Below are 56,664 nucleotides of genomic sequence, written 5' to 3'. Positions count from 1 at the left end.
TTGTGCTCCCACACGTGCTCAAGGCACCTCTGGCATTCAGCTTGCCATTCACCGCTCTCACTCCAGATTCTAATCCCCTCTCAAGACACAAGCGGCTTTAGCCGCGAAGAAGCCAACGCCGTGGCGCCGGTGTTCGCGGGTGAAACCGCTCCCACAGGGGCGCGCAGGATTGGGTGATGGCGAGACAGTAGCCTGACCTGCGCTATCATGCCGCCAGTTGTTTTCAGGTTGAATTAAGGACCGGTGGTTAATCTTAACCCCGTAGACAACTTGTACAGTTCTCAGGAGAGAAGAACGATGAAACCCTTGACTGCCCTGTTCACCGTCGCCGCCGCCCTTGCCCTGGGTGCCCATTCCGCCATCGCCAAGGATGTGCAGCCCGACGAAGTGGTCAAACTGGTCAACGCCAAGACCGTCAAGTCGCTGGACGAACTCAAGGCCGCCGCCGTGGCCAAGCACCCCGGCGCCACCGTCACCGACTCCGAGCTTGAAGACGAGTACGGCCGCTACATCTACAAGGTCGAGCTGCGCGACACGCAGAACGTCGAATGGGACGTGGCGCTGGACGCCAGGACCGGTGAAGTGCTGAAGGACGAGCGGGATAACTGATGATCCACCTACCGCGGCCGGCGCGCTACCTCGCGCTGGCGCTGCTGGCGGTCTGTTCCCTGGCCGTTGCCCGCGACCTTGACCAGGACGAAGCCCTGGAACTTCGCCAGAAGGGCATCATCCTGCCGCTCGAACATCTGCTGGAAACCGCCCTGGGGCGTCACCCCGGGGCGCGTCTGCTGGAGGCCGAGCTGGAAGAAGACGACGGTCGCTACGAATACGAAGTCGAGGTGCTGACGGCTGAAGGTGTGGTGCGCGAGATCAAGCTCGACGCCAGCAGCGGTGCCCTGCTCAAAGACGAGGAAGACGACTGAATGCGCCTGTTGCTTGTCGAGGACAATGTGCCGCTGGCCGATGAACTGACCGCCGGCCTGCAGCGCCAGGGCTACGCCGTGGACTGGCTGGCCGACGGCCGTGACGCGGTGTACCAGGGCCAGAGCGAACCTTACGACCTGATCATCCTGGACCTTGGCCTGCCGGGCTTGCCGGGCCTGGAGGTGCTGGCCCAGTGGCGCGCTGCAGGCCTGGTCACGCCGGTGTTGATCCTCACCGCCCGTGGCTCGTGGGCCGAGCGGATCGAAGGGCTGAAGGCCGGGGCCGATGACTATCTGAGCAAACCTTTCCACCCCGAAGAACTGCAGCTGCGCATCCAGGCGTTGTTGCGGCGTGCCCGTGGCCTGGCCAACCAGCCGACGCTGGAAGCGGCCGGCCTGCAACTGGACGAAAGCCGGCAATGCGTGAACCGTGACGGCGTGGATATCCAGCTGACCGCTGCCGAGTTTCGCCTGCTGCGTTACTTCATGTTGCATCCGCAACAGATCCTGTCCAAGAGCCACCTGGCCGAGCACCTCTACGACGGTGAAACCGAGCGCGACTCCAACGTGCTGGAGGTGCACGTCAACCACTTGCGGCGCAAGCTGGGCCGCAGCGTCATCGAGACCCGCCGCGGGCAAGGCTACATCTACGCCGGGAGCGTCGCGTGAAGTCGATCCAGGCGCGCCTGAGCCTGGGCCTGGTGGCGGTGCTGGTGGTGGTTGGCCTGGTGCTGGCACAGCTGACCTTGTGGTTGTTCGAGGTCGGCCTGCAGCGCTACCTGGAAAACGGCCTGCGCAAGGAAAGTGAAAACCTGCTGGTGGCCCTGGTGCGCGGGCCTTCCGGCCTGCAGCTGGATGAGCGGCGGATCTCGGCCGCCTACCAGCGGCCGTTTTCCGGCTACTACTTCCGCATCGATTTCGATAAAGGCACCTGGCGTTCCCGCTCGCTGTGGGATCTGGACATGCCCAAGCCCGCCGTGCCGGGCCTTTCCGACAGCCACGAACTCGGCCCGGAAGGCCAGCAACTGCTGGCCCTGCGTGCCGACTACCGGCGCCTGGGCCAGGACATCTCGATCAGCGTGGCACAGGATTATTCGCCAGTACGCGAAGGTTTTCGGCGCCTGCAACAGATCGGCCTGGGCATGTGCCTGGTGGCGCTGATCCTGGTGCTGGTGTTGCAGCGCATCACCGTGACCCGCTCGCTGCGGCCACTGGAGCGGGCACGCCAGCAGATCGCCCAGTTGCAGCAGGGCCAGCGCTCGCAGCTGGACGCTGAAGTGCCCAGCGAACTGGCGCCGCTGGTGGGGCAGATCAACCATTTGCTGAGCCATACCGAAGACAGCCTGCGCCGCTCGCGCAATGCCCTGGGCAACCTGGGCCACGCGCTGAAGACGCCGCTGGCGGTGTTGCTGAGCCTGGCCTCCAGCGAGCGCCTGAAGGACCTGCCAGAGGTTCGCGCGCAGCTGCGCGAGCAGCTGGAACAGATTCAGCAGCGCCTGGCGCGTGAGCTGAACCGTGCGCGGCTGGCGGGGGATGCGCTGCCAGGCGCGCAGTTCGATTGCGATGTCGAGCTGCCGGGGTTGCTGGGGACGCTGGGCATGATCCATGGCGAGGGCCTGCTGCTGGCCAGGGATGTGCCGCCCGGGCTGCTGCTGCCGTGGGACCGCGAGGATTTCCTGGAACTGCTCGGCAACCTGCTGGACAACGCCTGCAAGTGGGCCGACAGCGAGGTGCGACTGGGTATTGCGCCGAGTGCCGAGGGCTACCAGGTGTGGGTCGATGACGATGGCCCCGGTATCCCCGAGAGCCAGCGGCAACAGGTGCTGGAGCGCGGTTCGCGGCTGGACGAGCAGGTTGACGGGCACGGCCTTGGCCTGGGCATCGTGCGCGACATCGTCGAGGCCTGGGGCGGGCGCCTGGCGCTGCAGGATAGCCCCTTGGGCGGGTTGCGGGTAAGCATCGACTTGCCGCGCAAGGCTCGATAACGTCGGGGCCCTGTGGGAGCGGGTCTACCCGCGAACACCGGCGAAGCCGGTGCCATGCACCGTGTTGCATTTTTCGCGGGTGAACCCGCTCCCACAAGTTGCGCGGCGCGCCTGAGAAATGTGCTGGCCATATCACCACTGCAAAAAAATTGCAGTACAGGCGCATTTTTTTGAATTGGCCCAATCTCACCCCGCCCGGCAAACTCCCCCCACGAAACCCTGCGGTTTCCATCTCTCCACGGACGGAGCCCCTTGTGCTATTGCAACCGCAATACGAGGCCCAGGCCAACTCGGATGGGCTTTCTTTTTAACCAGAAAAACCACAGATTCCGATTACCTACATGTCTGCCTCGCGTTCCGAAAGTCGTCTGCAGCGGCTGTTGCCAGCGCCCCTGAATATTCCCCCCAAAGAATGGTTGCGTGCCGGTATCGGCGCGCTGCTCGGCCTGTTCCTCGCCGGCTGGCTGACCAGCATGGCCTATGGCCCCGGCATCGCCTTGCACCTGCTCGGCCCGCTGGCGGCTTCGGCCGTGCTGGTGTTCGCCGTGCACTCCGGCCCGTTGGCCCAGCCCTGGCCGGTGCTGGGCAGCTACGCCCTGGCTGGCGCGGTCGGCCTGGCCATGCGCCAGGGCTTCGGCCCGGAGTTGTGGGTGGCCGCCGCCGCCCTGGGTATCTCGATCCTGGTGATGTGCCTGCTGCGCTGCCTGCACCCACCGGGTGGCGGGGTGGCGGTGAGTGCGGTGCTGGCCGACGCGGGGCTGACCGCCATGGGCGACCACCTGCTGGAGCCGGTGCTGCTCAACGCGCTGATCCTGGTAACGGTGGCGATCCTCTACAACCGCCTCACCGGCGTGCGCTACCCGAAAAGCGTGGTGCCGCGCAGGGACCTGCACCACACCCATGACCCGCTGCCCAGCGAGCGGGTTGGCATCCGCGGGGAAGACCTGGACCAGGCCCTGGAAGAACTGGGCGAGTTCGTCGACGTCACCCGTGACGAACTGGAACGCATCATCCTGGCCACCGAGCAACACGCCCTGCAGCGCAGCCTCGGCGGCATCACGGCCGCGTCGGTGATGTCCCGCGACGTGCAGTTCGCTACGCCCGATACCACCCTGGAGCAGGCCTGGAAGATGCTGGCCAGCCACCACCTGAAAACCCTGCCGGTGCTGCAACAGGGCAAGCTGGTGGGCATCGTCAGCCTCAGCGACCTGGTCGGCCCGGCCATGCAGCGTGGCCGCTTCGGTTGGCGCGGGTTGTTCGGCCGCAAGGTGGTGCGCATGGAGCAAGTGATGAGCCGCCGGGTAATCAGCGTCAGCAGCCAGCATCCGCTGGAGCGCTTGCTGCCATTGCTGTGCGAGCAGGGCCTGCATTGCCTGCCGGTGCTCGATGCCGACCAGTTGGTGGGGGTGATCACTCAGACCGACCTGATCGCCGGCCTCAAGCGCCAGCTGCTCAGCAAAGCCGAGGTTTCAGATAACCGGGTCCCAGCGTTGTGACCAGTCGCTGGCGCCGGCGGCCACCAGCCGGCGCAGGATGGCGAAGGCCTGTTGCAGGGCTTCGCTGTCGCGTTTGCGCGGGTACACCAGGAAGGTCGGGTAGGTGAACTCTGGTGCCTGCGGTACCCGCTCGAACACCCCGCAGTCCAGATAGGCCTGCACCACCCGCGTGCGGAAGTAGCCACTGCCGCCCTGGTCGAGTATGAACTGCAAGGCCAAAGGGCCCAGGTTGAAGCTCAGCGCCGGGCGCGCACAGTCGGGCAGGGCGGCATCGTGCTGGCGACGGAAGGCCTCGCCCCAGTCGATATAGATGTACGGGTCTGGCTGGTCGACCCGGCGCACACGTATCAGCTTCTCCTCCATCAACTGCTCCACCTGCAGGCCCGGGCCGTAGGTCGGCTGGTAGACCAGCGCGGCGTCCAGCAGGCCCATCTCTACCTTGCGCAGCAGCGATTCGCCGTCGCTCACCTCGCTGCGGATGGCATGGCTGGGCAGCTCGCGGTGCAGGGCACTGACCCAGTCGAGCATCATCGGGTTGCCCAGGCTCACCTCACCGCCCACGTGCAGCACTTGCTGGCAGCCTTCGGGCAGCGGCAGGTCGCGGCGCGCCGCTTCCCAGGTTTGTACCATCTGGTTGGCGTAACTGACGAATGCCTCGCCATCGCTGGTCAGGCTGGCGCCGTTACGGCTACGCACGAACAGCTGACAGCCCAGTTGCTGCTCCAGGCGCTGCACCCGTGCGGTGATCGCCGTCTGGGACACGAACAGGCGTTCGGCGGCGGCGACCAGGCTGCCGCAACGCACGATTTCCAGGAAGGTACGGGCCTGATCGATGTCCATGAGCTGCTCGGTGGCTGAAGGGGTGACCTATTCTAGAAGCTTTGCACCGTTGTGGGGCGTTCTCTGCAAATTTGCAGGTCGGTTGTGACTTTAGTCCCATGGCGGCGCGGGTGTAGCGGTCCATACTCAAGTTTCGCCCTTCAATAACAACAAGTACCGGGTTTCCTACGATATGAGCTACCAGCACAGCTACGCCCATTCCATTTCCGACCCTGCCGCGTTCTGGGCGGAACAGGCCGCACGCCTGGCCTGGCACCGCAAGCCTGCCCTCACGCTGCAAGACAATGTCGACGGCACCCACCGCTGGTTTGCCGATGGCCGCCTGAACAGCTGCTACCTGGCCCTCGATCACCAGATCGAGCAGGGCCGTGGCGAGCAGTTGGCGCTGATCTACGATTCGCCGGTGACCGGCGTACAGCAGGCCTACACCTACCATCAGCTGCGTGACGAAGTGGCGCGTCTGGCCGGTTTGTTGCGCCAGCTGGGGGTGAACAAGGGCGATGGCGTGATCATCTACATGCCCATGGTGCCGCAGGCGGCCATGGCCATGCTGGCCTGCGCGCGGATTGGCGCTGTGCACTCGGTGGTGTTCGGTGGCTTTGCCGCCAACGAGCTGGCCTTGCGCATCGACGATGCCCGGCCGACGCTGCTGCTGACGGCGTCCTGCGGGCTGGAGTTCGACCGGGTAATCGAATACAAGCCGCTGGTCGACCGAGCCCTGCAACTGGCCCGCCACCAGCCGCGCAACGTGCTGGTGCTGCAGCGGCCGCAGGCGCGTGCCCAGTTGCAGCCAGGCCGTGACCTGGACTGGCAGGCGGCATTGGCCAAGGCCGAGCCGGTGCCACCGGTGGAACTGGATGCGGGCGACCCGCTGTACATCATGTATACCTCTGGCACCACCGGCAAACCCAAGGGCATCGTGCGGGAAAACGGCGGCAATGCCGTGGCACTGTGCTACGCCATGCGCCATATCTACGGCATGCAGGCTGGTGATGTGTGGTGGGGCATATCCGACGTGGGCTGGGTGGTTGGCCATTCACTGATCGTCTATGGGCCGCTGATGAGCGGCTGCACCACGGTCTTCTACGAAGGCAAGCCGATCCGTACCCCGGATGCCTCGGCCTACTGGCGGGTGGTGGAGCAATACAAGGTCAACGCGTTGTTCTGCGCGCCCACCGCCATGCGCGCCATCCGCAAGGAAGACCCGGAGGGTGAGCTGATCCGCAAGCACGACCTGAGCTCGCTGCGCCAGTTGTTCCTGGCGGGCGAAAAACTGGATTCCAGCACCCACGAATGGCTGGAACGGGTCAGTGGCAAGCCGGTGCACGACCATTGGTGGCAGACCGAGACCGGCTGGCCGGTCACCGCGCCCTGTGTGGGGCTGGAAGGCAGCGCGGCGAAGCCGGGGTCGAGCAACCGGGCGGTGCCGGGCTATAACGTGTGCGTGCTGGATGACGAGGGCCACTTGCTGGGGCCTAACCACCAGGGCTCGATCGTCATCGCCCTGCCATTGCCGCCCGGGTGCAGCCAGACGCTGTGGGGCGACCACGAGCGTTACCTGCAGGCTTACCTGCGTACCTACCCGGGGTATTACCACACCGGCGATGGCGGCTATCTGGACGAAGACGGCTTCGTCTACATCATGGGGCGCACGGATGACGTGATCAACGTGTCCGGGCACCGGCTGTCCACCGGCGAGATGGAGGACCTGGTGGCGCGCCATCCGGCGGTGGCCGAGTGCGCGGTGATTGGCGTGCATGACGAGATCAAGGGGCAGGTGCCGTTGGCCCTGGTGGTGCTCAAGGATGGCGAGGGCATTGCCGAAGCGCAGCTGCTGGTGGACCTGGTGGGCAGCGTGCGCGAGGAGATTGGCGCATTGGCGTGCTTCAACCGGGTGCGGCTGGTGAAGCGCTTGCCCAAGACCCGCTCCGGGAAGATTCTGCGGGCGGTGCTGCGCAAGATTGCCGACGGGCAGGACTATGTACCGCCTTCGACCCTGGATGACCCGGCGGTGCTGGGGGAGATCGAGGCGGTGCTGGCGGATTTGCCCAGGGCTGGCTGAGGGTTTGACCTTGCCGGCCTCTTCGCGGGCACGCCCGCTCCCACAGGTTCATCACAGGCCCTGAAACCTGCGGCGTACCTGTGGGAGCTGGCGAGCCCGCGAAGAGGCCAGCCCAGGCAATGCAGTTCTATGGGGCAACCTGATGCAGCTGCCCCAACCGGCTACGGGTACGCATCAGGTCGGCAAGCGGCCCGCCCAGGCTCTCTTCCAGTGGGCGTTTGCCGATCACCATCACCTGCCGATCCTGGTCATACAGCACATCCACCAGGTTGACGAAGCGCTGCTGCGCCGCCAGCGAACATTCCGACAGGTCATCCAGCCCATCGATGATCCACTCATCGTACTGCCCGGCCAGCACCAGGTAGTCGATCACTGCCGTGGCCTTTTCGCAAAGGTCGTCAAAGCCCAGCACCACCCGCCGACCATCGACGGCCAGTGCGCGCAGCGGGCGCTTGTTCACTTCCAGCATCACCGGTTGCGGTTCGGGCACATTCAGCGCCTGGCGCTGCGCTGCATTGCCCGGCCAGACATAGTGACCCCGGGTAAAGCGCTGATGCTCGCGGTTGGCCGGCAGGCTGCGGAAATCGGTATCGCCACCCACTTCAAGCACTTCCATCGCGCTGTTGATCAGACGAATCACCGGCAGGAACCGCTCGTGGTACAGCGGGTTGGGCAGCAGCCCTTCGGGAGCATAGTTGGACGTTACCAGCAGGAACACGCCGCGGCTGAACAACGCATTGAACAGCCGGGTGAGCAGCATGGCATCGCCAATGTCGTGCACATGGAATTCGTCGAAGCACAGCACCCGACAATCGCCCACCAGCTCGTCGAGGGCCGCGCCCAATGCGTCGTCCAGCGCCCGGTGGCGGTGCACTGCCTGATGCAGGCGGGCAAAGAAGTCATGGAAGTGCAGGCGCCGCTTGGCCTGCACCGGTACGGCCTGGAAAAAACCATCGAGCAGCCAGCTCTTGCCACGGCCCACCGAGCCGTACAGGTACAGGCTACGCGGCTGGCCTTGTTCGAGCTGCGTCAGTTGTTCGGCCATGCAGTGGATCACCCGGCGTTGGCCGTCGCTAAGCTGGTAACCGCGGCTGTGCGCCTTGTCCTCGAACCAGCCGAGCAGTTCGCTCTGGTTGGCGGCGGCGCCGCGCAGGCGTTGGCCAAGCTGGCGTAGCGGGGTAGGGATCCAGGCAGGCAAAAGCAAAGCTCCTTGGGCGATGGCGGGGTAGCGTGCAGCTTGCCCGAGGGCGGCCATTTTGACTAATACAGAAAGTGCGCGGCAATGATCGCCTGACGAGATAGGTAGGCCATGCAGGCGTACAGTAAAGGCTGGAACCGATGCGAGGAGGGCGAGCCATGCACACCGATCTTGATCTTGAGCGTTTCGTCGAGGCGCAGAACCCTGTGTATGGCCAGGTGATGGAGGAGTTGCAGGCCGGGCGCAAGCGCAGCCACTGGATGTGGTACGTGTTCCCGCAACTCGATGGCCTGGGCCACAGCGCCATGGCCGAACGTTATGCGCTGGCCGGCATCGACGAGGCCCGGGCCTACCTGGCTCATCCGCTGCTTGGCCCGCGCCTGGAAGCCTGCGTGACCGCACTGCTGCAGCACGGCGACAAGAGTGCCCGCGAAATCCTCGGTAGCCCCGACCATCTCAAGTTGCGCTCGTGCCTGACCCTGTTCGCCCGGGCAGCGCCTGACAATCCGTTGTTCCAGTTTGCGCTGGTGCAATTCTACGACGGTGAGCCGGACGCCCTGACCTTGGCCATGTTGTCGGGTTAGCTCAGGGCTTGTGCTGAAGCTGGCGTTCGATCATGTACTTCACGGCCAGCCGGCGCTCCTTCAGGCGGCGCAGGTCTTCATCCTCGAAGTTGCCCGCCGAGATCGACTCGGCGGCCAGCACCTGGTTGTCGATGTCCATGTACTCGTCCAGCAGCCGGTCCAGCTCCCTGTCCTCCTGACGGCGCTGCTGGACGATTTCGCGCGGGTAGTGCAAGTCCTGGTAAAGATCGTGGGAAACAGGCATGGGGTCCTCCTTGGTCGATGCAGTTGGCTCATCTGATTGGAAGGGAGGAATGCGAATGTGTTGAAGCGAAGCGGGGAGAAAACGACGGATGGTCGCTGCGCCAACCGCGAAAATGACTAACTCGCTGTTTTTTGGTAATTTTTTTTCATCAGGGGGTTCACAGACCGAAAGTTTGTTGTTAAAGTGCCGCGCATTCCAAGACAACAACCCAGTTGTCACTCAGTTGGAATTGTCAGAGCAGCAAACGCTGCATCCGATACAGGGGCGTCGCCAAGCGGTAAGGCAGCAGGTTTTGATCCTGCCATGCGTTGGTTCGAATCCAGCCGCCCCTGCCATTTTCTTGCTTCAAACGTATCTTGGTCCGGTGCTTGGAAAGACAAGCGCTGGGCTTTGTCGTTTCTGTCTTTTGCATCCATATGCAGTCCTTCCCCCCGCTTTATCACTAATACAAAAAAAGTGGCTTGATGCCAGCACCGTGATGCCACCTCACTGCTACGCTCAGTTCAGCAGACTTCGACAAGGATAATAAGGTGACGGAGCGTTCCCTGGCCGCCCTGTTGGGCCTTATGTTGAGCAGTGGTGCCATGGCGACGGACTTCCTGGTGGAGGTACGGGTGCTGGTGCAGCGCGGCTGCATGCTGGTCAACCAGCCCCGCGATGCCGGTGCACAGGCGCTGGGGCGGATCGATATGGGCGCTGCAGCGCGGCTGGATGGCCCTGGCGCGCCGCTCAGCGGCGTTCTGTTGAGCCAGCGCCCGCCACGCCTGGAGTGCAATCCCGACACCCCGTACCAGGTCCGCGTCGACGGTGGTCAGCATGGCGGCGTCGGCGAGCTGCGTTTCCTGGCCAGCGACGATGACAAGGCCAGGCCCATCCCTTATCGCCTTTACCGCGACGCCGCCTGGCGCGAACCGTTGGCGGTGAATGTGGCGCATTCGGCGCGGGTGCCGGACAGCGGCTCGGTCGAGCTGCCGCTGTATGCACGGATCGACAAGCTGGCCTGGGTACCGCACGCAGGTAGGTATGCCGACCTGCTCAAAGTCACCGTCACCTGGTAGGGATGCCAACATGCACAAGGACGCGACGCCATGAACCGCACCTCGATCCTGCTGCTTACCTTGGGCCCGCTGCTGGTGCCCGGCGGTGCCGCGCATGGCACCAGCACCGGTTTCATCCAGGCGCGGCTGGTAATCAGCGCGGCTTGCCAGGTCAGCAGCAACGAGACGCAACCGACAGTGGTGGGCAACCCGGGGGTGCTGGACTTCGGCGAGCGCGGTCCGCACTGGGACCAACCGCTGCGTAGCCAGGTCGATGATGTGAGCGGCGAGGGCAGCCTGCAGATCAGCTGCACGCCCGAAGTGCGGGCGTTCAACGTGCGTATCAACGGTGGCCTGAATGGCAGTGACGGCATACGGCGCCTGAGTAACGGCCGCGAGCTGATCCCCTATCAGCTGGCGATCGACCCGGGCGGCAACAGCCGCTACGGCATCGGCCAGGCGCGTGCCTTCACCATCAGCAGTACCCGGCAGATACCGATCCCCATCTACGGTGTGGTAGTGGCGCAACCGCGCGCGCTGCCGGCCGGGCTGTACCGTGACACCCTCAGGGTGACCCTGGACTGGTAACGACGCAAGGAGACTTCGATGCGAATGAACCTCTCACGCTGCATCCTCGCCGGTCTGGGCCTGGCGCTGACTTCCCAGGCCCAGGCCGCCACGACCGGGACCATCGACTCGACGCTGACCTTGACCGCGGCGTGCCAGGTCAATGGCAGCTCAGGCACCTCGGGGGTGAGCTTTGGTACCCTGGACTTCGGCACCAAGGATGCCCTGTTCACCACTGCCGACGCCCAGGTAATCGGCGGCGGCGGAGGGGCGATGAGCATTCTCTGTTCGGCCGGCACGGTACCGGTGATCCGTGTCAGGGGCGGCCTCCACGATGGCCAGTCGGCCGGGGGCAACCGTGCGCTGGCGGATGGCGCCGGCAACTTCGTGCCGTATGACTTCTACACCGATGCCGGGCACACGCAGGTGCTGGCCATCGACGGCACCATCACCTTGCCGACCAGCAGCGGCGCGGCCCAGACCGTCAACCTGTATGGCCAGGCGCGTGGCAAGGCCGGCCTGCCGGCGGGGGCGTATACCGACACAGTGTCCGTCGAGCTGTCGTTCTGAGTCATGCGCAGCTGGCTGGCGGGCGGCCTGAGCGGCCTCGGCGTGCTGCTGGCCGCACCTCTGGATGCGGCGACCACCAGCAGTTTCATGGTGACGGCGCAGATCGTTGCCGGGTGCCTGGTGGTCGGCGGCGTCAGTAACTACGGGACGCTGAACTATGGCACGCAGTCAGCGCTGGCCACCGGTGTCCTCGGCACCTCGCTGGGCGGTACCACGGTGACCTTTCAGTGCACCCCGGGGGTGGCCTTGAGCATGAGTGTGGATGGCGGACAGAACAGTTCCAGCGGCACACGCAACCTCAAGCGCACGGGCGGCACGCAGGTGCTGGCATACCAGTTGTACCGGGACGCGGCTTACAGCCAGAGCCTGGGGATCGGCCAGAGCGTGGCCGTGAGCTACACCGACCCGACGGCGATCAAGCTGCCGGTGTACGGCCGGCTCCAGCTGAGCGGTACGCTGCCGGCAGGGACCTATACCGATGTAGTGCAGGTGACGGTGACCTGGTGAATACATCGGCACCAACGACCAGTATCCAAGGAGAGCTTCATGGGGGCAGGCGCGAAGTGGGCGCGTGGATTGATCGGTGCGTTGTGGCTGGCGAGCCTGCCGGCCGGGGCCGCCACCTCGGTGCTGATCTGGCCGATCGACCCGGTGCTGGAGGCTGACCAGAAGGCCGGCGCACTATGGCTGGAAAACCGCGGCACTGCACCGGCCAACCTGCAGGTGCGGGTGTTCGCCTGGCGCCAGGGTGACTATCAGGAACAGTACCAGGCGCAGCGCGAGATCATCGGCAGCCCGCCGGTGGCCAACATCGCCCCCGGGCAGAAGCAACTGATCCGCCTGACCCGCACCGGCCCCTCGCCAGTCGGCCAGGAGCAGGCCTACCGCATCATCATCGACGAAATCCCGCCCGCCATCCCCGTCGACAAGGCCGAGCCCGGTACCACTGCGGCGATCCGCCTGCAGATGCGCTACTCGGTGCCCCTGTTCGTCTACGGCGAAGGCCTGTGGGGCAAGGCCGACCCTGCAGGCAAGCGCAATGCCGAAGGTGTCGGCAAGCCGCAACTCAGCTGGCGCGCGGTAACCGTGCAGGGCAAGCCCTATGTGGAACTGCGCAACACCGGCCCGGTGCATGCACGCCTGACCGATGTAGTGGTGCAACAGGGCAGCCAGAGCACGCCACTGGCCGAGGGCCTGCTGGGCTATGTGCTGCCGGGGGCCAGCATGCGCTGGCCGGCACCGTTGGCACTGAATGCCGGCAGTGTGCTGAAGGGTAGGTTGAACGGCCAGAGCAGTGCGGACGCCATCCGCCAAAGCCAATGAGCTCGCGCCTGAATGCCGAGCAGGGCCCAGGGAGGACCTGGCAATGGTTGGAAACCGTGTGTGAGGTGGCTGACGGCGGCGATGCACCGCTGGTGCCTGGGGCTGGCCCTGGTCGGCTCTGGCCTGGTGCTGGCCGACGACCTGCCGCCACCGCCTACGGAGCTGTCCGCCATCGCCGACGCCACGCTGTACCTCGAGCTGCTGGTGAACCAGATGCCCAAGGCTGAACTGGTGCCGGTGCAGCAGCGCGCCGGGCAGTTGTACCTGGACAGCGAGGTGTTGCGCGGGGCCGGTGTCTCGCTGCCGGGCAACCCCCAGGGCGAGGTGGCGCTGGAGGCCATCGCGGGGCTGCACGCCGACTACGACAGCCAGAACCAGCGCCTGCTGCTGCAAGTGCCGCCGGCCTGGCTGCCCGACCAGCAACTGGGCGACCGCAACCTGTACACGGCCAGCGATGCGCGCAGCAGTTTCGGCGCGTTGTTCAACTACGACCTGTACCTCAACGACACCGATGACGGCGGCAGCTACCTGGCAGCCTGGAACGAACTGCGCCTGTTCGACAGCTGGGGTACGTTCTCCAGCACCGGGCAGTGGCGCCAGTCGTTCAATGGTGCGCCGGCCGACGACACGCGCCAGGGCTTCTTGCGTTACGACACCACCTGGCGCTTCACCGACGAGCAGCGCCTGCTGACCTACGAAGCCGGTGACCTGGTGACCGGCGCCTTGCCCTGGACCAGCTCGGTGCGGGTCGGTGGCCTGCAGCTATCGCGCGATTTCGCTGTGCGCCCCGACCTGGTCACCTACCCGTTGCCGGCGTTCTCCGGTGAAGCAGCGGTCCCGACCTCGCTGGACCTGTTCATCAATGGCTACAAGTCCAGCACCACCGAGTTGCAGCCGGGCCCCTACACACTGACCAACGTGCCGTTCATCAACGGCGCCGGGGAAGCGGTGGTGGTCACCACCGATGCCCTTGGTCGGCAGGTGTCGACCACTTTGCCGTTCTACGTCACCAGCAGCCTGCTACAGCAGGGCCTGGCGGATTATTCGGTGGCAGCCGGTAGCCTGCGCCGCGACTACGGAGTGCGCGATTTTGCCTATGGCCCAGGGGTTGCCTCGGCCAGCCTGCGCTACGGGGTCAGCGACATCCTCACCCTCGAGACCCATGCCGAAACTGCCGAATCGCTGATGCTGAGCGGCCTGGGCGGCAACCTGCGCCTGGGCAACTTCGGCGTGCTCAACGCTGCCTTGGCGCAGAGCCGGTTCGACGGCGACAAGGGCCACCAGGTCGCCCTCGGCTACCAATACAACAGCCAGCGCATCGGCTTCAGCTACCAGCGCCTGCAACGCCATGGCGACTACGCCGACCTGACCCGGGTCGACAGCCAGAACATACAGCTGAGCCAGCGCAGCGAACAGGTCACGTTGAGCCTGAACCTGAACGAATACGGCAACATCGGTGCCGGCTACTTCGATGTGCGCGCCGGCGACGGCACGCGTACCCGGCTGATCAACCTGAGCTACAGCAGGCCACTGTGGGGGAACAGCAGCGTGTACCTGTCGGCCAACCGTGAAGTGGGGGACAGCCAGTGGGCGGTGCAGGCACAACTGGTGATCCCGTTCGACCTGCACGGCACCTTGGCCCTGGGCATGGAGCGCAGCCAGGAAGGCGAGACCTTGCAGCGGGTCAACTACAGCCGCGCGACGCCGGTGGGTGGTGGTTACGGGTACAACCTGGGTTATGCCGCCGGTAGCGAGCGCGATGCTTACCGCCAGGCCGATGTCACCTGGCGCCTGCAGTCGGTGCAGTTGCAGGCCGGTGTGTATGGCAGCAGTGGCGAAATGACCCGCTGGGCCGACGCCAGTGGTTCGCTGGTGTGGATGGATGCCGGGCTGTTCGCTGCCAACCGTATCGACGATGCCTTCGTGGTGGTCAGCACCGGTGGCTATGCCGATGTGCCGGTGCGCTATGAAAACCAGGAAGTAGGCCGCACCGATGCCGACGGCCACCTGCTGGTGCCGTACGGCAGCGGTTACTACCGCGGCAAGTACGAGATCGACCCCATGGACCTGCCGCCGGACATCCTCGCGCCGGAAGTGGAACAGCGGGTGGCGGTGCGCCGGGGCAGCGGCTACTTGCTGGAGTTCCCGCTCAGGCGCGTGCTGGCGGCCAGTGTCGAACTGGTGGACGCTGACCGGCAGGCGCTCAAGCTGGGCAGCCGTGTCACCCATGCTGAAAGTGGCGGCCAGGCTGTAGTCGGTTGGGATGGCCTGGTGTACCTGGAGAACCTGGCGGCGCATAACCGCCTGCAGGTGGAGCTGGAAGGGGGCGGGCATTGCCAGGTGGCGTTCGACCTGCCTGAAGCGCAAGGCTCGATCCCCTTGATCGGTCCGTTGGTGTGCAAATGACGGCCTGCTGGCGTGGGTTGTGGGCGGGGTTACTGTTACTGCCGGCAGGTTCGGCGTGGGCGCTGTGCTCGTCGGTCGCGACGTCGCCGGCAGCGTTCGGCAGCCTCAGCTCGCGGCAGGTACTCAACACGGTACAAAGCACCTCGACGCTGAACTCGGGGTTACAGTGCAGCGGTTCGCTGCTTACCCTGCTCAGCAGCGATGATCACTTCTACGCCACCATCCTGCCCGCGTCGGGCGGCCTGGTCGGTCCGACGGGCGACGTCATCCCCTACACGCTGTATGCCGACAACAGTACCAACTATCCGCTGACCCGTGGCCAGCCCTACGACTTCGCCCGCAACAGTATCATCGACGTGCTGGGGTTGCTCGGCAGCTCCACGCCCAAGACTGTGCCGATCTACATGCGTACCCAGACTGGCAGCAACGTCGCAGCAGGCCTGTACCAGGAGACCCTGACCGTGGCCTGGAGCTGGAATTACTGTGCGGGAATTGGCCTCGGCGGGCTTTGCGCGGGGCGTGACATCAACTCGGGTAGCCAGAATTTGTACGTGAGCCTGACGGTGACCAACGACTGCCAGATCACCACACCCACTATCAGCTTCTCCAGTGCGCCGGTGGTGGCAGGCTTCGGCACGGTGAGCCAGAGCCTGAGTGTATCGTGCACCAAGGGCAGCAATTACACCGTGGGCCTGGATGACGGCCAGAACGCAGCCAATGGGCGACGGCGGATGAAGTCGGCGGCCAACAACTACCTGGCCTATGACATTTTCAAGAGCGCCGGTGCGGTGCGCTGGGGTTCGGTAGGGGCTGCGCGACGGGCCAGTGCCGATGCCGATGTAAACCCCGGCACGGGTACCGGCACCGGTAGCCAGGTGTTCAACTACAACGCCAAGGTCTACACCGACCAGGCTACACCGCCGGCGGCGACCTATACCGACAGTGTGATTCTGGATGTGCAGTTCTGAGTGCAGGGACCTTGTGGGAGCGGCGGTCCGCGTAACCTGTGGGAGCGGCTTTAGCCGCGAAGAATCCAACGCGGTGCATGGCACCGGCTACGCCGGTGTTCGCGGCTAAAGCCGCTCCCACAGGGGCCCTGCTAATGCCATGAGTCATGTGCAGTCCTGTGAGAGTCGGCTTGCCGGCGATGGGCCGTTTCAGTCAACGCAAATCGCCAACCATCTTCGCCAATGTCTCCAGCACCGCCCCGGCCAACGCCTTCGAGCGCGCCCCCGACCAGCCGGTGACGGCATCCGGCGCGTCGTCATGGTCCTTGAACGGCATTTCCAGGGTCAGTGACAGGCAGTCATGCGCCATCCCCACCGCATTGCAGGCCAGCGTCGTGTTGGCCTGCCCCGGTTCGTCGCGGGTGTAGCCATGCACGGTCTGGAAGTCGCGGGTCAGGCTGCACAGGGTGCTGCGGAACTGCTCTTCCAGCTTGGCCAGCCGTGGCGTGTAGCCCGGGTTGCCCTCGCAGGCCGCGGTGAATACATGGGGAATCTCCTCATCGCCATGCACGTCGATGAACGCATCCACGCCGTATTGCTTCATCTGCGCCTGGGCGAAGAACACCTCTGGGGTGAGTTCGACACTGGCGTCCTGCCAGGCACGGTTGAGGTCCTTGCCCTTGAAGTTGGTGCGCAGGTGGCCGAGGAAGGCACCGTCGGGGTTCATGTTGGGGATCAGGTACAGGTCGGCCTTGGCCAGCAATTGCTGGATCACCGCGTCGTTGGCCTGCAGGCGGTCGATCACGCCTTCCATGAACCACTCGGCCATGTGTTCGCCCGGGTGTTGCTGGGCAATCAGCCACAGCTTGCGCTTGCCAGCGGCACCGTCACCGGCGCGCAGCAGGGGAATGTCGCGGCCCTGTACGCTGCGGCCATTGGCGAGCAATTCGACCCCTGGCAGTTGCCGGGCACGTTCGATCAGCTGGTTGTGGCGCGCGCGCGGGTAGGGCTCGAAGTAGGCGAACCAGATGTGTGGCTGTTCGGCCTTTACCTCGAACGACAGCGCCGTGCCGTCGAACTGGCTGGGGACGCGGAACCAGGTGTGCTGATCGTAGGAGGCCACGGCGTTGTAGCCGCTCCAGGCATTCTTGTAGGAGGAGCCGGAGGCGTTGTCGAGGCTGAAGCGATGGACCTGGCCCGGCGTCAGCCCGCTGACCTTGAAGTGGAACCACTGGTAGTGGCCGCTGTGGGTGTCCGGGCGGATGGCCAGGTGTACCTGGGCCGGGTTGCTGGCATCCAGCACCTGGATGTTGCCGGAGTCGAAATCGCAGTCGATCTGCAGGGGGGACAGCGTCACGGTCATGTGCCGGGCTCCTTCTGGGGGCTTTGTTGTGAGGTTACTGTACACGGCTTGACAGGGTTGATGCGCGAGATCAGGCGACGCGGGGCGATCTCATATGTTTCCTACAGGCTATTTGAAGAACTGACTCGGCGTGATACCGAACTGGCGCTTGAACATGCTGGCGAAGGCACTGGGGCTGTCATACCCCAGCGTCCCCGCCACATCGATGATCCGCTCGCCCAGGGCGATCCGCTCCAGTGCCTGCATCAGCCGCGCCTGCTGGCGCCACTGGCCGAAGGTCATGCCGGTTTCCTTGCGGAACAGGCGCTGGATGGTCTTTTCGTCCACCCCCAGCTGCTGGCCCCAGTCGGCCAAGGTGGCGTTATCGTCAGGTCGCTCATGCAGCGCCGAGCAGATCACCTGCAGGCGCTTGTCGCCGGGCTGCGACAGCTTCAGCGGCAAGGTCGGCAGCACGCAGATCTCGTCGAGGATCAGGCGCATCACCCGGGCTTCACGCGAGTCTTCGGCAAACGGCGCGGTAAAGCCTACGGAGGCCTTGATCAGTTCGCTGAGCAACGGCGAGATGCTGATGGCCTTGCTCTGCACGGGCAACTGCACTGCCGCGTCGGTGCGCACGAACACGCTGCGCATCTTCACATCGCCCACGCAGCGGATCGCGTGCACCTGGCCGCAGGGCATCCAGACGCCGCGGCTGGGGGGCACGGTCCAGCGTTCGTTCCCGGACTCGACGATCATCAGGCCTTTGGTGGCATAGATCAGTTGGTGCTTGGCATGGCTGTGGGGCTCGATGAACCAGTCGGTCGGGTAGTCCGTTGCACGGCTGCCCACTTCCCAGGTCCACTCATCGACCTCCACCAGCAATTCACGCTGCGGCTTTAGCATTTCGACCTCTTGTACAGGCAGCCCGGCACGCCCATTTTAACAGCAGCGGCTGGGGCGGGCTTGCGAGCGGGTCGCCGGCAGCAGCGCGGTGGCCAGCCCCAGCAGCGGCAGGAACGAGATGACCTGGTACACCCACTCGATGCCATGCCGATCGGCCAGTTCACCGAGCCCGGCGGCGCCGATGCCGCTGATACCGAACATCAACCCGAACATCACCCCCGACACCATGCCGACCCGGCCCGGCACGGCCTCCTGGGCATACACCACCAGGGCGGCGAAGGCCGAGGACATCACCAGGCCGATGGCCACCGCCAGTACCACGGTCCAGGCCAGGTTGGCGTAGGGCAGGGCGAGGGCGAAGGGCGCCACGCCGAGGAACGAGACCCAGATCACCGCCTTGCGCCCGATACGGTCACCCACCGGGCCACCGGCGAAGGTGCCCACTGCCACGGCCGCGAGGAACACGAACAGGTACAGCTGGCTGTGCTGCACGCTCAGGCCGAAATGCTCGATCAGGTAGAAGGTGAAGTAGTTGGTGAACGAGGCGATGTAGACGAACTTGGCGAACATCAATACGGCGATAACCGCCACGGCACGCCACATGGCGCCGCGCGACAGGCCGGCTGCCTGCTGGCCGGCGAAGGTCTTGAGCCGGGTCTGGCCGTGGCGCACGGTCCAGCCGGTTACTCTCAACAGCACGAATACCGCCAGCGCGGCGGCCAGCATGAACCAGGCAATGGCCGGCTGCCCGTGCGGAATGACGATGGCAGCGGTCAGCAGCGGGCCGAGGGCCGAGCCGGTGTTGCCGCCGACCTGGAAGGTCGATTGCGCGGTGCCGAAGCGCCCACCGGAGGCCATCCTGGCCACTCGCGAGGCTTCGGGGTGGAAGGTCGCCGAGCCCACACCGACCACCGCCGCGGCCACCAGCAGCATTTCATAGCTGCCGGCGAAGGCGAGCAGGGCGATGCCCACCAGCGTCACCAGCATGCCAGCCGGCAGCAGGTAGGGTTGCGGGTGCTTGTCGGTGTACAGACCGATCCAGGGTTGCAGCAGGGAGGCGGTCACCTGGTAGATCAGGGCGATCCAGCCGATCTGGGCAAAGCTCAGCGCGAAATCGCTCTTGAGCATCGGGTAGATCGACGGCAGCACGGCCTGGATCAGGTCGTTGAGCAGGTGGGCGAATGCTGCGGCGCCGACGATGCGGACCAGAAAGCCCTGGGGTTGGTCGGCAGGTGTGGCGGCGGCCATGGAGGCGGTGGAGGTCGTCATGGGCAAGGTTCTTCCGTGGAAAGGGAGCAAGGCATTGCCGCCGCAGGTTAGCCAGTACCCGGGTTGCCTGTCTCACGCCGAACAGGCAGCTACTGTCGCGTTTCGGACATTCCGGGCCTGACGCCCTGGATTCGCAAGCGGTCCGCGTACCCTGTGGGAGCGGGTTTACCCGCGAAGAATCCAACGCGGTGCATGGCACCGGCTGCGCCGGTGTTCGCGGCTAAAGCCGCTCCTACAGGGTCCCTGCTAATACCTGGCCGCCCCGGATTCATCGTTCGTGCCGCGCCACCCAGCGCAGCAAGGCGGCAATCGGTACGCTGCGATGAACCTCGTGCCGGTAGGGTTTGCCTTCGGCGGTAAAGCGTTCGCGATAGCGGCTCAGCACCAGGCTCCGGCCATCAGCCGAAACCCGGGCCTCCAGTTCATGCAGCAACAGCGGTTGCCGGGCAGCGCCTTCCAGGCGCCTGAACAGCAGCATGGCGGCTTGGGCATCATTCTTCACGGGCATCTCCTGCACAATCCACTGGCCACGCTCCCGGCTCGCCGGCCTTGCCTTCTGCCACCCGGTTGCTGCGCCGCTGCGCGGTGTAGTCACGCAGTGCGAGGTAGTAATCAGGCCAGGTGCGCAGCAGGTCGGTCAGTGGCAGTGCTTCGGCCCGTGCATCGACGATGCCTCCAGCCGTGGCTACCTTGCCCAGGGTTTCGACGGTATTGCTGTTGCCGCCAAACGGGTCCAGCGCCAGGCCCAGTACCGTGCCGGTGGCATCGCGCAGGTTGTGGGTGCCCAGCAGCGGCAGCTCGACGATGGGGCCATCGGCGATGTTCCACACTCCGAAGGTCTGGCCAAAGTCCGAGCGGTGCTGGCTGAGGCCCATTTTGCCAGACACGTCGACCAGCCCCGCCACACCCAGGGTGGTGTTGAAGATGAAGCGGCTGAGGCTGGTCATCGCCCGCTCGCCATTGCCCTGCAGCAGGTCATTGACGAACACCTTGGGCTCACCGAAGTTGCTGGCAAAGTTGTGCAGGCCCTGTTGGGCAAAACCGGGCACCGCGGTGTAGCCGCGGGCGACGGGGGCCAGCAGATAGTCATCGACCGTGCGGTTGAAGGCGAATACGGCGCGGTTGGCGGGCTCGGCCGGATCACTGACCTGATAGGCGACATTGCCGCAGGCAGGCGTGGCCGCTGCACGTTGGCTGCAGCTTCCCGCCACGAGCAGCGACAAGGCCAGCGCGGCAGAGCGCGCTGAACGGGAGGCGGATGATGAACGGGACATAGATACATTCCTGGCAAGAACTGGCGACGATGCTGCGCAGTTTTCTTTGCCCGGGAATGTCCGGATTGTCTCGGCGTCGACACTTTGTTTCAGGGTTGAAATATATGACGTCTGCGTAGGGATGGCCTTAAAGTACGGCTTGGTAACCTTGTTTTGCGGTGCTTTTTTGTGAGCCATTTGCTGATAGTCGACGATGATGTCGAGGTGCTCGACCTGTTGCAGAAGTTTCTCTGCCAGCATGGTTACGAGGTTGATGTGGCCAGGGATGGCAAGGCGCTCTGGCAGGCCCTTGAGCGGCGGGTGCCAGACCTGGTCATTCTGGATGTGATGCTGCCTGGCGACAGTGGCCTGGTGTTGTGCCAGCGCTTGCTGGCCGAGCACAAGGTGGCAGTGATCATGCTCACCGCCATGGGCGAGCTGAGTGACCGGGTGGTTGGCCTGGAGCTGGGGGCGGACGACTACCTGACCAAACCGTTCGCCGCCCGTGAACTGCTGGCCCGGGTGAGGGCAGTACTGCGCCGTGCCGGCGAAGCGGCCGGTGGCGCGGCGGGCCATGCCTGCGCGATTCTGGAGTTTGCCGGCTGGCGACTGGATGTGGTGCGGCGCGAACTGCGTTCGCCGGACAACGTCATGATCCCCTTGTCCAACGGTGAATTCGAGCTGCTGCTGGTGTTCGCCGAGCATCCGCGGCGGGTGCTCAGCCGCCAGCAATTGCTGGACATGGCTCGCGGCGATGCCTACGACGCCTATGATCGCAGCATCGACGTCCAGGTGAGCCGGCTGCGCCGCAAGCTTGAAACCGACCACGGCAACGAGCCCTTGATCCGTACCCTGCGCAACGCTGGTTACCTGTTCACGCCCACGGTCGCGAAGCGATGAAGGTCCTCGCCAGGGTTCGCCAGGCCCTGCCACGGCCCAAGATCACCATTGCCCGCTGGATCGCGCTGACCACCCTGACAGCGATGCTGTTCCTGCTGCTGCTCAAGGTGCTGTTCAGCCTGTTGCTGAGCGTCTGGGCGCAGCCACCGCTGCTGGAGAGCGGGGTGATCGAGAAGGTTGCAGCGGTCACCCGCATTCTCGATGCCGCGCCCATGGAGCAGCGTGCCAACATTGCCAGCGCGGCGGGTGACGGCTCGTACTCTGTACGATGGCTGCGCCGCCATGACGAAGCGGGCGTGCCAGTGTTGGTCGATGCCGAGTTCAGCCAGGGTACGCCTATACTGCGCGCGCTGCTCAAGCGCCCGGATGCCAGGGTCGAGGCCTTCGAACCGTCCGACATGCCGGAATACGCACCTGAGCGTGGCTATGCGCTGATGATCGAGCTGACCGACAAGTCCTGGGTGCTGTACCGTGCCACCGACCGCAGCTGGGGCCTGGATGAACTGCCGCGCAACCTGATCATCCTGGGCTTGATGCTGGTTTCCAGCCTTGCCGTCGCGCTGCTGGCCACGCGCTACCTGGCCAAGCCGCTGGAGCGCTTTGCCGAAGGTGCGCGGCGTTTTGGCAAGGACTTCAATGCTCCGCCCATTCCGGTGGTCGGCCCGCATGACCTGCGCCAGGCCATCCTCGCGTTCAATGCCACCCAGGCGCAGCTCAAGCATTTTCTCAATGACCGTACCCAGATGCTTGCGGCCATTTCCCATGACTTGCGTGCACCGCTTACGCGCATGCGCTTGCGCGCCGAGTTCATCGACGATGCCCAGCTACAGGCCAAGTTGTTCAAGGACGTCGACGAGATGCAGGCAATGGTCGATGCGGCATTGGGGTTCTTCCGTGATGATGCACGGCTGGAACAGACGACCGTATTCGACCTGGGCGAATTGCTGCTGACCGTAGTGGACGATTTCAAGGATGCGGGGGTCGAGGTCGGCCTCAGCGGGCCGCGCCGCTGTGTGTACACCGGGCGACCGGTGGGCATCAAGCGAGTGCTGGTCAACTTGATCGACAATGCCGCGAAGTATGGCCGTGAGCCCATGGTGGTGTTGGCGGTAAACGCCAGGCAGATCGAGATTACCGTGCAGGATCGCGGGCCGGGCATCGCGCCGGAGCTACATGAGCAGGTATTCGCGCCGTTCTACCGTATCGAAGGTTCACGCAACCGCAATACCGGTGGTGTTGGGCTGGGCCTGCCCGCAGCACGGGCCATCGTGCTGGAGCAGGGAGGCAGCGTGACCCTGGGCAACCGCCCCGGTGGCGGTCTGGAAGTCAGGATCATGCTGCCGCTGGGCTGATCAGAGCCCCATTTCGCTGAGCCCGGGGTGATCATCCGGGCGCCGGCCCAACGGCCAGTGGAACTTGCGCTCGGCTTCACTGATTGGGTGTTCGTTGATGCTCGAATGACGGTTCTGCATCAGCCCGTCGTCGGCAAATTCCCAGTTCTCGTTGCCATGGGCGCGGTACCACTGGCCGCTGTCGTCGTGGTACTCGTAGACATAGCGCACGGCGATGCGGTTGCCGGTGAAGGCCCACAGCTCCTTGATCAGGCGGTACTCCAGTTCATGGTTCCATTTGCGCGCCAGGAACGCCTCGACCTCGGCACGGCCGCGGGGGAACTCGGCGCGGTTACGCCAGACGGTGTCGATGGTATAGGCAAGCGCGACCTTGGCCGGGTCGCGGCCGTTCCAGCCATCTTCGGCCAGGCGGACTTTTTCGATGGCGCTTTCACGGGTGAAGGGCGGCAGGGGTGGGCGGGACATCGGGGTTCTCCTCAGGTCGGTTGGCTTGAAGGAGAGTAGTAGCCGATGGCCGAACAGAGAATGGGTGTGCCTGGCACTTCATAATTGCAGTGCATGGAACAATTCAGATCGGTCGAGAAAGCTTGCGCAATCCCTGTGGGGGATCGCCCAGTCCTTTGGGCTGCGCTCCCACAGGGGGACTCTATCAGGCTGCGTCGGCTGCGGCTTTCCCGGCGACCTTGCTACGGCCACCCAGCCACACCAGCAGCAGCCCGGCAGCCGCCAGCACGCCACCGGCCATCGGCACGGCCGCAAAGCCCAGATCCAGGCTGATCACCGCACCACCCAGCGCCGCGCCCAAGGCGTTGCCCAGGTTGAACGCGCCGACGTTGATCGACGAGGCCAGCCCCGGTGCTTCGATGGCGGCGATCATCACCCGCATCTGCAGCGGCGGTACCACGGCGAAGGTGAACATGCCCCACACCAGCAAGGCGATGGCGGCGCCGATGTGGCTGCCCAGTACCAGCGGCATCAGCAGCATGATCACTGCCAGTGCCGCGAGGACGATCCGCGCCGCACCCTCCAGCGACCAGTCGGCCAGGCGGCCACCCAGGCTGTTGCCCAGGGTGAAGCCGATACCGATCAGCACCAGGCCCAGGGTGACGAAGCTGTCCGAGGCGCCGGTCAGTTCGGCCAGTACCGGTGCCACGTAGGTGTACAAGGTGAACATGGCGCCGGCACCGAGCACGGTGGTGGCCATTGCCAGCAGCACGCTGGGGCGGGCAATGACCGCCAGCTCCTTGCGTACATGCGGCACGCTGCCGCGTTCACCCTTGGGCAGGGCGTACCACAGCGCGGCCATGGCCAGCAGGCCCAGCACGGCGGTACCGGCAAAGTCCATGCGCCAGCCGACCTGCTGGCCGATCCAGGTGGCGGCCGGCACGCCGCCGATATTGGCGATGGTCAGGCCCATGAACATGGTGGCCACGGCACTGGCCTGTTTCTCCTTGGGCACCACACTGGCGGCCACCACCGCGCCAAGGCCGAAGAATGCGCCGTGGTTGAGGCTGGTGACCAATCGCGAGGCGAGCAGGGTGTAGTAGTCCGGTGACAGCGACGACAGCAGGTTGCCGAGGGTGAAGATGGCCATCAGTGCCATCAGTGCGGCGCGCTTGCCGAAACGGCTGAACAGCAGGGTCATGATCGGCGCGCCGACCATCACACCAATGGCGTAGGCGGTAATCAGCATGCCGGCGCTGGGGATGCTGACGTCGACACCTTGGGCGATCACCGGCAGCAGGCCCATCGGCGTGAACTCGGTGGTGCCGATGCCGAAGGCACCGATGGCCAGGGCAAACAGGACGCGCCCGGCGTTCATTGCGCGTGCTCCGGCGCGGCCAACTCGGTCAATGGGCATGGGGTGGCCTCCGTCAGTTTGACTGGTGTCTCATGGAACTGTGGCAGTACGTATTCGGCGATTTCGTGCAGGGTTTCGTCCAGCGGTCGCACGTTACGCCGCAGGTGCAGGCCGATATGGTCGACGCCCGCCGCGCGCAGGGCGCCGAGCTCGGCCGCCAGTGCCTTGCGGCCACCGCGAAAACCGAAGCGCCAGCGTTGCAGCGGTTCGTCGGGGTTGTCCGCCAGGTCCAGGTGGATGAAGCTGCTGTAGGGCTTGTCGCCCGCCACCGCGCGCCAGGCGGCGACCCGCCGGCGGTGGTCATCCGGCGTGCCGGGGTAGGCCAGGCAGCCGTCCAGGTTGCTGCCGATCCATGCCGGGCTTTGCTGGGCCAGGCCGGCTACCAGCAGCGGCAGCGGCGAGGCGGTGCCGGGTAATACGGCCAGTCCTTCGGGCAGGTGGCCGTTGGCACCATCACGCAGCAGCGCGACCTGTTGGCGGAATGCGTTGCCGCGCCCCTCGAAATCCCGACCGAACAGCGGGTATTCCACCGGCCGGTCACCACTGGCCACGCCCAGCAGCAGGCGATTGCCGCTGAGGCGCTGCACACTATTGGCCGACTTCAGGGTCAGCAGCGGTTCGCGAATCGGCAGCACCACGGCAGCCGTGCCGAGCAGGATGTCGCGGGTTACCCCGGCCAGGTAGCCGAGGTAGGCAAACATCTCGAACACCTGGGCGGCGTCGCCGAACGACGGGTCATACAGCGGCACATCGCGGATCCACAGGGCGCGGTAGCCCAGGCGGTCGGCCAGTTGTGCCAGTTCTGCGTGGCGGGCCAGGTCCGGCTCGCCGAACTGGCGGCCGTCGCGGCGCCGTGCCTGTTCACCGGCGGGCGTCCAGTCGTGGTCCAGCGGCGCTTCCAGGCCGACACTGAAGCCGCCAGCGGTCAGGCGTTCGAGGGGTGTGGTCATGGCATCAATCCCAGATTGGCGCCAGGCCGTCAGGGCTGACTTCGCGGCCATTGCGCTCGAGCTTGGCGATGCGTGCCATGTCGTCGGCGTCCAGCTTCAGGTCACGGGCGAGCAGGTTGCTGGCCAGGTTTTCGCGTTTGGTCGACGACGGGATCACCGCGTAGCCCAGCTGCAGGGCCCAGGCCAGGGCAACCTGGGCGACGGTGGCCTTGTGCTTGGCGGCGATGTCGGCCAGTACCGGGTCTTTCAGGACCTTGCCGTAAGCCAGGGTCATGTACGAGGTGACGGTGACGCCTTGCTCCTTGAGGAACGCGGTCAGCTTGCTGTTCTGCAGGTACGGGCTGAGCTCGATCTGGTTGGTGGCGATTTCGCCTTTGCCGACCACTTCGATGGCCTGGCGGGTCAGTTCGATGTTGAAGTTGGATACACCGATCTGGCGAGTCAGGCCGAGCTTCTTGGCTTCGGCCAGGGCGGCCATGTATTCGGGCAGTTCAACGCCGTTGCCTGGGGCTGGCCAGTGGATCAGCAGCAGGTCGACGTAGTCGGTGCGCAGTTTCTGCAGGCTCTCGCGCAGGCTGGGGATCAGCTTGTCCGCGGCGTAGTTTTCAATCCAGATCTTGGTGGTGATGAACAGTTCGTCGCGCTTGACGCCGCTTTCGGCGATAGCCTGGCCAACGTCGGCTTCGTTCTTGTAGATCTGCGCGGTGTCGATGACCCGGTAGCCCAGTTCCAGGGCCGACTTGACGGAATCGATGACGGCCTGGCCGGTGAGGCGGAAGGTGCCGAGGCCGAAGGATGGAATGCTCATGGATCTGCTCCTGATGCGTAAGGGGTGAACCGAACCGAGCCTGGTCGCTCGGGTTCGATCGCTTTTCGTGTGGGGAGCAGTGTGCGGCTTTGAGGGGGATTGATTAAGGTGGGGCGGGGCCAAGGTCATTTGACCGGGAGGCAAGAATAGGCCGTTGTGTCGTGACTGTTGCTGCAGGAATGCAGGGTAAGCCTGACCCGGCCTCTTCGCGGGTGAACCCGCTCCCACAGGTACTGCACCGTTCCTGAGTGCGGCGCAGACCCTGTGGGAGCGGGTTCACCCGCGAAGAGGCCGGTACAGGAAAACGAAACAGCCCGCCATGAAGGCGGGCCGTTTGGCATTGCAAGGCGACAATCAGCGGCGGCGGAACAGCGGCAGCGGCTCGTCGGTGGCGGCCTGGTAGGTCACCGAGAAGTCCTTCAGGCTTTGCAGCGCGTCTTCCGGGTCCTTGTCGGCACGGATGGCGAACGCGTCAAAACCGCAACGGGCCATGAAGAACAGCTGGTCGCGCAGCACGTCGCCAATGGCGCGCAGCTCGCCCTTGAACTTGTAGCGGTCACGCAGCAGGCGCGCATTGGAGTAGTTGCGCCCGTCGGTGAACGCCGGGAAGTTCAGCGCGATGACCTGGAAGTGATGTACGTCCTCGCCGATTTCTTCCGCCTGCTCATCGCTGTCCAGCCACACGCCCAGGCCGCCGTCGCGGGCCTTGAGTACGTGGGCATGGTCGCGCCACATCTGCAGCGGGACGATGTAGTCGTCGCAGTTGGTCAGCTCGTCAAAGGACGTTTCCTTGGGCAGCAGGTGCCAGGTTTCGTCGACGATCTGGTTGTTCTTAATGATTCGCTGCATAGACGCGTTCCTTGAAGGGGTCGATGCCGATACGCTGGTAGGTGTCGATGAAACGCTCTTCCTCGGTACGTTGCTCGACGTACACGGCGATCAGCTTCTCGATCACATCGGCCATGTCTTCCTGGGCGAAGGACGGGCCGAGGATCTTGCCCAGGCTCGCGCCACGCGCGGCATTGCCGCCCAGCGACACCTGGTAGAACTCCTCGCCCTTCTTGTCCACGCCAAGGATGCCGATGTGGCCCACGTGGTGGTGGCCGCAGGCGTTCATGCAGCCGGAGATGTTCAGGTCGATTTCGCCGATGTCGAACAGGTAGTCCAGGTCGTCGAAGCGGCGCTGGATGGATTCGGCGATCGGGATCGACTTGGCGTTGGCCAGCGAGCAGTAGTCACCACCCGGGCAGCAGATGATGTCGGTCAGCAGGCCGATGTTCGGGGTGGCGAAGCCGCTTTCGCGCAGTTCCAGCCACAGGGCGTGCAGCTGGCGCTGCTCGACATCGGCAAGGATGATGTTCTGCTCGTGCGAAGTGCGCAGGAAGCCGAAGCTGTAGCGCTCGGCCAGGTCGGCCACGGCGTCCAGCTGCTTGTCGGTCAGGTCGCCCGGGGCAACGCCGGTGGGCTTCAGCGACAGGGTCACGGCCACGTAACCAGGGCGCTTGTGAGCGCGGGTGTTGCGCGAGCGCCAGCGGGCGAAGCCTGGGTACTCGGCGTCCTGGGCGGTGTAATCGACGTTGTCCAGGGCCAGGTAGGCCGGGTCGACGAAGTGGCGCGACACACGCTGCACTTCGGCTTCGGTCAGGGTGGTGCTGCCGCCACGCAGGTGGACCATTTCGGCCTCGACCTTCTCGGCGAACACTTCCGGGGTAAGGGCCTTGACCAGGATCTTGATCCGCGCCTTGTACTTGTTGTCACGGCGACCGTAACGGTTGTACACGCGCAGGATGGCGTCGAGGTAGCTGATCAGGTCTTGCCACGGCAGGAATTCGTTGATGAACGAGCCCACCACCGGGGTACGGCCCAGGCCGCCACCGACCAGCACGCGGAAGCCCAGTTCACCAGCGGCATTGCGCACCGGCTCCAGGCCGATGTCGTGCACTTCGATGGCGGCGCGGTCTTCCTGCGAGCCGTTGATGGCAATCTTGAACTTGCGCGGCAGGTAGGCGAATTCCGGGTGGAAGGTGGTCCACTGGCGGACGATTTCGCACCACGGGCGCGGGTCGACGATTTCGTCTGCGGCCACGCCGGCGAACTGGTCGGTGGTGGTGTTGCGCAGGCAGTTGCCGCTGGTCTGGATCGCGTGCATCTGCACGGTGGCCAGTTCGGCGAGGATGTCCGGGATGTCTTCCAGCGCCGGCCAGTTGAATTGCACGTTCTGGCGGGTGGAGATATGGGCGTAGCCCTTGTCGTAGTCGCGGGCGATCTTGGCCAGCGTACGGACCTGGGTGGCGTTCAGCTGGCCGTACGGCACGGCGACACGCAGCATCGGCGCGAAACGCTGGATGTAAAGGCCGTTCTGCAGGCGCAGAGGGCGGAATTCTTCTTCGCTCAGCTCACCGGCCAGATAGCGGCGGGTCTGATCACGGAACTGCTTGACGCGGTCCTCGATGATCCGCTGATCGTACTCGTCGTATACGTACATAAAAGTCCTGTCTCAGGCATGCAGCTATTCGCGCGCACGGCCGCGCACTCCGCTTCGGAGCCGAGGAACGATAGCAGGTTGTGTTTATGCGCTAAAGTGATGTTTTTGCATATGAAAAGAACCAAATGGACTATGTGAGACTGACTGCCATTTGTGCGCTTGGAGTGGCCTGGCGTTTATAATCCGCTGTTTGCTTCGCAGGGATTTCAGCCCATGCTCAAGGCGTTGTGCCATAGCTTGTGTCTTGCCTTGCCGCTGGCGGCAAGCGCGCAGCCGGCTTCGGTGGTTTTCCTCAACCCGGGGCTGTCCTCCGAGACGTTCTGGACCAGTTATACCCGCTTCATGCAGGCCGCCGCGGACGAGCTGGGCATGACCCTGCGCGTGGAATACAGCGAGCGCCGCGCCGACCTGGCGCTGACCCAGGCCAAGGCGATCCTGAGCGGGCCGCAGCGGCCGGATTACCTGGTGCTGGTCAACGAGCAGTACGTCGCGCCGGAGATCATCCGCCTGTCGCGTGGCAGCGGGGTCAAGCTGTTCCTGGTCAACAACGGCCTGACTGCCAGCCAGGCCCGTAGCATCGAGGCCCAGCCCGACAAGTATGCCGAGCTGCTGGGCACCTTGACGGCCAACGACGAGCAGGCGGGCTTCCAGATGTTGCACCAGATGGTCGCGCAGTTGCCCCGCGACAGTGGGCCGGTGGACCTGGTGGCCTTTGCCGGGGTCAAGACCACACCGGCCTCGCAGCTGCGCGAGGAAGGCATGCGCCGCGCCCTGGCCGATTTCCCCCAGGTGCGTTTGCGTCAGGTGGTGTATGGCGGCTGGAGCCGTCAGCGCGCCTACGAGCAGGCGCAGCAGCTGCTGGAGCGCTACCCGGCTACCCGCCTGGTGTGGTCGGCCAATGACGAGATGGCCTTTGGTGCCATGCAGGCGTTCGAGGAGGCGGGGCGCAAGCCGGGGCGCGATGTGCTGTTCAGCGCCATCAACAGCTCGCCCGCTGCCCTGCGGGCACGTATCGACGGGCGTCTGAGCGTGCTGATGGGCGGGCATTTCACCCTCGGCGGTTGGGCCATGGTGATGCTTCACGATGACGCCCAGGGGCTGGCGGTGAACCGCGACGGTCTGCGCGAGCATCGCACGCCGGTGTTGCAGCCGATCGACCAGGCCAAGGCGAAGCATTGGCTGAAACTGCTGGAACGGGCCGACTACGGCGTCGATTTCCAGCAGTACAGCGCCGAAGGGCGGCCGCCCGGCTATCAGTACCCCTTTCTGACGTCACCGATCAATTATTGAAAGACCCTGCTTGAGGGAAGGGCATTGCTCGTCTTAACTGCTGGTGGTGAAGTGCATTCCCATAACCACTACAAGAGGCAATGCAATGGGAAACTCAACCAAGGTCCGCAAAGCTGACAGCAGCGTCGATGCCTGGGCGATCCTCTGCCTGATCGTTCTGGTGGTGGTCACTGCCGTGTATTGGGTCAGCCACCAGTAGACTTGTATTCAAGACCGTGATGCAGCCAGAGCGCCTGCGGGAGGGAGTCCCGCGGGCGTTTTTGCTTTGCCTGTGCCGGCCTCTTCGCGGGCTAGCGAGCCAGGTGCAGGGCCAACTGCACCAGGCCGATCAATACGGCTATGAACACCAGGGTGAACAGCGTCCCCAGCGCAATGAAATGGCTGGCCTTGCCGTGGGTGAAGTCGCGGGCGCGGTTCTTGCCGCTTTGCACGCCGAAGGCGGCAGCGAGGATGCTGTGCAGCATCTGCCAGAAGGTCGGGGGTTTGCCCTGGCTGGAATCGTCCATGGTGGCTCCTGAGGAAATCAGAGGCAATCAGGGACAGTGTAGGCAATGAGATCGAGGTTGGCTTTGCCGGCCTCTTCGCGGGCTCGCCCGCTCCCACAGGTATGTCACCGGACCTGAGGCCTGTGTCGTACCTGTGGGAGCGGGCAAGCCCGCGAAGAAGCCAACGCGGTCTTAGCTATCGTACCCGAGGTTAGGCGCCAACCAGCGCTCGCTCACGCTCACATCCTGGCCTTTGCGCGCGCTGTAACGCTCGATCTGGTCCTTGTCGACCTTGCCCACGGCAAAGTACTGCGCCTGCGGGTGGGCAAAGTACCAGCCGCTGACCGCCGCCGCCGGGAACATCGCGAAGTGATCGGTGAGGAACACACCGCTCGGCCCGGTCTCGCCGATGGCAGTGCCATCAAGCAGGCGGAACAGGGTTTCCTTCTCGGTGTGGTCCGGGCAGGCCGGGTAGCCGGGAGCCGGGCGAATGCCGCGGTACTGCTCCTTGATCAGCGCTTCGTTGTCCAGGTGTTCGTCGCGGGCATAACCCCAGTGCTCTTTACGCACCTGCTCGTGCAACCATTCGGCACAGGCCTCGGCCAGGCGGTCGGCCAGGGCCTTGACCATGATCGAGCTGTAGTCGTCGCCCTTGTCCTGATAGGCCTTGGCCACTTCCTCGGCACCGATGCCAGCGGTGGTGATGAAACCACCGACATAATCGGTGACACCACTGGCCTTCGGCGCGACGAAGTCGGCCAGCGACCAGTTGGGCTTGCCGTCCGGCTTGATGGTCTGCTGGCGCAGGTGGTGCAGGGTGGCCAGTGCCTGGCCGTTGTCGCCATAGACTTCGATGTCGTCATCGGCCACCTGGTTGGCCGGCCAGAAGCCGAACACCGCTCGGGCACTGATCAGTTTTTCGTCGATCAGCTTGTCGAGCATCTCGCGGGCATCCTTGTACAGCGCCGTGGCAGCCTCGCCGACCACTTCGTCGGTGAGGATGCGCGGGAACTTGCCAGCCAGGTCCCAGGAGATGAAGAACGGGGTCCAGTCGATGTACTCGGCCAAGGTGCGCAGGTCGATGTCTTCCAGCACCTTGACGCCGGTGAAGGAGGGTACCGCTGGCTGGTAGCCAGCCCAGTCGTACTGCGGCTTGGCGGCGATGGCCTGGGCGTAGCTCAGGCGCTCGGTGCGGGCACTGCGGTTGGCGGTGCGCTCGCGTACTTCTTCGTATTCCTGGCGGGTCTTTTCGACGAAGCCGGCTTTCAGCTCCTTGGACAGCAACTGGGTGGCAACGCCCACCGCACGCGAGGCGTCGGTGACGTAGACCACGGCGTCGTTGCTGTACTTGGGCTCGATCTTGACCGCGGTGTGCGCCTTGGAGGTGGTGGCGCCGCCGATCATCAGCGGCAACTGGAAGCCCTGGCGCTGCATTTCGCGGGCAACGTGGACCATTTCGTCCAGTGACGGCGTGATCAGGCCGGACAGGCCGATGATGTCGCACTTCTCGTCGCGGGCGGTTTGCAGGATCTTCTCGGCCGGCACCATCACGCCAAGGTCGACGATGTCGTAGCCGTTACAGCCCAGCACCACGCCGACGATGTTCTTGCCGATGTCGTGCACGTCGCCTTTTACCGTGGCCATCAGGATCTTGCCCTTGGCTTCCGGCTTGTCGCCTTTCTCGGCTTCGATGAACGGGATCAGGTGTGCTACCGCCTGTTTCATCACGCGGGCCGACTTCACCACCTGGGGCAGGAACATCTTGCCCGCGCCGAACAGGTCGCCGACCACGTTCATGCCATTCATCAGCGGGCCTTCGATCACCTCGATCGGGCGTGCGCACTGCTGGCGGCATTCTTCGGTGTCTTCGACGATGAACGCGGTGATGCCCTTGACCAGCGCGTGCTCCAGGCGTTTTTCCACCGGCAGCGAGCGCCACTCTTCGTTTTCCACTTCCTTGGTTGCGCCGCCGCCCTTGTAGTCGTCGGCGATGGCCAGCAGCGCGTCGGTGCCATGCGGGGTACGGTTGAGCACCACGTCCTCGACCTTTTCACGCAGTGCAGCCGGGATTTCGTCATAGATCTCCAGCTGGCCGGCGTTGACGATACCCATGGTCAGGCCGTTCTGGATGGCGTGATACAGGAATACCGAGTGGATCGCCTCACGCACCGGGTTGTTGCCCCGGAACGAGAACGACACGTTGGACACACCGCCCGAACTCAGGGCGTGGGGCAGGTGGTCGCGGATGTAGGCACAGGCCTCGATGAAATCGACGGCGTAGTTGTTGTGCTCTTCGATGCCGGTGGCGACGGCGAAGATGTTCGGGTCGAAGATGATGTCTTCCGGCGGGAAGCCCACTTCGTTGACCAGGATGTCATAGCTGCGCTGGCAGATTTCCTTCTTGCGCGCGGCGGTATCGGCCTGGCCGACCTCGTCGAAGGCCATCACCACCACGGCAGCGCCATAGCGCTTGCACAGGCGGGCATGGTGCTTGAACTGCTCGACGCCTTCCTTCATGGAAATGGAGTTGACGATGCCCTTGCCCTGGATGCATTTCAGGCCGGCTTCGATCACTTCCCACTTGGACGAGTCGATCATGATCGGCACGCGCGAGATGTCCGGTTCGCCGGCGATCAGGTTGAGGAAACGGACCATGGCGGCCTGGGAGTCGAGCATCCCTTCGTCCATGTTGATGTCGATTACCTGGGCGCCGGCCTCGACCTGCTGCAGGGCGACTTCCAGGGCTTCGGTGTAGTTCTCTTCACGGATCAGCCGGGCGAACTTGGCGGAGCCGGTGATGTTGGTGCGCTCGCCGACGTTGACGAACAGCGACTGGCGGTCGATGGTGAACGGCTCCAGGCCCGACAGGCGGCAGGCCTTGGCGATTTCCGGAATCTCGCGCGGCTTGTACTTGGCCACGGCCTCGGCGATGGCCTGGATGTGGCCCGGGGTGGTGCCGCAGCAGCCGCCGATGATGTTGAGGAAGCCGCTGGCGGCGAATTCCTCGACCACCACGGCCATTTCCGCCGGGGTTTCGTCGTATTCACCGAAGGCGTTCGGCAGGCCGGCGTTGGGGTGGGCCGAGACATGGGTGTCGGCCTTGGTCGCCAGCTCTTCCAGGTACGGGCGCAGGTCCTTGGCGCCAAGGGCGCAGTTCAGGCCCACGGAAATCGGCTTGGCGTGGCGCACCGAGTTCCAGAACGCTTCGGTGGTCTGGCCCGACAGCGTACGGCCCGAGGCGTCGGTGATGGTGCCGGAGATCATGATCGGCAGTTCGATGCCGTCTTCCTCGAACACCTGCTGCACGGCGAAGATCGCCGCCTTGGCGTTGAGGGTGTCGAAAATGGTCTCGATCAGCAGCAGGTCGGCGCCGCCTTCGATCAGGCCGCGGGTAGCCTCGATGTAGTTCGTTACCAGCTCATCGAAGGTGACGTTGCGGTAGCCGGGGTCGTTGACGTCCGGGGAAATCGAGCAGGTGCGGCTGGTAGGGCCGAGCACGCCGGCGACGAAGCGCGGCTTGTCCGGGGTTTCCAGGGTCTTGGCATCGGCCACCTGGCGGGCGATGCGCGCGCCCTCGACGTTCAGCTCGTAAACCAGCGATTCCATGCCATAGTCGGCCTGGGAAATCTGCGTGGCGTTGAAGGTGTTGGTTTCGAGAATATCGGCGCCGGCATCCAGGTAGGCCTTCTCGATGGCGGCGATCACGTCCGGGCGGCTGAGCAGCAACAGGTCGTTGTTACCCTTGACATCGCTTGGCCAATCGGCGAAACGCGTGCCACGATAGTCGTGTTCCTCGAGGCGGTAGCTTTGGATCATAGTACCCATGCCGCCGTCGAGGATCAGGATGCGCTCTTTGAGTGCGTTCTGGAGTGCTTGGAGACGAGCGCTGCGGTCGGACATAGGAACTACCTGGTCGGGCAAATTTCAGAAGGTGCAGAATCATAACAAAGCTGCGCAGATTTTAGGCACATCGCCCATTTGCATGAAAATGGCTCATGTTGGGCGGGCGTCGGCAAGGCACGGCACCCCAAGGACGACCAGTCAACAAATCGTGATGGCTTTCAATACCCAGGACTTTCCGCACATGGTGCATCGTATTCTTGCCGGCGTTTTCGCCCTGCTCATCAGCAGTGTGGCGTTCGGGCAAGCCCCCCAGTCGAGCCCGGCTGTTTCCTACACCCGGGACATTCAACCGATCTTCACCGAGAAATGCGTGGCCTGCCACGCCTGCAACGACGCCGCCTGCCAGCTGAAGCTGGAAAGCCCTGAAGGCGCGGTGCGCGGGGCCAGCAAGGTCCCGGTGTACCAGGGCGAGCGCAGCAAGGCAGTGCCTACCACGCGGCTGTTCTACGACGCCCACAGCGAGGGCGAATGGCGCAAGAAGGGTTTCTACTCGGTGCTCGACAACCAGGGCAGCCAGGCCGCGCTGATGGCGCGCATGCTCGAGCTGGGGCACAAGACCCCGCTCACGCCCAACGCCAAGCTGCCCGAGGAAATTGTCCTGGGCCTGAACCGCAACAACATGTGCCCGTTGCCGCATGAGTTCGATGCCTATGCCGGTGCCCATCCCAAGGAAGGCATGCCGCTGGCGGTGACCGGGCTGACCGACAAGGAATACGACACCATGCGCCGCTGGCTGGCCGCCGGTGCGCCGGTCGAGTACCAGTCGATCAAGCCGAGCGCGGCCGAAGCCAAGCAGATCGCCGACTGGGAAGAGCTGCTCAACCGCCCGGGTTCCACCGAGGCACTGGTTGGCCGTTGGCTGTACGAGCACCTGTTCCTGGCGCATATCTACTTCGTCGGTGGCGAGCAGGGCCACTTCTTCCAGTGGGTACGTTCGCGCACCCCGAGCGGCCAGCCGGTCGACCTGATCGCCACGCGCCGCCCCAACGACCCGCCGGGCACCGACTTCTATTACCGGCTGGTCCCGGTGCAGGGCGTGATCGTGCACAAGACGCACATCACCTACCCGATGGGGCCGCAGAAGCTCAAGCGGGTCAAGCAACTGTTCTATGCCGGTGACTGGCATGCCACTGCACTGCCAGGCTATGGCCCGCGCCACCGGGCCAACCCGTTCGAAACCTTCGAAGCGATCCCGGCAGTGGCGCGCTACCAGTTCATGCTGGATAACGCCGAGTACTTCGTGCGCACCTTCATCCGTGGCCCGGTATGCCGTGGGCAGATTGCCACTGACGTGATCCGCGACAACTTCTGGGCATTGTTCCAGGAGCCGGCCCACGACCGCTACATTACCGATGCCAAGTACCGTGGCGAGGCCACGCCGCTGCTGGCCATGCCTGGGCAGATCGATGACGTGGGCAGCGTGCTGAGTCTTTGGCACGCCTACCGCGACAAGCGCAACGAGTACGAAAAACTGCGTCGCGAAGCCTATGCCGACATGCCGGCGCCGGGCTGGGCGACGCTGTGGGCCGGTAACGACAACGCGTTGCTGAGCATCTTCCGCCACTTCGACAGCGCCTCGGTGACCAAGGGCCTGATCGGTGACGTGCCGCTGACCGTGTGGCTGTTCGACTACCCGTTGTTCGAGCGCACCTATTACCAGCTGGCGGTCAACTTCGATGTGTTCGGCAACGTCTCGCACCAGTTGCAGACGCGCCTTTACTTCGACCTGATCCGCAACGGCGCCGAGGTCAACTTCCTGCGCCTGATGCCGGCCGACCAGCGCAAGGCGATCCTCGGCGACTGGTACCAGAACAGCGGCAAGGTGAAGATGTGGATGGATTATGAAGACATCGACACCGACACCCCGAGCGGTATCCAGCTCGACCCGCGCAACCCCAAGCGCGACTTCGGCCTGAAGCTTCTGCAGCGTACCGGCAGCCTGAATGCTGCGCCTGACCCGATCAACCGCTGCCAGGGCGCGTTCTGTTCACGGCCGCAGGTGAGCGAAGAGTTCCGCAATGCCGAGCAGTCGCTCAGCCGCCTGGTGTCGCGCCCGGCTGCCGGGTTGAAGGTGATCAACCAGCTGCCCGAAGCGACCATGCTGCGCATCGAAGGGCAGGGCGGCCAGCGCCAGGTGTACAGCCTGCTGCGCAACCGCGCGCACAGCAACGTGGCGTTCCTGCTGGGCGAGGCGTACCGCTACCAGCCGGGGCTCGATACCCTGACCCTGTACCCCGGCGTGCTCAGCAGCTACCCCAACTTCATCTTCAACATCCCGACCAAGGATGTGCCGGAGTTCGTCGAGGACATGGAGTATGCGAAGGATGATGCGGCGAAGTTCGAGCGTATCGTCATGCGCTGGGGCGTGCGACGTAGTCACCCTGAGTTCTGGCGCTACTTCCATGACCTGAACAGCTTCATCAGGGAAACCGAGCCGGTCGAGGCGGGCGTGCTGGACATGAACCGCTACGAGAACCTCTGATCGGTCGGGCTGACCTTTCCGATTACCCTGCGGTCGGACTTGCTGGGTGGTCCTGATCGATTGCAAGGGGGCTGCTTTGCAGCCCTTCGCGGGTAAACCCGCTCCCACAGGTATGGCACCACTCTCGAGGTCAGCGCTAACCCTGTGGGAGCGGGTTTACCCGCGAACGAGCGCGTAGCGCTCGCCCCTGCATCCGAGCCTGGGCCTCAATGCACCGGCAATCGCAGGGTACTCCATGCTGTATTCGCTTCAGGCACTGCGGGCGTTCGCCGCCTGGGTGGTGGTCTGCCACCATTTCATGCAGATCTTCTTCGACTTCCATGCCACCGGCCCCATCGGCCAACTGCTCACCGACCGCGGCGCCGCAGGCGTCGATATCTTCTTCGTCATCAGCGGGCTGGTCATCTACCTGTCGACCTGCGACAAAGCCATCGAGCCCCGCCAGTTCCTGCTCAACCGGGCACTGCGTATCGTCCCGGCCTACTGGTTCTACACGGCGCTGATGGCAACCCTGCTGCTGGCCTTCAGCCAGTGGCTGCCGCACCAGGCATTCACCTGGCACCACCTGCTGTTGTCGCTGCTGTTCATCCCGGCGGAAAACCCTGGTGGCTACGGCTTGTACCCGACCCTGAACGTGGGCTGGACGCTGAACTTCGAGATGTTCTTCTACCTGCTGTTCGGCCTGGCTTTACTGGTGCGCCAGCGTCATCAGCAGCTACTGGTCACCGCCGCACTGCTGCTGGCCAGCGAGGTACTGGGCCGGCTGGGCGTGCTCAGCCGCTTCTACAGCAACGACATCATCTACGAGTTCCTGCTCGGCATCGGCCTGGGCGTGCTGCACCGTCGCGGGCTGATTCGCCATGGCCGCTGGCTGCCGTTGGCGTTGCTGGCGGTGGCAGGCCTGGCCATCTACCACCTGGACGCTTCCCGGCGTTTGCTGCACTGGGGCGTGCCGAGTGCAATGATCGTGCTGGCCTTCGTCGCCCTGGAGCCGCTGCTGCGCGGTAACCGGCTGCTCAAGGCGCTGGGCGACTGTTCGTACTCGGTGTACCTGATCCATGTGCTGGTGTTGTATGCCGGCTGGTTCGCCAGCCAGCGCCTGCAGTTGAACCCATACCTGGTGTTCGCCCTGTGCGTGCCGTCCATTGGACTAATGTCGTGGTTCAGCTACCAGTGGCTGGAGCGCGGCCTGTACCGGCGCATGCAGGCCTGGCTGGCGGCGCCACGGGGGCAGCCCCCTGAATATGCGCTTTCCCGAGTCAAATACTAGGACTTTGTTCGAAGGCCGGGTTGGCGTACACTTGGCCGCAAGTCTGTGAGGAACCTACATGAGCGCTATAACCATTACCGACGCCGCCCATGACTACCTGGCCGATCTGCTCTCCAAGCAGAATACGCCTGGCATCGGCATTCGCATTTTCATCACCCAGCCGGGCACCCAGTACGCCGAAACCTGCATTGCCTACTGCAAGCCGGGCGAAGAGAAGCCTGACGATACCGCCGTGGGTCTGAAGAGCTTCACCGCTTACCTGGACGCGGTCAGCGTACCGTTCCTGGAAGACGCACTGGTCGACTACGCCACCGACCGCATGGGTGGCCAGCTGACCATCAAGGCGCCGAATGCCAAGGTGCCGATGGTCAATGAAGACAGCCCGATCAACGAGCGCATCAACTATTACCTGCAGACCGAGATCAACCCTGGCCTGGCCAGCCACGGCGGCCAGGTGAGCCTGGTGGATGTGGTCGATGATGGCATTGCCGTGCTGCAGTTCGGTGGTGGTTGCCAGGGTTGCGGCCAGGCTGACGTGACCTTGAAGGAAGGTATCGAGCGCACCCTGCTCGAGCGTATTCCCGAGCTGAAGGGCGTGCGTGACGTGACTGACCACAGCCAGAAAGAGAACGCCTACTACTGAGGCTGACGCGCTCCTACAGGGATCGCGTTGAACCCACTTCCTTAGCAACAAAGTGTTACTGTTTCAACCCCTGCGACAACAGGCCGCAGCCCGTATTCAAAGGGCTGCAGCCGATCCTCGCCTTCGTCGGGTAGAACCCCTCGGGGTGTCGTGCCAGAATGCCCCGGTTTTTCGACCGGCCCGTCCCGAGGGCCGGCACCTTCCCTGTAAAGGATGGTTTCATGAATGATCTGTATACCCGGCGCGCAGTTGTCGCCGGGATGGGCGTTCTCGGGCTTGGCCTGCTGGCAGGCTGCAGCCCGGCCCGGGGGCTCGAGTTCAAGCACGGCAAGAACATGAGCAACGAAATCCTTGGGCGCAAGTTCAGCCTCAAGGATACCCAAGGCAATGTGCGCACCCTGTCGAGTTTCTACGGCAGCATGCCGATGATCTTCTTCGGTTTCACCCAGTGCCCGGCGGTGTGCCCGACTACCCTGGCGCGCGCGGCGCAAATCCGCCAGCTGCTGCGCGGCCGCGATCGCGACCTGTTCCAGGTGGTGCTGATTACCCTGGACCCGGAGCGCGACACCCCCGAAGTGCTCGATGCCTACGTCAAGGCGTTCGACCCGTCGTTCACCGCGCTGACCGGCACCCCCGAGGAGATCGCTGCGGTGGCCAAGGAATTCAAGGTGTTCTACGAGAAAGTCCCGGCCGGTGATACCTATACCGTCTCTCACTCGTCCACCAGCTACGTCTACGATACGCGTGGCACCCTGCGCCTGAGCCTGGGCCATTCCCTGACTGCAAAGGAATGCGCCGAAGACCTGGTCACCCTGATGGAGATCTGCTGAATGTCGATACAACCGATCAAGCACGGCCTGGCTGCCCTGGTCCTGATGGGCCTGGCGCTGCCGGCCCTGGCCCAGACCACCGTGAGCGATGCCTGGGTCCGTGCGACTGTGCCGCACCAGCAGTCCACCGGTGCCTTCATGATCCTGACCGCCAGCAGCGACAGCAAACTGGTGGCCGTGGCTTCGCCCGTGGCCAAGACCGTGCAGGTGCACGAGATGACCATGAACGGCGACGTGATGGGCATGCGTGAGGTCAAGGCGGTCGAGTTGCCAGCCGGCAAGGCGGTGACCCTCGACCCGAATAGCCTGCATGTGATGCTGATGGGCCTGAACAACCAGGTGAAGGAAGGCGACAAAGTGCCGCTGACCCTGACCATCGAGGATGCCAAGGGGGCCAAGGAAACCCTGGACGTGCAGGCCGACGTGCGTGCGCTCAACGCCGAGGCGGGCGGTGGGCATGATCACATGCACATGAAGCACTGACAGGCTGAACCCTTCAGGGCGCTTTGCGCCCTGTGGGAGCGGGCCCATATTTCAATCAGCTGCGAAACCTGGGCAGCGGCCTGTCGAGGGTCAGCGAGGTCAAGGTCTTGCGGACCTGGGCCTCGTCGGCCTCCAGGGCCTTGAGACTTGCGCGGATCTTGCCGGCGGCGGGCACGTCGCCCTGCCGGTCGATCCAGTCGGCTATCTCCTTGCAGGCACTGCTCAGGCAGGCCTGGCGCTGGTTCATCAGCGACAGGAGGGTGGTGAGCTCTCTTTCGGACATGGCAGGATCCTCCATTCAGCCTTGTCAGTGTAGCAGTGGCTGGCCGGCCTGCCTGAGGCCGGCTGTCGCAGTTCAGCCCTGCAGGCAGGCGCTGCGATAGGCCCCTGGCGTCACCCCGTAGGCCTGCTTGAACTGCCGGCTCAAATGGCTCTGGTCGGCAAAGCCCAGGTCGAACGCCACCTCCGAGGCCGCCCAGCCACGCTTGAGCATTTCCCGCGCACGGGCCAGGCGCCGCTGCTTCAGCCAGGCATGCGGCGGCAGGCCAGTGGCCTGGCGGAATACCCGGGCAAAATGGAACGGCGACAGGTTGACCGCCGCCGCCAGGGTTTCGAGCGAGGGCGGGTCGGCCAGCTGGCTTTCCAGCAGTTCGCGGGCGCGGGCCACGGCCAGCGGTTCGTGGCCGGGGGCCGCAGGTTCGGCGCATTGCCCGTGGCGCTGCACCAGGGCCAGCACTGCCTGGCGCCAGGCGGTCTGTTGCTGCAGGGCGCTGGCGCCTGCTTCGGACAGCTGGTGCAACTGGCTGAAGGCGCTGGCCAGGGCCGGGTCGTTGATCACGCTGTCCTTGAAGCGGGGCATGCCGTGGCGGCCCAGTTCCAGTTCGTCGAGCACCCCGGTTACCCGCTCGTGCTCCGGGTAGAAGCCGCGGTAGCGCCAGCCCGCTTCGTGGGCGGTAGCGCCGGTGTGCAGCTCGTCGGGGTTGATCAGCACCATGCTGCCGACCGGCGCCAGGTGCTCGCTACCGCGATGCCAGAAGCGCTGGGCGCCCGACTCGATCACGGTGAACACATAGCCTTCATGCACATGCGGGGCGAACCGCTGCTGGAAGTAGCGCGCGTGCAGCATTTCGACGTCGCCAAGTGCCGGCGCCTGCCAGAGGTGTGTCTGCTCGCGCAGGGGCGTGCTCATGCCAGCCAGCTGCGCAGGAGGAAGAAGATCAACATGCTCACCAGCATGCTCAGCAACACGCTGCGGGTCAACAGCACCAGGGCGATGGCCACCAGTGAACCCAGCAAGTAGGGGTTGAGCAGGCTCAGGTTCAGCTGGTGGTCGGGCATGAAGATGATAGGGCCACAGATGGCGGTGAGCATGCCCGGCACGGCAAAACCGAGGAACTGCCGGGCGTTGGAGCTCAGGCGCATGGGCAGGCGCGGCTCCAGGAACGCATAGCGGTTGAGGAATACGATGGCACCCATGGCGAAAATCAGGATCCAGGTCATGCGCGGGCTCCGGCAAATTTCTGGCAGATGAAGCCGGCGCTCATGCCCAGCAGGCCTGCGGCCACCAGGGCGGTCTCCCAGTGCCAGTAGCTGAACAGCACCGAGCAGAATAGCGACACGGCTACGCACACCACTGTGGCCAGGTTGCGTACCAGCGGGGCGATCAGGGCGACGAAGGTGGCGACGATGGAGAAGTCCAGGCCGAACTGGTCCAGGTGTGGAATGTTCTGGCCTAACAGGATGCCGGCCAGAGTGAACAGGTTCCAGGCGACATAGAAGGTCAGGCCCACCCCCAGGGCGTACCAGCGGTTGAACTGCTGCTGGTCGTACTGGCTGGTCAGGGCGAAGAACTCGTCGGTCAGCAGGAAGCCCAGGCCCAGCCTCCAGCGCAGCGGCTGGCTGGACAGTACCGGGCGCATCGACAGACCGTACAACAGGTGCTGCGAGGTCAGCAGCAGCGTGGTCAACAGGATCGACGCCAGGTTGGCGCCGCCCTTGAGCATGCCGATGGCCACCAGTTGCGCGGCACCGGCGAAGACGATGGCCGACAGCCCTTGCCCTTCCCAGGCACTGAGGCTGGCCTCGATGGCCATGGAACCGGCCAGCAGGCCCCAGGGCGCGACGGCCAGGGACAACGGGAGAATGGCGATGGCGCCGTGGAGGAAGGCTTGGCGAGCGATGTGGGGCATGGTGGCTGCAGTGCGTGTACGTGGTAGGCCAGCATGCCAGACGGGGCAGGGGATGGCTTGAACGATCTTGCTGGTCTCCACCTTGTGGGAGCAACTGTCTTGCTCAAGATTTCAAGGCGCACGCGGTCACTGTGGGAGCGGGCTTGCCCGCGAACACCGGCGAAGCCGGTGCCATGCACCACGTTGGATTCTTCGCGGCTAAAGCCGCTCCCACAGGGTGCGCGGACTGCTTGCCATTTCAGTTCTCTACGCGACAGCGCAGCCCTAAGGGCTGGGCCATCTCCCACAAAGGATCGCGACGGGTGAGGGTCAGGGACGGCTGGTCAGGTGCTGCTGCGCCGTCACGCAGCCGTTGGTATCCACGGCCTTCTGCAGCAGGCTCTGGCGGTGCTGCGGGTCGAGGTCGCCGAGCAGTCGGTATACCTCGGCCTGATAGTCCCGTTGGCGCCCCCATAGCATTTCCAGGCCTTGTGGCCGGCTGCGGTTGCAGGCCAGGCGCGTGGCCGGTTGCGGGTAGTAGGGGGCGTACACGGTGGCCATGCTGGGGATGGCCTCCAGTGCAGTGCGGTACTCGCTGCTGACGTTGTAGGGCGGGCACCAGGTGGCGATGGCCGGCGCCGGTGCGGCAAAGCCCTGTTTGAGGCTGGCTTCGAGCAGCGGGCAGGCGGCATCCGGGATTTGCGCGGCGGGCAGGTAGGTCATGTAGTACAGCGCCAGGCGGTACTGTGCGACCGGGTGGCCCAGCGCCACGGACTTTTTCAGCAAGGCGACCGCTGTCGGCAGGGTGTGGGCCATGGCCTGGCCCTGGCGGCTAAGCTCCGGGTCGTCACCCACGGCCGTGCGCAGCGTGCTGGCGCTGTCGTCCTGGCTGTCGGCCTGCTCCAGCAGGGGCAAGGCCTGACGGTAGAGCAGGTCGGCATGAGGGTCGATGCGCACTTCCAGCGCGTGTGCGGCCAGCGGCATCAGAGCGAGCAGCAGGGGGGGCAGGCGAAGCATGCAGCTCACAGGCAAGCCTCACAGGGTGCCAGGCACTGATGATGGATGGCTTCGATGTTCATGGCGGTCAAGCGTGCGCCTCGGGCAGATCGGAACGACGGCATATTCTAGCCACCCAATGGGCCTGGCCGGAAGACCACCCGGCAACTGTCAGACGAGCTTGATCGGCGTGACCTTGCGCTGGGCATGTTTTTCCTGGGCCAGGCCAAGCTTGGCAGTTATGACCTTTGCCAGGGCATTGTTGCCCAGGTCATTCAGGTGCAGGCGGTCGATGAACAAGTCGGCCCCGAATACCGGCGAGCTGCTGAGCATGCAGTTCATGTCGTAGCAGGGGACCGGGTCGGCCTGGCTCTTGATGCGGCGGAAGAAGGCCGAGTGCAACTGGCTGTCGAACGCGCCGTCCAGCAGCCGGTCGAAATTCGCCGGTTTTCGCTGCAGTGCATCCAGCATGGCCTGCTCGCCAGCGGGCAGGCTATCCCGACACCAGGGCAGCAACGGCTGCAGGATGAAGGTGAGGGTGGAATGGCTGTCTGCCAGCAGTCGTTCCCATTGGCGCAAGGTCCGGCCAATGTTGTCGGCGGCACGAGCCAGGCGCTTTTCCGGGGGCGACAGTGGCCAGGTGGCAGGTGGTGCGACCGGGGGCGCGGCCAAGGCCTGGCCGATACGCTGCCACAGCGATTGCCGGCGCGGAGCCGACATGGGCTGCATGCCTTCGCTGAAACTGTTGAGAAAGTCCTGGTAGGCCTTGGCGTGCTGTGGACCGTTCAGGCTGGCGAGGACTTCGCAGAGGGCTTCATGGGCCAGGCTGTTGAGGCCGCTGAGCACCACCACGTGGCCGAGCTGGCCAAGGCGGTGCTGATGGGTGAGGAACATCAGCAGCTCCTGGCTGGCATTGAGCCCACAGCCGGCCAGGCTCAGCCAGACTTCGCCGGTGAGCATCGACAGGTGCGAGGCCACTGTGTGTTCGTCGGAGCTGGCGCCGATGCCCAGGGCGGTGGAGCCGCCGACCAGCAGGTTGATGCGCGCGGCACCACCGCGCTCGGCCGCCGAGAAGCGCTTGCCGGCGCAGTGGCTGTAGCGCAGGCCCAGGGCGTCGGTGTTGATGGTGCCGGAACGGTAGCCGGTTTCGTGCACATGCACGGTGTGCGGTGCACGCCGGCTGCCCAGCAGCAGAAAGCGCTGGTAGTCCTGTTGCAACGGCGAAGGCGACGGGCTCGTGTCACTCGCGGTCATGATCTCTCCCTCATGTTGCAGCGGGCACTTTGCATCACAATCAGGCCGCCAGTTCCTTGAGGTTGTACAGCAGGCCGCCGGCGGCGATCAGCAGCAGGGCGACGCCCGAGGCCAGGCTGATCATGCGGTTGCTGCGTTGCGAGGCGATCTTGCCGATGGCGAAGATGTAAAGGCTGAGCACAGCAAAATCGATGGCCACCCACAGCAGCGACAACACCACCATGCTCTTGCCGAACGACTCGGTGATCTGGATGAACTGCGGGAAGAAGGCGATGAAGAAGATGATGTCTTTCGGGTTGGAAATGCCCACCATGAAGCCTTGCAACAGCCCGCTGCGCTCTGGCTTGGCGAGTTCGCCCGGCGCCTCGGTCGCAGGCGCCTGCAGGGCGTCCCTCAGGGTGCCCACGGCGGTGTAGCCGATGAACAGGCAGCCGAGCAGGCTCATGGCGCTGAGCCAGGCCTTGTCGATGGCGGCGCTGGTGAGGATGATCCAGGCCGCGGCGCCGATCAGCACCAGTGATGCCCAATTGGTGCCAATGGCGGTGAACATGGCTCTGCGCGAGCCGGAGGCGGCTGCGGTATTGATGATAAGCGCCACTACCGGGCCGGGTGTGGCGATCAGTAGCAGGACGGTAAGGGCATAGGTGGCAGTGAGTGCGGTATTCACGGTCAGTTCTCGATCAGTATTTCAGGTGTTGCCGGGTGTACGGCATGGGCGTGGAACGGGCAGCGGGACGGGTTGAGCGACCCGGCCTCCTGCAGTTGGTATTGCTTCCACTCGAAATTGTCGGCATCGCCGAAAAAGCCAAGGGTGTCGGGCATGACACCGTCGTTGTAATGGTGTACGCGCTCGCGGATGCGTTCACGGATACGTTTGCCACTTTCGGTATTGGCATTGGCCACTTCGTCGAAGTTCGCCCGCGGGTTGATGACGAAGGTAATGTGTGGCCCCAGGTTGCGGCTTTTCATCTGTTGGTGGCCGGGGAAATTCATGTTGATGAACAGCGGCATGCCGGCAAAGCAGAACGACCAGGTGCTGTCGTCGGGGTCGGTCGGGATGCCGTGTGGCCAAGGCTGCGGGTCGCGCGCATGTACGCCACGCAACACCTTCCAGGCCAGTGCCTGTTGCTCGGCGAGGGTGCAGTTGGCAGCGGTTTCCAGAAACACGACCAGCGGGCTGCCGATACGCTGCTTGGGTTGGATTGGAGCGACGGTGCGCACGTAGTCGGCCAGGCCCAGGGCGATGTCATCGGCCAGCTGCCCGGCGCGGGCGAAGAGGATGTGGCAGGTTGCGCCGTTTACCGCCTTGCGGCCGAACAGGCAGGGGAATTCGGGGTTGGCGAGGGTGCTGCGAAAATGCTCTACGGCATTGTAGGTCCAGTGTCGCGTGTTCCCGACATGTTCGGCGGCCAGCTCTAGCGCATCCAGGCGATAGCAAGTTCCATAACCCGTAAGCATGATTTCCCCAGGCGTTAATTTAGATGAACGTTCCAGTCACATGCAGGCAGGATCTTGGTTATGTTTGTTATTTACCGGCATTTTCCAAGACGCCCTTGACGTTGTAAAACGCGTGGAACTATGACCTACTATTAGTCTTACTCATGCTCGGGGCTTCGCCATGTCGGAAAGGATTCAGGCTTTGCACGCGCTGCGTGCCTTCGAGGTGGCCTCTCGCTATGGCTCGTTTACCCGTGCCGCGGAAGAGCTGGCCCTGACGCAGGGCGCCGTCAGTCACCACATCAAGACCCTCGAAGCCATGTTCGGCTGCGATCTGTTCGAACGCCGCGGGCCGAAACTGGCCCTGACCGAGCACGGTCGCCTGCTGGCGCAGGAACTCAAGGTTGGCTTCAAGATCATCGAAAACGCCTGCGCCCTGCTGCGCCAGGACCGCTACGGCCTGCGTCTGAAGGCGCCGTCCACGCTCACCGTGCGCTGGCTGCTGCGGGCGCTGGATGCGTTCAAGAAGGTCGAGGACAACTGCAGCGTGCAGCTGTCCAGCGTGTGGATGGACATCGACAGCGTGGACTTCTATTCCGAGCCCTACGACTGTGCAATCCTCCTTGCCAACGGGCGTTTTCCCGCCGATATCGAGAGTTTCAAACTGTTCGATGAATGGCTGATCCCGGTGTGCCACCCGGACTACATGACCCAGGCACAGCCGGCCCTGGCCGACCTGGCCCAGTGCGAGTTCCTGCACCCGTCCCCCGACCGCCGTGACTGGCGGCGCTGGCTGGCTCGCATGGACGCGCTGGACATCAGTATCGACCACGGGCAAGTGTTCGATACCCTCGACCAGGGCATCTCGGCCGCCCAGCAAGGCCTGGGTATTTCGGTGGTCGACCTGGTGCTGGCCAGTGCCGACCTGGCGGCCGGGCGCCTGGTCACGCCGTTCAGGCATGCGGTGGCTACGGGTGACGGCTATTACATGACCTGGCTCAAGGCCAGCCCCAAGGCACGGCAGATGCACAAGCTGCGCGAATTCCTGCTTGGCCAGGTGCCGCCGCTGGTCTGCAAGGACATCAATTACCTGTACGGTTGAACACGCGCTCGAGCATGAAGTCGATGAACACCCGCAATTTCGGCGGCATCTGCCGCCCGGACGGCCATAGCAGGTAGAAGCTACCGCGCCGTTCCATGAAGTCGTCGAGCACGCTGACCAGCGCGCCGTTGGCCAGTTCGCGGCGTACGGTGAAATCCGGCAGGCAGGTGATGCCGCGGTGGTTGACGGCAAAGCAGACGCGCGTCTCGACATGGTTGCAGACCATCGAGATGGGGATGTCGTAGCCCTGCTCGGGGTGCTCCTGGCGCAGCGGCCAGGTTTCCAGCTTGCCACTGCTGGGGAAGCGGTAATGCAGGCAGGTATGTGCCGCCAGGTCGCGCGGGTGCAGCGGCGTGCCGCGTTCGCGCAGGTACTCGGGCGAAGCCACCAGGCAGTGCTGGAAGTGCCCCAGGAACTTGGCGTTGAGCCGCGAGTCCACCGGTTGCCCACCCCGCATCACCACATCGAAGCCTTCGCCGACGATATCCACCATGCGGTCGGAAAAATCCAGGTCCAGCTCCACCTGCGGGTAGCGCGCCATGAACTCGGCCAGCGCCGGCATCACCAGCCCGGTGACCTGCGGCATGCTCACCCGCAGGCGACCGCTCGGGGTCGCGCTGGCTTGGGAGAGCGCCTGCTCGGTGGCCTCGATCTCGGCCAGGATGCGCCGGCTGCGCTCAAGGAACAACGTGCCTTCGGCGGTGAGGGTGATGCTGCGCGTGCTGCGGTGGAACAGGCGCACCCCCAGGCGGCTTTCGAGGCGCGCCACACGTTTGCCCACGGCCGAGGCACTGATGCCCAGCGATTGGCCGGCAGCGACGAAACTGCGGGTTTCGGCGACACGGTTGAAGACCACGAAGCCGCTGAGGCTGTCCATGCCGTATTCCTGATTGCGGACATTGATGTCCTGGGTGAACGGCATTGTAACCGCCTTTTTCCGTAATGGCCTCGGCTTGCAGACTGTCCGCCTCGTTTCTCATTCAAGGCATCTGCAATGTCCCAGACATCCTCCGCACCGCTGCTGGTCGCCAACAGTGAACGCTTGCCCCTCAGTGGGCTGCTGGCGCTGGCCATGACCGGCTTTATCGCCATCCTCAGCGAAACCCTGCCGGCCGGCCTGCTCGACCAGATCGCCGATGGCATGCACATCAGCCAAGCCATGGCCGGGCAATGGGTCACGGCGTATGCCCTGGGCTCGTTGCTGACCGCCATCCCGTTGGTGACCCTGACCCAGGGCTGGTACCGCCGCCGCGCGCTGCTGCTGGCGATCGTCGGTTTCGTGCTGTTCAACGGGCTGACTGCCTTGTCCACTTCCAACGCTGTGACCCTGGTGCTGCGTTTTTGCACTGGCGCCGCGGCCGGGTTGGCCTGGGGGTTGATTGCCGGGCATGCGCGGCGCATGGTGCCGGTGGCGTTGCAGGGCCGGGCCATGGCCGTGGCGATGCTCGGCCAGCCCATCGCCTTGTCGCTCGGGCTGCCGATCGCCACCTGGCTGGGGGCGGGGTTGGGGTGGCGCGCCACTTTCGTGGTGGTCACGCTGGCGGCGCTGCTGCTGGTGGCCTGGGTACTGCGGTCGGTGCCGGACTACCCGGGGCTCGCCACCGGCAAGCGGCCTGCGGCCCTGCAGGTGTTGCGCACGCCGGGGGTGGTGATCGTGCTGTTGGTGATCCTCAGCTGGATCCTTGGCCACAATGTGCTCTACACCTACATCGTGCCGCTGCTGGCGGCGGCCGGCATGGCTGCCGACATCGGCCTGGTGCTGATGGTGTTCGGCCTTGCGGCCCTGGCCGGGATTGGCCTGGTGGGGCTGCTGGTCGACCGTTATCTGCGTTCCCTGGTGCTGCTGAGCCTGGCCGGTTTCGCCCTGGCGACGCTGGTGTTGGGGCAGGCGTCGTCGTGGGCGATGTACCTGAGCATCGCCTTGTGGGGCGTGACCTACGGCGGTGCGCCAACCCTGCTGCAGACCGCCTGCGCCGATGCGGCGGGCGAGGGTGGTGATGTGGCGCAGTCGATGCTGGTCACGGTGTGGAACAGCGCCATCGCCCTGGGCGGGATCATTGGCGGGTTGTTGCTGAGCGGGGCAGGGGTGGAGTGGTTTGGTGGGGTGGTGTTGGGGTTGATCGCGCTGGCCTGGCTGCTGGCGTGGGCTGGGCGGCGCAGTGGGTTCGTGGCGGGAGCCCGCTAGACGGGCTACTGAAATTGCAGGCAATCCGCGTACCCTGTGGGAGCGGCTTTAGCCGCGAAGAATCCAACGCGGTGCCAGCCATCGAATTGGACTGTTCGCGGGCATGCCCGCTCCCACAGGTGCCGCGTCGCGCTTACCCATTGGAGTCATCTGCGTAACAGCACACCCGACGGGCTGGATGTTCTTCTGGAAAAATGCGCTGCAACGGAGCATCGGCGGTAGAATCGCCGCAATCAGCACAACAAACGATTCAGAGGTCGACGCGGTGGAGTTGCAGCAGGGCTTTGTCCTGACCCGGCATTGGCATGACACGCCCGAAGGCACCTGCGTGGAATTCTGGCTGGCCACCGATCAGGGGCCACGGCAGTTGCGCCTGGCGCCACAGGTATCGGTGGCTTTCATTCCCCAGGCGCAGGAAGCGCACGCACGGGTGCTGCTGGCCAACGAACCCGGTGTCGAGCTGCGGCCACTGCAGCTGAAGGACTTTGACCAGCGCCCGGTGCTGGGCCTGTACTGCCGCCAGCACCGGCAACTGATGCAGTTGGAGCAACGCCTTCGTACAGCCGGTATCGAGGTGTTCGAGGCCGATATCCGTCCGCCCGAGCGCTACCTGATGGAGCGCTTCATCACTGCCCCGGTGCAGTTCACCGGCCAGCCGGATGCCCAGGGCGTGCTCTGCGATGCCCAGCTCAAACCCCTGCCGGGTTATCGCCCGCCGCTGCGCCTGGTGTCGCTGGATATCGAGACCAGCGAGCGGGGTGAGCTGTACAGCATTGCCCTGGAAGGCTGTGGCCAGCGCCAGGTGTACATGCTCGGCCCGGTCAATGGCACGGCTGATGGACTTGACTTCGACTTGCACTACTGCGCCGACCGCACCGAGATGCTGGCCTGCCTCAATCAGTGGATGGCCACGCATGACCCGGATGCAATCATCGGCTGGAACCTGGTCCAGTTCGACCTGCGCCTGCTGCATGAGCACGCCAAGCTGCTGCAGGTACCACTGGCACTGGGGCGCAATGGCGCGCCCATGACCTTGCGCAGCCATACCAGTGGCGGCCACGTGTTTGCCGATGCCCCGGGGCGGCTGCTGATCGACGGCATCGAGGCGCTGCGCTCGGCGACCTGGAGCTTCCCGTCGTTCAGCCTCGAAAGTGTCGCGCAAACCCTGCTCGGTGAAGGCAAGGCCATCGACACACCTTACCAGCGCATGGACGAAATCAACCGCCGCTTTGCCGAGGACAAACCGGCCCTGGCGCGCTACAACCTCAAGGACTGCGAGCTGGTGACGCGCATTTTCGCCCACACCCGCCTGCTCGAATTCCTTCTTGAGCGTTCATCGGTCACCGGCCTTGCCGCGGACCGCAGCGGTGGTTCGGTGGCCGCGTTCTGCCACTTGTACATCCCGCAGATGCACCGCCTGGGCTTCGTCGCCCCCAACCTGGGCAGCCGCCCCGACGAAGCCAGCCCCGGTGGCTTCGTCATGGATTCGCGCCCGGGCCTGTACGACTCGGTATTGGTGCTGGACTACAAAAGCCTTTACCCGTCGATCATTCGTACCTTCCTGATTGACCCGGTGGGGCTGGTCGAAGGCCTGCGCCAGCCCGATGACGAGCATTCGGTGGAAGGCTTCCGGGGTGGGCGCTTTTCGCGCAGCGAGCATTGCCTGCCGGCCATCGTCGAGCGGGTATGGCAGGGCCGGGAAGCCGCCAAGCGCGAGGGTAACGCGCCGCTGTCGCAGGCGCTGAAGATCATCATGAATGCCTTCTACGGGGTGCTGGGCTCGAGCGGCTGCCGTTTCTTCGACCCGCGCCTGGCTTCGTCGATCACCATGCGCGGCCACCAGATCATGCGCCAGACTCGCGCGTTGATCGAAGCCAAGGGCTATGAGGTGATCTACGGAGATACCGACTCCACCTTCGTCTGGCTCAAGGGCGCCCATGGCGAGGAGGCTGCGGCACGCATCGGCCGCGAGCTGGTGACCCAGGTCAACCAGTGGTGGGCCGAACACCTGCGCCAACAGATGAACCTGGAAAGCGCGCTGGAGCTGCAGTTCGAGGTGCATTACCGGCGCTTCCTGATGCCCACCATCCGTGGCGCGGACGAAGGCAGCAAGAAGCGCTACGCCGGGCTGGTGCTGCGGGCCGATGGCAACGAGGAGATGGTCTACAAGGGCCTGGAGTCGGTGCGTACCGACTGGTCGCCGCTGGCCCGGCAGTTCCAGCAACAGTTGTATGCGCGGATCTTCCGTGGGCAGCCGTACCGCGACTACGTGCGTGACTATGTGCGGCAGACGCTGGCCGGTGAACTGGACGAGTTGCTGGTGTACCGCAAGCGCCTGCGCCGGCCGCTGGCCGACTATCAACGCAACGTGCCCCCACATGTGCGCGCTGCGCGCCTGGCAGATGACTACAACAGCCGCCTGGGCAGGCCAAAGCAGTACCAGCGCGGCGGCTGGATCAGCTACGTGATGACCACCGCGGGCCCCGAGCCGCTGGAGAACCCGCAGGCGCCCATCGATTACGATCATTACCTGAGCCGCCAGCTGCAGCCGGTGGCCGATGCCATCCTGCCGTTCGTGGGGGATGATTTTGCTGCGCTGACCGATCGCCAGCTCCTGTTGTTCTGACGCGGTGGTACCTGGCTAGCACTCGCTGGCCAGTGGCAGCCACTAGTTTCGCACCTCCGTTTACCCTGGAGGCGCGACATGCAGAACCGTCTGAATCCGACCCAAGCATTGCCCACCACCCTGGACCTGGAGCGAGGCTTCCAGGACGGCATCCTTGCCCGCCGCTTGCCGGCCTGGCTGAGCGGGCTGCACCTGGCAAGCCCGGACAGTGCGCCGCAGCCGCCTTCTTCGGTAACAGCAGAACAACTGACGACGCTGCTGCAGGCCCTGCAAGACAGTTTCGACTGCCGCCAGCGCCTGCAGCGCCAACTGGCGCCGTTGCAAGGCATTCACGCATTCTGCAAGCCGCTGCTGCAGCGGGCGTTGCAGGAGAAACTGCATTCCCTGCACGACCCCGATACGTTGTACTACCGCCATACCTACTTCACCCTTTCGCCTGATCCCGAACTGGCCACGGGCCGCCTGGCGCAGCAGGAAAAAGACTACTACGACATCGCGCTTGTCGATGCTGCGCTGGCCAATTTCACCGAGGATGAAGCGAGCCCGGGCACCCTGCCGCGCAGCGACTGCCTGGTGGACGCAGTGGGTGTGGCGGTGCCGGGGGTGAGCGCTCCGGCGTTGGCCAAAGTGTGCCGCCAGCTGGACCTGGGTGAGCGCTATCAGGAGCACCTGGACACCGTCCTGTACCCGCCCGCCAAGGGCACCGAGGGCCTGCAAGCCACGCTCAAGGCACAGTTGGTGTCGAACATGCAGGTGGATGCCTTCAAGGCAATGACCGAGGCAGCCCTGACCCATGCAGAACTGGCCCTGATCCTGGGGTTGTGCAGCAGCGGCGAGCCTGGCAGGTTCGAGGGTGACCCGGTCGCCGCCAGGCATCTGCATGCCTTTGGGTGCACGCTGGAGCAGATCATCGTGCTGCATGTCACCCGCACGACGCTGGGTTTTACCAGCACCAGGCGCGTGCTGGTGTATCTGCCCGGCGACCCGGTCAGCCCCTGGTGTGTTGCGCCAGACCTCGACACCTTTGTCCGCAGGATCTTGGGTAAACGCCTTGCCGACCCTCAGTATCAGGGTTTCTTCAGGCGTTTCGTGCGCCTGCGTGATCAGGCCGGATTTTTCGCCCGGGTTATCAGCGAGCTAGCGGATGTGACCGAAGCCGCTTCGCGGGATATGGAACAGCACCTGGTTGACTGTGCATTGCCCTTGTTCGACCGCCAGGCACAGGCACGCATCGATGTGATCAAGGATGATGCGGCATTCATCGCGGTACCGGTACGCATGATCGACAGCGGCGTGCAGCAGGCGCAGCGTGAACGTCTGGAGGCCGGCGCCTGGGCTGCGGCAGGGGTAGCGGGGCTGTTCGTGCCGGTCATTGGCGCGGTGATGGCGGCAGCCATGGCCTGGGACATGCTCAAGGACGCATTCCATGCGGTGGAAAGCTGGCGGGAGGGCGATACCCATGCCGCGGTCGAGCACCTGCTGAACATCGCCAGGACGGTCATCACGGTGGGTATCGCGTCTGTGCTGGCCGGCGCGGTGGTGCGTAGGACCGACCTGGTCGAGCAACTGGTCACGGCGCGCCTCGAGGATGGCAGCGAAAAGCTCTGGCGCTTCGACCTGGCCCCTTTTCGCACCGAGCCGCCAGCGCTGCAAGCGCAGCCCGATGCCGAGGGAGTGTATCGCCTGGGCGAGCGTTGCTGGGTGAACATGCAGGGTTACTTCTACGAAGTGGTACAGGGCGACGACGAGCAATGGCGCATGCTGCCCAGGCAAGGCCACGGCCCACGGTTGCGTCACAACGGCGCCGGTGCCTGGCGGGTATGGTGCGAGCAGCCGGTGGAGTGGCATGACACGCACGCCATGTTCCGGCGCCTGGGCGGTGAGTTCAGGCAACTGGAAGACGACCAGATCGATCACGTGCTGGCCATTCACGGGATGGAACCGGACGACTTGCGCGGCTTGCATGTGTGCGGCCAGGCAGCGGATGCCTGCCTGCTGGACACCGTCAGCCGGGTCAGGCTGGCGAACCGCATCAAGCTCCTGGTCAGCCAGCTGCGCGCAGGCGGGGCGGTGGCCGATACGGCACTGCTTGCCCGGGCACGGCGCTGGCAGAGTACAGAGGATGTGGCGAATGACGAGCTGGCCGATTACCTGTGGAACCGTCGCCGTTCGTTGCTGGGGCAGTTGTACTACGAACAGTACCCGGTGACCGGCGATACGCAGGCGTTACAGCGCGATTTTGCCAGCCTGCACCGGCTTGCGGCGGAGCAGCTGCTGGGCACGGCAAGCCCGGACGACCTGTTGATCTCGGCTGCGGTACTGGTCAAGCGCATCCGCTGCATCCGTGTACACGAAGCCCTGTTTTTCGATACGCCGCAGACCCTGGACCTTGCGCGCTTCGCCCTGGGCATGCTCGACCGCATGCCTGGCATGGGCATCGGCCCACGCTGGCAATTGTTCGACGGTGACGCCGGTACGCCGCTGTTCAGCACCCGTGGGGGCGGGCGGCAGTTGCAGCTGAGGTACCGGGGCGGCCTGTTCCATCTCAGCGATGACCAGAGGCCGTTGGGCACAGCGGGTGAGTTGTTCCAGCAGATAGCCAGCGGCTATACCCGTGAGCAGCGCGCGGCACTGGCCATTGGCAAACCGTTCGCCTTGCAGCTACGCAGCGAGCTGGCGCGGCGGGTGGCGCAACAGCGGGAAGTGATCGCCGGAGTGCTAGGCATCAGGCCCTCGAATGGCGCTGTGTTCATGCCGCAACGCCTGGCCAACGGCCGCATCGGCTACCCGTTGAGTGGCTGGCGCCAGTGCCTGGGCCTGGACCGGGCCGTAGTCAGGAACCTGGCCGCCGAGCTGCGTGACCTTTACCCGGGCTTCGACGATGACGAAGTCGAGCACTGGCTGGAACGGTTGCGGGCGTCGCAACGTGACCCCGCGACGGAGCTGGCCGAGTTGAAGCGACAGCTGGGCACGTTGCGTCAGACCCTGAAGGGCTGGCAGGTGGGTACGGTCAAAGCCTGGGCCTGGAAGGCGCGTCGAGAGTTCGCCCGAGGCCTCGTTGACTGCTGGCGCTACCTGGTGCCCAGACAACTGGGGGCTGTAGAGGCAGACCGCGGTTATTTGCTGAGTTGCTACCGCAGTGACCTGGATGCGCTGCCGGCTATCCCGGCGACGGTCAGCTTCGCGCATGTGTCGGACCTGGCATTACGGTCACTGCAGATACACACCGTGCCAGACACGTTTCTGCACGCCTTCTCCACGTTGAGCACCCTGAACATCACCAATTGCCGACTGCGTACGCTGGCGTTGCCCCAGGCCATGGCCGAACGCCTGCAGGTGCTGGACCTGTCGAACAACCAGATCGGGCCTGAGGGCGGCATGCCGGCCCTGCTGCAGGCCTGCCGCTCGCTGGTGTACCTCAACCTGTCCCACAACCCGTTGCGCAGTGCGCTGTCAGTGGCGGACATGCCCCGGCTCAATGCCTTGATGCTGCGGGGGGCGCAGTTGACGCAGATGCCCGCCGGGGTCATGGAGGCACCGCACCTTCATACGCTGGACGTGAGCCACAATGCGATCCGCACTTTGCCCTACGGGTTCTATCGCTCGGACTTGTGGCACGCGGGGCGGGTCTGGCTTGCAGGCAACCCCTTGCTGCGTGACCAGGATACCTGGCACGAGGTTCTCGAAGACCAGGTGCCGACGATGCTGCGCTGGACCGACCTGGTGCAGCCCGCTGAACGAGATCGCATGGCTGATATCTGGAGCAAGCTCAATGGCCAGGAGGCATCGAGAGACTTCTTTCACCTGCTGCAGCGCTTGACTGGTTCGGCCGATTTCCAGCAGGAATTCCTGGCCCGCTACCTGGCACTCAGGGTGCTGCGCATGCTGGTGTCCATGAGCGAACAGCCGCTGTTGTGCACGGAACTGTACGCGCATGCGCTGACCGAGCACTGCCAGGACAACGCAACCTTGCGCTTCAGCGACCTGGAAGTACGTGTGCGCAAATGGAAAGCACTGCACGGCAGCAAGGCCGACGACCCGGAGCGGGCGCTGTTGCACCTGGGCGGGCAATGCTGGCGGCTGGATACCCTCGACCAGGTGGGTGGCTTGCACGCCGTGCGTGCTGGCCGGCCTGAGGAGTCGCTGGAGTTCGCACTGGCCTACCGGCTGGCGCTGGCCGACGAGCTGGACCTGCCTGTCGAGCA

51 protein-coding genes and 1 tRNA gene (1 of these 52 running past the window's edge) are annotated in these 56,664 nt (G+C 64.6%); 27 read left to right on the top strand and 25 right to left on the bottom strand.

All coding sequences use genetic code 11. The features are described 5' to 3' along the window. Window positions 1–297: 297 nt before the first annotated feature. The 5 genes from ACIQYU_RS18945 (at window position 298) to ACIQYU_RS18925 (ending at window position 4,404) form a co-directional block, all read left to right on the top strand. On the top strand, window positions 298–609 hold the full coding sequence (locus ACIQYU_RS18945; RefSeq protein WP_207835302.1) for a PepSY domain-containing protein: 312 nt from the start codon (window positions 298–300) through the stop codon (window positions 607–609). After that, the gene (locus ACIQYU_RS18940) at window positions 609–923 is read left to right on the top strand and encodes a PepSY domain-containing protein (RefSeq protein ID WP_207835304.1); all 315 of its coding nucleotides are present in this window, start codon (window positions 609–611) and stop codon (window positions 921–923) included. The genes ACIQYU_RS18945 and ACIQYU_RS18940 overlap by 1 nt, the downstream gene beginning before the upstream one ends. Further along, window positions 924–1,592 carry a response regulator transcription factor gene (locus tag ACIQYU_RS18935; RefSeq protein ID WP_207835306.1) on the top strand — a complete coding sequence of 223 codons (669 nt, stop codon included), beginning with the start codon at window positions 924–926 and terminating at the stop codon, window positions 1,590–1,592. After that, entirely contained in the window at window positions 1,589–2,908 is a 1,320-nt protein-coding gene (locus ACIQYU_RS18930) for a sensor histidine kinase (protein WP_402801450.1), read from the top strand. Before ACIQYU_RS18935 ends, ACIQYU_RS18930 begins: the two co-directional genes overlap by 4 nt. Window positions 2,909–3,249: 341 nt before the next feature. Then, entirely contained in the window at window positions 3,250–4,404 is a 1,155-nt protein-coding gene (locus ACIQYU_RS18925) for an HPP family protein (RefSeq protein ID WP_233687862.1), read from the top strand. On the opposite strand, the gene ACIQYU_RS18920 is transcribed toward ACIQYU_RS18925, so the two are convergent. Continuing rightward, a complete protein-coding gene (locus ACIQYU_RS18920; RefSeq protein WP_207835312.1) occupies window positions 4,378–5,244 on the bottom strand; it encodes a LysR family transcriptional regulator in 867 nt (288 codons plus the stop codon). The genes ACIQYU_RS18925 and ACIQYU_RS18920 overlap by 27 nt on opposite strands. 172 nt (window positions 5,245–5,416) lie before the next feature. On the opposite strand from ACIQYU_RS18920, the gene ACIQYU_RS18915 reads away from it, so the two are divergent. Further along, window positions 5,417–7,306 carry a propionyl-CoA synthetase gene (locus tag ACIQYU_RS18915; RefSeq protein WP_233694261.1) on the top strand — a complete coding sequence of 630 codons (1,890 nt, stop codon included), beginning with the start codon at window positions 5,417–5,419 and terminating at the stop codon, window positions 7,304–7,306. A 127-nt stretch (window positions 7,307–7,433) separates the two neighbouring features. Here the strand turns inward: ACIQYU_RS18915 and zapE are convergent, their stop codons facing one another. After that, on the bottom strand, window positions 7,434–8,504 hold the full coding sequence (gene zapE / locus ACIQYU_RS18910; RefSeq protein ID WP_402801446.1) for a cell division protein ZapE: 1,071 nt from the start codon (window positions 8,502–8,504) through the stop codon (window positions 7,434–7,436). 158 nt (window positions 8,505–8,662) lie between these two features. On the opposite strand from zapE, the gene ACIQYU_RS18905 reads away from it, so the two are divergent. Beyond that, a complete protein-coding gene (locus tag ACIQYU_RS18905) occupies window positions 8,663–9,088 on the top strand; it encodes a DUF1810 domain-containing protein (RefSeq protein WP_207835325.1) in 426 nt (141 codons plus the stop codon). Window position 9,089: 1 nt separating this feature from the next. Here ACIQYU_RS18905 and ACIQYU_RS18900 read toward each other — a convergent pair whose 3' ends face one another. Then, window positions 9,090–9,332, bottom strand: a complete 243-nt coding sequence (locus ACIQYU_RS18900; RefSeq protein WP_207835327.1) for a DUF465 domain-containing protein — start codon at window positions 9,330–9,332, stop codon at window positions 9,090–9,092. Window positions 9,333–9,592: 260 nt separating this feature from the next. Between ACIQYU_RS18900 and ACIQYU_RS18895 the strand changes: the two genes are divergently transcribed. The 8 genes from ACIQYU_RS18895 (at window position 9,593) to ACIQYU_RS18860 (ending at window position 16,203) form a co-directional block, all read left to right on the top strand. Continuing rightward, window positions 9,593–9,667, top strand: a tRNA-Gln gene (locus tag ACIQYU_RS18895). A 195-nt stretch (window positions 9,668–9,862) separates the two neighbouring features. Continuing rightward, window positions 9,863–10,390, top strand: coding sequence for a spore coat U domain-containing protein (locus ACIQYU_RS18890; protein WP_233687891.1), 528 nt, complete (start codon window positions 9,863–9,865; stop codon window positions 10,388–10,390). 30 nt (window positions 10,391–10,420) lie between these two features. Further along, window positions 10,421–10,957 (top strand): spore coat U domain-containing protein, encoded by a 537-nt coding sequence (locus ACIQYU_RS18885; RefSeq protein WP_063914045.1) that lies wholly within the window; start codon window positions 10,421–10,423, stop codon window positions 10,955–10,957. 18 nt (window positions 10,958–10,975) lie between these two features. Further along, entirely contained in the window at window positions 10,976–11,506 is a 531-nt protein-coding gene (locus ACIQYU_RS18880; RefSeq protein WP_343586699.1) for a spore coat U domain-containing protein, read from the top strand. 3 nt (window positions 11,507–11,509) lie between these two features. After that, window positions 11,510–12,013, top strand: coding sequence for a spore coat U domain-containing protein (locus tag ACIQYU_RS18875; protein WP_207835377.1), 504 nt, complete (start codon window positions 11,510–11,512; stop codon window positions 12,011–12,013). A 39-nt stretch (window positions 12,014–12,052) separates the two neighbouring features. Next, window positions 12,053–12,829 carry a molecular chaperone gene (locus tag ACIQYU_RS18870; RefSeq protein ID WP_207835379.1) on the top strand — a complete coding sequence of 259 codons (777 nt, stop codon included), beginning with the start codon at window positions 12,053–12,055 and terminating at the stop codon, window positions 12,827–12,829. A gap of 81 nt (window positions 12,830–12,910) precedes the next feature. Beyond that, entirely contained in the window at window positions 12,911–15,235 is a 2,325-nt protein-coding gene (locus tag ACIQYU_RS18865) for a fimbria/pilus outer membrane usher protein (RefSeq protein ID WP_402801465.1), read from the top strand. Then, window positions 15,232–16,203, top strand: coding sequence for a spore coat U domain-containing protein (locus ACIQYU_RS18860; protein WP_063914049.1), 972 nt, complete (start codon window positions 15,232–15,234; stop codon window positions 16,201–16,203). The genes ACIQYU_RS18865 and ACIQYU_RS18860 overlap by 4 nt, the downstream gene beginning before the upstream one ends. Before the next feature lie 193 nt (window positions 16,204–16,396). On the opposite strand, the gene ACIQYU_RS18855 is transcribed toward ACIQYU_RS18860, so the two are convergent. The 5 genes from ACIQYU_RS18855 to ACIQYU_RS18835 form a co-directional block, all read right to left on the bottom strand. Beyond that, complete coding sequence (locus ACIQYU_RS18855) at window positions 16,397–17,545, bottom strand: M14-type cytosolic carboxypeptidase (RefSeq protein WP_063914050.1); 1,149 nt, start codon at window positions 17,543–17,545, stop codon at window positions 16,397–16,399. A gap of 108 nt (window positions 17,546–17,653) precedes the next feature. Beyond that, window positions 17,654–18,427 (bottom strand): AraC family transcriptional regulator, encoded by a 774-nt coding sequence (locus ACIQYU_RS18850; RefSeq protein ID WP_402801439.1) that lies wholly within the window; start codon window positions 18,425–18,427, stop codon window positions 17,654–17,656. A gap of 36 nt (window positions 18,428–18,463) precedes the next feature. Beyond that, on the bottom strand, window positions 18,464–19,696 hold the full coding sequence (locus tag ACIQYU_RS18845; RefSeq protein ID WP_233694264.1) for an MFS transporter: 1,233 nt from the start codon (window positions 19,694–19,696) through the stop codon (window positions 18,464–18,466). Between the two features lie 268 nt (window positions 19,697–19,964). Continuing rightward, window positions 19,965–20,204, bottom strand: a complete 240-nt coding sequence (locus tag ACIQYU_RS18840) for a hypothetical protein (RefSeq protein ID WP_207835384.1) — start codon at window positions 20,202–20,204, stop codon at window positions 19,965–19,967. Next, window positions 20,188–20,970, bottom strand: coding sequence for a VacJ family lipoprotein (locus tag ACIQYU_RS18835; protein WP_402801436.1), 783 nt, complete (start codon window positions 20,968–20,970; stop codon window positions 20,188–20,190). Before ACIQYU_RS18835 ends, ACIQYU_RS18840 begins: the two co-directional genes overlap by 17 nt. A gap of 168 nt (window positions 20,971–21,138) precedes the next feature. On the opposite strand from ACIQYU_RS18835, the gene ACIQYU_RS18830 reads away from it, so the two are divergent. Then, window positions 21,139–21,849, top strand: coding sequence for a response regulator (locus ACIQYU_RS18830; RefSeq protein ID WP_063914055.1), 711 nt, complete (start codon window positions 21,139–21,141; stop codon window positions 21,847–21,849). Further along, entirely contained in the window at window positions 21,846–23,201 is a 1,356-nt protein-coding gene (locus ACIQYU_RS18825) for an ATP-binding protein (protein ID WP_402801434.1), read from the top strand. The genes ACIQYU_RS18830 and ACIQYU_RS18825 overlap by 4 nt, the downstream gene beginning before the upstream one ends. Here ACIQYU_RS18825 and ACIQYU_RS18820 read toward each other — a convergent pair whose 3' ends face one another. From ACIQYU_RS18820 to ACIQYU_RS18795, 6 genes are all read right to left on the bottom strand, one after another. Next, window positions 23,202–23,666, bottom strand: coding sequence for a nuclear transport factor 2 family protein (locus ACIQYU_RS18820; protein ID WP_063914057.1), 465 nt, complete (start codon window positions 23,664–23,666; stop codon window positions 23,202–23,204). It lies immediately after the preceding gene. 184 nt (window positions 23,667–23,850) lie between these two features. Further along, complete coding sequence (locus ACIQYU_RS18815; protein ID WP_402801462.1) at window positions 23,851–25,023, bottom strand: MFS transporter; 1,173 nt, start codon at window positions 25,021–25,023, stop codon at window positions 23,851–23,853. Further along, a complete protein-coding gene (locus ACIQYU_RS18810) occupies window positions 25,020–26,012 on the bottom strand; it encodes a TIGR03571 family LLM class oxidoreductase (RefSeq protein WP_402801432.1) in 993 nt (330 codons plus the stop codon). Before ACIQYU_RS18810 ends, ACIQYU_RS18815 begins: the two co-directional genes overlap by 4 nt. A gap of 4 nt (window positions 26,013–26,016) precedes the next feature. After that, window positions 26,017–26,820, bottom strand: a complete 804-nt coding sequence (gene dkgB, locus ACIQYU_RS18805) for a 2,5-didehydrogluconate reductase DkgB (RefSeq protein ID WP_063914060.1) — start codon at window positions 26,818–26,820, stop codon at window positions 26,017–26,019. A gap of 354 nt (window positions 26,821–27,174) precedes the next feature. After that, window positions 27,175–27,669, bottom strand: coding sequence for a DUF934 domain-containing protein (locus ACIQYU_RS18800; protein ID WP_063914061.1), 495 nt, complete (start codon window positions 27,667–27,669; stop codon window positions 27,175–27,177). After that, window positions 27,653–29,305, bottom strand: a complete 1,653-nt coding sequence (locus tag ACIQYU_RS18795) for a nitrite/sulfite reductase (RefSeq protein WP_207837432.1) — start codon at window positions 29,303–29,305, stop codon at window positions 27,653–27,655. The genes ACIQYU_RS18800 and ACIQYU_RS18795 overlap by 17 nt, the downstream gene beginning before the upstream one ends. A gap of 213 nt (window positions 29,306–29,518) precedes the next feature. Here ACIQYU_RS18795 and ACIQYU_RS18790 point away from each other — a divergent pair, with 213 nt between their 5' ends. Continuing rightward, entirely contained in the window at window positions 29,519–30,595 is a 1,077-nt protein-coding gene (locus ACIQYU_RS18790; protein ID WP_207837429.1) for an ABC transporter substrate-binding protein, read from the top strand. A 290-nt stretch (window positions 30,596–30,885) separates the two neighbouring features. On the opposite strand, the gene ACIQYU_RS18785 is transcribed toward ACIQYU_RS18790, so the two are convergent. Next, window positions 30,886–31,101 (bottom strand): DUF2970 domain-containing protein, encoded by a 216-nt coding sequence (locus tag ACIQYU_RS18785; RefSeq protein ID WP_003256398.1) that lies wholly within the window; start codon window positions 31,099–31,101, stop codon window positions 30,886–30,888. 171 nt (window positions 31,102–31,272) lie between these two features. Continuing rightward, window positions 31,273–34,980, bottom strand: coding sequence for a methionine synthase (gene metH / locus ACIQYU_RS18780; RefSeq protein ID WP_207837427.1), 3,708 nt, complete (start codon window positions 34,978–34,980; stop codon window positions 31,273–31,275). Window positions 34,981–35,164: 184 nt separating this feature from the next. On the opposite strand from metH, the gene ACIQYU_RS18775 reads away from it, so the two are divergent. The 5 genes from ACIQYU_RS18775 (at window position 35,165) to ACIQYU_RS18755 (ending at window position 40,691) form a co-directional block, all read left to right on the top strand. Beyond that, window positions 35,165–37,465 carry a fatty acid cis/trans isomerase gene (locus ACIQYU_RS18775; RefSeq protein ID WP_233687899.1) on the top strand — a complete coding sequence of 767 codons (2,301 nt, stop codon included), beginning with the start codon at window positions 35,165–35,167 and terminating at the stop codon, window positions 37,463–37,465. Between the two features lie 235 nt (window positions 37,466–37,700). Next, entirely contained in the window at window positions 37,701–38,735 is a 1,035-nt protein-coding gene (locus ACIQYU_RS18770) for an acyltransferase (RefSeq protein WP_207837423.1), read from the top strand. Window positions 38,736–38,793: 58 nt separating this feature from the next. After that, the gene (nfuA, locus tag ACIQYU_RS18765; protein WP_003250416.1) at window positions 38,794–39,378 is read left to right on the top strand and encodes a Fe-S biogenesis protein NfuA; all 585 of its coding nucleotides are present in this window, start codon (window positions 38,794–38,796) and stop codon (window positions 39,376–39,378) included. 221 nt (window positions 39,379–39,599) lie between these two features. After that, window positions 39,600–40,208 (top strand): SCO family protein, encoded by a 609-nt coding sequence (locus tag ACIQYU_RS18760; protein ID WP_063914066.1) that lies wholly within the window; start codon window positions 39,600–39,602, stop codon window positions 40,206–40,208. Then, window positions 40,209–40,691: a copper chaperone PCu(A)C gene (locus ACIQYU_RS18755; RefSeq protein ID WP_233687900.1), complete on the top strand. Its 483-nt coding sequence runs from the start codon at window positions 40,209–40,211 to the stop codon at window positions 40,689–40,691. It begins immediately after the preceding gene. Between the two features lie 55 nt (window positions 40,692–40,746). Here ACIQYU_RS18755 and ACIQYU_RS18750 read toward each other — a convergent pair whose 3' ends face one another. The 8 genes from ACIQYU_RS18750 to ACIQYU_RS18715 all read right to left on the bottom strand — a co-directional run bounded on the left by ACIQYU_RS18750 (window position 40,747) and on the right by ACIQYU_RS18715 (window position 46,567). Beyond that, window positions 40,747–40,974: a hypothetical protein gene (locus ACIQYU_RS18750; RefSeq protein ID WP_003250422.1), complete on the bottom strand. Its 228-nt coding sequence runs from the start codon at window positions 40,972–40,974 to the stop codon at window positions 40,747–40,749. A gap of 72 nt (window positions 40,975–41,046) precedes the next feature. Further along, window positions 41,047–41,880: an AraC family transcriptional regulator gene (locus ACIQYU_RS18745; RefSeq protein WP_207837419.1), complete on the bottom strand. Its 834-nt coding sequence runs from the start codon at window positions 41,878–41,880 to the stop codon at window positions 41,047–41,049. Further along, complete coding sequence (locus tag ACIQYU_RS18740; RefSeq protein WP_207837417.1) at window positions 41,877–42,191, bottom strand: AzlD domain-containing protein; 315 nt, start codon at window positions 42,189–42,191, stop codon at window positions 41,877–41,879. The genes ACIQYU_RS18745 and ACIQYU_RS18740 overlap by 4 nt, the downstream gene beginning before the upstream one ends. After that, window positions 42,188–42,880: an AzlC family ABC transporter permease gene (locus ACIQYU_RS18735; protein ID WP_207837415.1), complete on the bottom strand. Its 693-nt coding sequence runs from the start codon at window positions 42,878–42,880 to the stop codon at window positions 42,188–42,190. The genes ACIQYU_RS18740 and ACIQYU_RS18735 overlap by 4 nt, the downstream gene beginning before the upstream one ends. A gap of 309 nt (window positions 42,881–43,189) precedes the next feature. Next, the gene (locus ACIQYU_RS18730; protein WP_207837413.1) at window positions 43,190–43,885 is read right to left on the bottom strand and encodes a sel1 repeat family protein; all 696 of its coding nucleotides are present in this window, start codon (window positions 43,883–43,885) and stop codon (window positions 43,190–43,192) included. Window positions 43,886–44,026: 141 nt separating this feature from the next. Continuing rightward, window positions 44,027–45,109 (bottom strand): hypothetical protein, encoded by a 1,083-nt coding sequence (locus tag ACIQYU_RS18725; protein WP_207837412.1) that lies wholly within the window; start codon window positions 45,107–45,109, stop codon window positions 44,027–44,029. A 40-nt stretch (window positions 45,110–45,149) separates the two neighbouring features. After that, complete coding sequence (locus tag ACIQYU_RS18720) at window positions 45,150–45,776, bottom strand: LysE family translocator (RefSeq protein WP_207837408.1); 627 nt, start codon at window positions 45,774–45,776, stop codon at window positions 45,150–45,152. 2 nt (window positions 45,777–45,778) lie between these two features. Further along, on the bottom strand, window positions 45,779–46,567 hold the full coding sequence (locus tag ACIQYU_RS18715; protein WP_207837405.1) for a YqcI/YcgG family protein: 789 nt from the start codon (window positions 46,565–46,567) through the stop codon (window positions 45,779–45,781). A gap of 160 nt (window positions 46,568–46,727) precedes the next feature. Between ACIQYU_RS18715 and ACIQYU_RS18710 the strand changes: the two genes are divergently transcribed. Continuing rightward, complete coding sequence (locus ACIQYU_RS18710) at window positions 46,728–47,648, top strand: LysR substrate-binding domain-containing protein (RefSeq protein WP_207837402.1); 921 nt, start codon at window positions 46,728–46,730, stop codon at window positions 47,646–47,648. Here ACIQYU_RS18710 and ACIQYU_RS18705 read toward each other — a convergent pair. Next, window positions 47,629–48,525: a LysR family transcriptional regulator gene (locus ACIQYU_RS18705; protein WP_207837440.1), complete on the bottom strand. Its 897-nt coding sequence runs from the start codon at window positions 48,523–48,525 to the stop codon at window positions 47,629–47,631. The two genes, ACIQYU_RS18710 and ACIQYU_RS18705, sit on opposite strands and share 20 nt — an antisense overlap. A 117-nt stretch (window positions 48,526–48,642) precedes the next feature. On the opposite strand from ACIQYU_RS18705, the gene ACIQYU_RS18700 reads away from it, so the two are divergent. From ACIQYU_RS18700 to ACIQYU_RS18690, 3 genes are all read left to right on the top strand, one after another. After that, the gene (locus tag ACIQYU_RS18700) at window positions 48,643–49,833 is read left to right on the top strand and encodes an MFS transporter (RefSeq protein ID WP_241106484.1); all 1,191 of its coding nucleotides are present in this window, start codon (window positions 48,643–48,645) and stop codon (window positions 49,831–49,833) included. A gap of 265 nt (window positions 49,834–50,098) precedes the next feature. Next, the gene (locus ACIQYU_RS18695) at window positions 50,099–52,459 is read left to right on the top strand and encodes a DNA polymerase II (protein WP_402801459.1); all 2,361 of its coding nucleotides are present in this window, start codon (window positions 50,099–50,101) and stop codon (window positions 52,457–52,459) included. A gap of 78 nt (window positions 52,460–52,537) precedes the next feature. After that, window positions 52,538–56,664, top strand: the 5' portion of a protein-coding gene (locus ACIQYU_RS18690; RefSeq protein ID WP_402801418.1) for an NEL-type E3 ubiquitin ligase domain-containing protein. Its footprint extends 349 nt past the window's final position; the window shows 4,127 of its 4,476 coding nt (coding positions 1–4,127); it begins with the start codon at window positions 52,538–52,540; its stop codon lies off the right edge, out of view.

This window comes from Pseudomonas sp. NPDC096925 (genome assembly GCF_044762545.1).
Taxonomy (GTDB): Bacteria; Pseudomonadota; Gammaproteobacteria; order Pseudomonadales; family Pseudomonadaceae; genus Aquipseudomonas.
The sequence above is the reverse complement of the archived record's forward strand: the minus strand, read 5'-3'. Positions and strand labels throughout refer to the sequence as shown.

Coding starts and splice junctions, on each gene's coding strand:
- ACIQYU_RS18945 (WP_207835302.1), top strand. CDS start 298: ATGAAACCCTTGACTGCCCTGTTCACCGTCGCCGCCGCCCTTGCCCTG.
- ACIQYU_RS18940 (WP_207835304.1), top strand. CDS start 609: ATGATCCACCTACCGCGGCCGGCGCGCTACCTCGCGCTGGCGCTGCTG.
- ACIQYU_RS18935 (WP_207835306.1), top strand. CDS start 924: ATGCGCCTGTTGCTTGTCGAGGACAATGTGCCGCTGGCCGATGAACTG.
- ACIQYU_RS18925 (WP_233687862.1), top strand. CDS start 3,250: ATGTCTGCCTCGCGTTCCGAAAGTCGTCTGCAGCGGCTGTTGCCAGCG.
- ACIQYU_RS18920 (WP_207835312.1), bottom strand. CDS start 5,244: ATGGACATCGATCAGGCCCGTACCTTCCTGGAAATCGTGCGTTGCGGC.
- ACIQYU_RS18915 (WP_233694261.1), top strand. CDS start 5,417: ATGAGCTACCAGCACAGCTACGCCCATTCCATTTCCGACCCTGCCGCG.
- ACIQYU_RS18905 (WP_207835325.1), top strand. CDS start 8,663: ATGCACACCGATCTTGATCTTGAGCGTTTCGTCGAGGCGCAGAACCCT.
- ACIQYU_RS18900 (WP_207835327.1), bottom strand. CDS start 9,332: ATGCCTGTTTCCCACGATCTTTACCAGGACTTGCACTACCCGCGCGAA.
- ACIQYU_RS18885 (WP_063914045.1), top strand. CDS start 10,421: ATGAACCGCACCTCGATCCTGCTGCTTACCTTGGGCCCGCTGCTGGTG.
- ACIQYU_RS18880 (WP_343586699.1), top strand. CDS start 10,976: ATGCGAATGAACCTCTCACGCTGCATCCTCGCCGGTCTGGGCCTGGCG.
- ACIQYU_RS18875 (WP_207835377.1), top strand. CDS start 11,510: ATGCGCAGCTGGCTGGCGGGCGGCCTGAGCGGCCTCGGCGTGCTGCTG.
- ACIQYU_RS18870 (WP_207835379.1), top strand. CDS start 12,053: ATGGGGGCAGGCGCGAAGTGGGCGCGTGGATTGATCGGTGCGTTGTGG.
- ACIQYU_RS18865 (WP_402801465.1), top strand. CDS start 12,911: ATGCACCGCTGGTGCCTGGGGCTGGCCCTGGTCGGCTCTGGCCTGGTG.
- ACIQYU_RS18860 (WP_063914049.1), top strand. CDS start 15,232: ATGACGGCCTGCTGGCGTGGGTTGTGGGCGGGGTTACTGTTACTGCCG.
- ACIQYU_RS18855 (WP_063914050.1), bottom strand. CDS start 17,545: ATGACCGTGACGCTGTCCCCCCTGCAGATCGACTGCGATTTCGACTCC.
- ACIQYU_RS18850 (WP_402801439.1), bottom strand. CDS start 18,427: ATGCTAAAGCCGCAGCGTGAATTGCTGGTGGAGGTCGATGAGTGGACC.
- ACIQYU_RS18845 (WP_233694264.1), bottom strand. CDS start 19,696: ATGACGACCTCCACCGCCTCCATGGCCGCCGCCACACCTGCCGACCAA.
- ACIQYU_RS18840 (WP_207835384.1), bottom strand. CDS start 20,204: ATGCCCGTGAAGAATGATGCCCAAGCCGCCATGCTGCTGTTCAGGCGC.
- ACIQYU_RS18835 (WP_402801436.1), bottom strand. CDS start 20,970: ATGTCCCGTTCATCATCCGCCTCCCGTTCAGCGCGCTCTGCCGCGCTG.
- ACIQYU_RS18825 (WP_402801434.1), top strand. CDS start 21,846: ATGAAGGTCCTCGCCAGGGTTCGCCAGGCCCTGCCACGGCCCAAGATC.
- ACIQYU_RS18820 (WP_063914057.1), bottom strand. CDS start 23,666: ATGTCCCGCCCACCCCTGCCGCCCTTCACCCGTGAAAGCGCCATCGAA.
- ACIQYU_RS18815 (WP_402801462.1), bottom strand. CDS start 25,023: ATGAACGCCGGGCGCGTCCTGTTTGCCCTGGCCATCGGTGCCTTCGGC.
- ACIQYU_RS18810 (WP_402801432.1), bottom strand. CDS start 26,012: ATGACCACACCCCTCGAACGCCTGACCGCTGGCGGCTTCAGTGTCGGC.
- dkgB (WP_063914060.1), bottom strand. CDS start 26,820: ATGAGCATTCCATCCTTCGGCCTCGGCACCTTCCGCCTCACCGGCCAG.
- ACIQYU_RS18800 (WP_063914061.1), bottom strand. CDS start 27,669: ATGCAGCGAATCATTAAGAACAACCAGATCGTCGACGAAACCTGGCAC.
- ACIQYU_RS18795 (WP_207837432.1), bottom strand. CDS start 29,305: ATGTACGTATACGACGAGTACGATCAGCGGATCATCGAGGACCGCGTC.
- ACIQYU_RS18790 (WP_207837429.1), top strand. CDS start 29,519: ATGCTCAAGGCGTTGTGCCATAGCTTGTGTCTTGCCTTGCCGCTGGCG.
- ACIQYU_RS18785 (WP_003256398.1), bottom strand. CDS start 31,101: ATGGACGATTCCAGCCAGGGCAAACCCCCGACCTTCTGGCAGATGCTG.
- metH (WP_207837427.1), bottom strand. CDS start 34,980: ATGTCCGACCGCAGCGCTCGTCTCCAAGCACTCCAGAACGCACTCAAA.
- ACIQYU_RS18775 (WP_233687899.1), top strand. CDS start 35,165: ATGGTGCATCGTATTCTTGCCGGCGTTTTCGCCCTGCTCATCAGCAGT.
- ACIQYU_RS18770 (WP_207837423.1), top strand. CDS start 37,701: ATGCTGTATTCGCTTCAGGCACTGCGGGCGTTCGCCGCCTGGGTGGTG.
- nfuA (WP_003250416.1), top strand. CDS start 38,794: ATGAGCGCTATAACCATTACCGACGCCGCCCATGACTACCTGGCCGAT.
- ACIQYU_RS18760 (WP_063914066.1), top strand. CDS start 39,600: ATGAATGATCTGTATACCCGGCGCGCAGTTGTCGCCGGGATGGGCGTT.
- ACIQYU_RS18755 (WP_233687900.1), top strand. CDS start 40,209: ATGTCGATACAACCGATCAAGCACGGCCTGGCTGCCCTGGTCCTGATG.
- ACIQYU_RS18750 (WP_003250422.1), bottom strand. CDS start 40,974: ATGTCCGAAAGAGAGCTCACCACCCTCCTGTCGCTGATGAACCAGCGC.
- ACIQYU_RS18745 (WP_207837419.1), bottom strand. CDS start 41,880: ATGAGCACGCCCCTGCGCGAGCAGACACACCTCTGGCAGGCGCCGGCA.
- ACIQYU_RS18740 (WP_207837417.1), bottom strand. CDS start 42,191: ATGACCTGGATCCTGATTTTCGCCATGGGTGCCATCGTATTCCTCAAC.
- ACIQYU_RS18735 (WP_207837415.1), bottom strand. CDS start 42,880: ATGCCCCACATCGCTCGCCAAGCCTTCCTCCACGGCGCCATCGCCATT.
- ACIQYU_RS18725 (WP_207837412.1), bottom strand. CDS start 45,109: ATGACCGCGAGTGACACGAGCCCGTCGCCTTCGCCGTTGCAACAGGAC.
- ACIQYU_RS18715 (WP_207837405.1), bottom strand. CDS start 46,567: ATGCTTACGGGTTATGGAACTTGCTATCGCCTGGATGCGCTAGAGCTG.
- ACIQYU_RS18710 (WP_207837402.1), top strand. CDS start 46,728: ATGTCGGAAAGGATTCAGGCTTTGCACGCGCTGCGTGCCTTCGAGGTG.
- ACIQYU_RS18705 (WP_207837440.1), bottom strand. CDS start 48,525: ATGGACAGCCTCAGCGGCTTCGTGGTCTTCAACCGTGTCGCCGAAACC.
- ACIQYU_RS18700 (WP_241106484.1), top strand. CDS start 48,643: ATGTCCCAGACATCCTCCGCACCGCTGCTGGTCGCCAACAGTGAACGC.